The sequence below is a fragment of the Paraburkholderia sp. J11-2 genome (assembly GCF_905220185.1).
Classification (GTDB): Bacteria; Pseudomonadota; Gammaproteobacteria; order Burkholderiales; family Burkholderiaceae; genus Paraburkholderia.
Genome location: NZ_CAJMYY010000011.1, coordinates 1 through 57,671, shown reverse-complemented (window position 1 = coordinate 57,671; position 57,671 = coordinate 1). Strand labels below are relative to the sequence as shown.

The window sequence follows — 57,671 nt, the reverse complement described above, 5'->3', positions numbered from 1 at the left end:
AATTCATATGGGCGAGACGCACGGGCCGGCGCTCGATTTCCCGGCGCTGAGGCTTGCCGTGGGCGCCGAGGGGGCGACGCGCCCGGACGGCGCGCGTTCGGCGGACGGCCAGATTCTCGCCACCTACGTGCACGGTCTCTTCGACACGCCCGAGGCGTGTGCGGCGCTCGTGCGCTGGGCGGGGCTTGCGCAGGCGCGCACGGTGGACTACCCGGCGCTGCGCGAGGCGTCGCTGGAGCGGCTGGCGGATACGCTCGCGGCGAGCCTCGATCTGGAGAAGGTGTTCGGCGTGATCGGCTGAAAGCGCGGCTAAAAGCAGTGCGGCTAAAAGCGCGGCCGACCGGCTCAGTAAAGCACCATCTGCGTACAGCGGAACAGCGCGATGGTCTTGCCGTCCGGGCCCTTCACCGTGGCGTCCCAGACCTGCGTGCTGCGCCCGAGGTGCACGCCCGTCGCGACAGCCGAGATCGTGCCTTCGCGCGCGGTGCCGAGATGGTTGCTCTTGATCTCGATGGTCGTGAAGTTCTTCGCGTTGGGCGGCAGGTGGGCGAGGCAGGCGTAGCCGCAGGCCGTATCGGCGAGCCCGATCACCGTGGCGGCGTGCAGGAAGCCGTTCGGAGCGAGCAGGTCGCTGCGCACGTCGAGTTCGGCGCGCAACAGGCCTTGCTCGAGGGCGATCGGACGAAAGCCCAGCAGATCGGGCAGGCGGCCGCGTTGCCGTTCGAGCAGGGTTTCGATCGTGACGTCGTGGCGTAGCGTACTCATGGTCGGTCAGTCTCCGTATTTGATGTGAACAATGCGGTGAACAATGCGGGTGCGCGCACGTGGGGGACTTCGGCGGCGCGCAATTTGCCGATATTATCGGACGGTTGATTCGGGGCGCTCGCTCGTTCGCAAGTCGCCTCGCCAGGTATCGAACAAGGCATCAGGCAAAAATCACGGCAATCCGGCTGGCGAGGCGCCAGCCATCCTGACGGGAGCATTCATGACGGTAATCGTGGTGGCGAATCCCAAGGGCGGCGTGGGGAAGAGCACGCTGTCCACCAATCTGGCCGGCTATTTCGCCGCACAAGGCGAGTGGGTCGCGCTCGCGGACCTCGACCGGCAGCAGTCTTCGCACGCCTGGCTCGATCTGCGGCCCGCGACGCTGCCGGCCATCGAAAGCTGGCAGGTCGATCTGGACAACCCGGCGAAGCCGCCCAAGGGCCTCGAGCACGCAGTTATCGACACGCCCGCTGGCCTGCACGGCAACCGGCTCCAGGCGATCATCGAGCTGGCCGACAAGGTGATCGTGCCGCTGCAGCCTTCGATGTTCGACATTCTCGCCACCCAGGACTTCCTGAATCGCCTCGCCAAGGAAAAAGCCGTGCGCAAGGGCGCGATCCAGGTGGGCGTGGTGGGCATGCGGGTCGATGCGCGCACGCGCTCGGCCGAGCAGCTGCAGCGCTTCGTCGAGGGGCTGCAGCTGCCGGTGCTGGGCTATCTGCGCGACACGCAGAACTACGTGCAGCTCGCGGCGCACGGCCTCACGCTATGGGACGTCGCGAAGAGCCGGGTCGAGAAGGACCTCGACCAGTGGCAGTCGATTATCGGCTGGGTGGACGGCAAGCCAGCGGGCAAATGAGCGGGCAACCCAGTGCGCAACGACGGCGGCGCGGGCCGCGTGCGCCGCGCCGGCCGCACGCGCGTGTCAGCTCCAGCTTTGCGTGGGCACGTGGTCGCGGCTGCCCTTGATGCGGTTGTGCTCGTCCACGAACACGAGGTCCGGCTTCCAGCCGGCCTTCAACTCTTCCTCTTCCACGTTCGCGAAGGCCGCGATGATCACGAGGTCGCCCAGTTGCGCGCGGCGCGCGGCCGAGCCGTTCAGCGAGATCATGCCGCTGCCGCGTTCGCCCTTGATCGCGTAGGTCGTGAAGCGCTCGCCGTTGTTGATGTTCCAGATGTCGATGCGCTCGTTTTCGACGATGTTCGCCGCTTCGAGCAGGTTTTCGTCGATGGCGCACGAGCCTTCGTAGTGCAGTTCGCAGTGCGTGACCGCGACGCGGTGGATCTTCGACTTCAGCATATGGCGTTGCATGGAGGGTCTCCTCAGGCGAGCGGGCGCGCGGCCCGCCGCGGGTAAGCGGAATCTGGCGGAATCGGACGAGCGCGGCGGCGGCGCGGCCGTCCCGCGCGCGTCGTCAGATTTCGAGGTTGTCGATGAGGCGCGTGGCGCCCAGCTTCGCAGCGGCCAGCACGACGAGCGGCGACTCCGCGTCGCCGGCTACGCCCGGCGCGGGCGGCAGCAGGTTCGCGCGCTTGCGGATCGCGATGTAGTCGGGCTTCCAGCCGCGCGCGGCGAGCGTGGCCATGGCGTCGAGTTCGAGCTGCTGGAAGTCGCGGCGGCCCGACAGCACCGACTCGCGGATCGCGCGCAACACGCCCGCCAGTTGCGGCGCCTCGGCGCGCTCGGCCTCGGTCAGGTAGCGATTGCGCGAGCTGAGCGCGAGGCCGTCGGCGTCGCGCACCGTTTCGGCGGCGACCACTTCGGTCGGCAGCGCGAACTGGTTGCACATCGCGCGCACGATCATGAGCTGCTGGTAGTCCTTCTTGCCGAACACGGCCACGCGCGGCTGCACGCACGACATCAGCTTCATGACGACCGTGCACACGCCCTCGAAGAATCCGGGGCGGAATTCGCCTTCCAGAATATCGCCGAGGTCGTGCGGCGGGCGCACGCGATATTCCTGCGGCTGCGGATACATGTCGCGCTCGGTGGGCGCGAACAGCACGTAGACGTTTTCCTTCTGCAGCTTCTCGATGTCGTCCTGGAGCGTGCGCGGGTACTTGTCGAAGTCCTCGTTCGGGCCGAACTGCAGCCGGTTGACGAAGATGCTCGCCACGACCGGGTCGCCGTGCTGGCGCGCGAGGCGCATCAGCGAGAGATGGCCTTCGTGCAGGTTGCCCATGGTCGGCACGAATGCAGTGCGGTTTTGGCCGCGCAACTGGTCGCGCAATTCCTGAATCGAGCTAATGACTTTCATGATCGGATGCTTTATGCCTCGCACGGGGCAAGACTTGGGTGGCACGGCCGCAAGCCAGAGACCCGGACGAAGGGCCGCGAGCGGACGTCGCGCGCCCGGTCCGCGCAGGTGGCGCGGCAAGTATGACGTGTGCCCCGTATATGGGACGAGACCGGGCAGGCGCGGGCGATTGTAGTGGATTTGTGAATGCCGCGCACCCGCCTCGGATAGGGGGTTTGTCCTGGCGTTCCGCTGTGCGGTCCGGGCGGCTGCCCCGCGTGATGCGATCCTGTTTATTGTCCCGGCGCGCGCCCAGAAAACATCGGGGATAGATCAGGCGGGCAAATACGCGAGCCGCACGTAAATCGGCGCGAACGGCTCGGGCTGGGTGATCTCGATGAGCGACTCGCGCGAAAGCTCCAGCATGGCGATGAAGTTCACGACCACGACGGGCACGCCGCGCGTGGTGTCGAAAAGCTCGGAGAACTCCATGAATCGCTCGCCCTGGAGTTTGCGCAGGATGATGCTCATGTGCTCGCGCACCGAGAGCTCCTCGCGCGAGATCTTGTGATGCTGGACGAGCTTTGCGCGCTTGATGACGTCGGCCCACGCGGCGCGCAGGTCGTTGCTGTCCACGTCGGGAAAGCGCGGCGTGATGCTCTGCTCGATATACACCTCGGCGCGCAGGAAGTCGCGGCCGAGCTGCGGCAACTGGTCGAGGCGCTGGGCGGCGAGCTTCATCTGCTCGTATTCGAGCAGGCGGCGTACGAGTTCGGCGCGCGGGTCCTCGGCTTCCTCGCCGGTGTCGGCCTTCTTGACCGGCAGCAGCATGCGCGACTTGATCTCGATGAGCATGGCCGCCATCAGCAGATATTCGGCCGCGAGTTCGAGGTTGGTCTTGCGCAGTTGCTCGACGTAGCCGAGGTACTGGGTCGTGACCTCCGCCATCGGAATATCGAGGACGTTGAAGTTCTGCTTGCGGATCAGGTACAGCAGCAGGTCGAGCGGGCCTTCGAAGGTTTCGAGGAAAACTTCGAGCGCGTCCGGCGGGATGTAGAGGTCCTGCGGGAGCTTGAAGAGCGGCTCGCCGTAAAGGCGTGCGAACGCAACGCCGTCGACCGTGTCGGGCGTCGAGTCGGTCGCGGGCGTGGTCAGCGCCTCACCGGGCGTTTGCCCGGGCGCGTGGCCCGCGTGACTGGCCGCGTGCTCGCCTGCTGGCGGCGCGCCGGCCCCGTCGGCCTCGGCCATCAGAAGTTCTGGTAGTAGACGTAGGACGTTTGCTTCACGCGCGAAGCCTGCTGGCGCTCGCGCTCGTCGAGGTCGATCGGCTGCTTGTCCCACAGGAGCGCGCGGCCCTTGCGTTGCTGTTCTTCGAGCTGCGGCTTTTGCTGCTTGAGCTGGTTGATGAACTGCGTGATGTCCGACTGATACATGGCTGACGTCCGTCCAGTAAGGCGGGGCGCCTGATTGCGCCGCGCCGCTAATTCTGTCGGCGGCAATTTTACCGCAAGCCAACGCCGCGGAACATCCGCACCGACTTTCGTGCTCCGCTCCCTTTGCGGTGGTCTTGCCGCGCCTTTGCGCCTCCTCCTGGGGTTTTTACGCGCCGATGTGGTGAAATAACGCGTTTGCGCCCCGTTGCCGCCCCCCGTGCCCTGCGCGCGAGCGGCGCAACCGGCGCCAACCAGTTCTACGACGGCCGGAGGTGGCGTTTGGCGGGATGGGTGATCGATGCATTGTGCGCACGGCGGCGCCCCTCGCGGGCGGCGCGGCCACGGCTCGCCGCATGCCTGTTCATGTGCCTCGCCGTGTTCTCTGCCGTCGCGCCGCCCGCCCGGGCCGACATCCTGACTACCCTCCTGCCGTGGATGCGCCCGCGCACCTACTACGACGTCGACATCCAGGCCACTCCGCGCGATCTGCGCAAGCTCCTCGAGACGCACCTCGACATTGCGCGCTTTGCCACGCGCGCCGACGTGAACGAGGACCAGTTCGAGTTCCTCGTGACCGCGACGCCGCAGCAGGTGCGCGACCTTGCCTCGACCGCGGGCTATTTCACGCCGGTCGTGCGTACCGACGTGCGCACGATCGACGGCAGGCGGCACGTGCGGGTGAGCGTCGACCCGGGGCCGCGCACGACGATTTCGTCGGTGAAGCTCGTTTTTCGCGGTCCCGTGCTCACGGAAGACCCGGCACAGGAGAATACGGCGCGTTTCGCGTTCTCGCTGCACGACGGCGACGCCTTTACGCAGTCAGGCTGGGACGATGCCAAGAACGCCTCGCTCAAGGCGCTGCAGGCGCGCCGCTACCTCGGCGCCAAGATCGTCTTTTCGGAGGCGCGCGTCGATCCGCTGCGGCATGACGCGCAACTTTCCGTAACCTTCGACAGCGGGCCGACCTTCACGCTGGGCAAGCTCGACGTTTCGGGCCCGCAGCGGTATCCGGGCTACATCATCGACAACGTGAATCCGCTCTCGCCAGGCGAAATCTACGACCTGAACCGCGTGGCCGAACTGCAGCGCCAGGTGCAGAACACGCCTTACTACGCGAGCGTGGCGATCGACGTCGACGCCAACACGCAAAAACCGGTCGATACGACCGTGCACGTAAAGGTGAGCGAGTTCCCGTACAACAACTTTCGCGGTGGCGTAGGTTATTCGACTGACACCGGCGCGCACGTCCAGGGCTCCTATACGTACCTGAATACGTTCGGGGCGGCGTGGCCGTTCCAGGTGCAGGGGCGGCTCGACCAGATCCAGAAGTTCGGCCAGGTCCAGCTTTCGATGCCGCCGGGCCCGCGCGCCTGGACCAACAGCCTCGTCGCTTCCTACACGACCACCGATGTCTCGGACACGAACATCTATAGCGCGCGGGTCGGGGTGCAGCGCACGCGCACGTCGCAGAACATCGACTACGCCTACGCGCTGATGTTCTACGACGATCGCCTCACGCAGAACGTGGGGCCCTCGTCGCGGGCCTATGCGCTCGTGCCGACCTGGGGCTGGACGCGCCGCAACGTCGACGACCCGCTCTTTCCGCGCTCGGGCAACATCATCCGCATGGAGGCGGGCCTCGCGCTCAAGAACGTGGGCGCCGAACAAAGCTTCCTGCGCGCCTACATGCGCGGCCAGCAATACCTGCCGATCGGCCACAGCGACATCATGGTGTTCCGCGCGGAACTGGGCGGCGTGTTCACGAGCGGCCCGTCGAGCGGCATCCCCGCGTCGCTGCTGTTCCGTGCGGGCGGCTCGAACTCGGTGCGCGGCTACTCGTTCCAGAGCATCGGCAACGACCAGTCGGGCTCGATCCTGCCAACCAAGTATCTCGTCACCGGGTCGGCGGAGTACCAGCACTGGTTCAGCCACGACTGGGGCGGCGCGGCGTTCTTCGACGTCGGCACGGCCACCGACACCTGGGGCGAAAAGGATTTCGACCCGGGCGCGGGTATCGGCGCGCGCTGGCGCAGTCCCGTCGGGCCGGTCAATCTCGATCTCGCTTATGGTTTTCGCACTCACAGCGTGCGTCCTTACCTGACTCTCGGGATCGCCTTCTGATGATGACGCGCTCGCTGCTCCGTTTCGCCACGACCCCTGCGCCGCACGGCGAGGTGGCCGCATGAGCGCGCGTCGTTTCGCGGCTTCGGCGTGGCTGCCCGCCACATTCGCGGTGCCGCCGGAGGAGGCGGGGCGCAGCCCGGATGATGATGCGCGCGCTCAGCCCAGTGGCGACGGTGGCGACGGCGGGCGTGGCGCGGGCGCGGGCGGGGACGCCGGTGCGCCGCCGCCGCGCCGCGGGCCGCGGCTCTGGAAGGCGCTCGCCTGGGCGATCGTCGTGCCGGTGCTGCTGGTCGGGCTGGTCGCCGGCTTGCTCTATGGCGTGCTGACCACCGAGCGCGGCACGGCCTACGCGTGGCGCGCGGCCGTCAAGCTGCTCGACGGCAAGCTGGCGGGCACGCTCGAAGGCGGCACGCTCGCGAGCGGTGTGCGCTTTTCCAACGTGAGCTGGCGCGGCACGGACGGCACCACGCTCAAGGTCGACCGCATTGGCGGCCAATGGGAGCTGCATGGCTTCGGCCAGAAGCCCTGGCGCTTCGTGGTGGACTATCTGCATGCTGGCGACATCGAGATGCGCATCGTGCCGTCGCACGAGCCTTCTTCGCCCGTGAAGCTGCCTGAGAATCTGCAACTGCCGCTCGGGCTCGAGATCCGCGATTTGCAGGTGGACAAGCTCACGATCCACGAAGGCACCTCCACCAACGAGTTCTCGCGGTTCCAGTTCCACGGACGCAGTGACGGCCGCCATCACGAGGCCGCCATCGAGCGCCTCGACACGCCTTTTGGCGCGGTAAACGCGCGGGCGAAGCTCGATGGCGTGCGGCCGTTCGCGCTCACGGGCGACCTGGGCTACGCCGGCAAGGTGAACGGTGAGGACGTGCAGGTCAGCGCCAATCTCGCCGGCTCGCTCGAAGCGCTCACGGCCGACGTCGAGGCGAGCGGCATGAAGCTCACGGGCCGCGCACATGTGGAGGCAACGCCGTTCGCTTCCGTGCCGCTGCAACGCGCAACGCTCGCATTCGATCACGTCAATCCGCAGGCGTTCGCGCCGGGCGCGCCGTTCGCCGACCTCGCGGTGCGTGCGCAGTTGCAGCCGGTGCCGGGTGGCGCGGCAGGCGTGCCGGCGGCGCTTGCGGCGGCGGCATCGGGCGCAGCGTCGGCCTCGGCGGTGACGCCGGCATCCGTTCCGGCGTTGGCGTCGGCGCCAAAAGGCCGAGCGAAGCACCACGCCGTGGAGTCCGATGCGGCCGGCTTCACGGTGGCGGGGGCGGTCTCGATCGTCAACGCGAAGCCGGGCGCCATCGACGAAAAGCTGTTGCCGCTCATCGACGCGCACGCCGATGTCGTGCTCGATGCAAAGACGCAGCGCATACCGAAGCTCGCCGTGCGCCTCGTGAAGAACGCGACGATCACCGGCGGCGGCACGATCAGCGGGCGCGACGGACGCTTCGATCTGAAGGTGGCCGGGCTCGACCTCAACGCAATCGAGTCGAGCGTGCGAGCCACGCAATTCGCGGGGCCGATTGGCGTGCGGCTGAACGGCGACGTGCAGAGCGTCACGCTCGATCTCGCCGATCCGAAGGCGGCGCTGCGCGTGCAGGGCAAGGTCACGCAGGACCCCGCGCGCCTGTCGCTCAACGACGTGCGGCTGACTTCGGGTGCGGGGCGCATCGACCTTTCGGGCGCGCTCAAGCACGACGCCAGCTCCACGTATCAACTCAAGGCGGTGCTGACCAATTTCGATCCGTTGTCGCTCACGCCGCAAACACCGGCGCGCACGGCCGCGAAGTCACCCGCCCCGGCCGCGCGGGCGCGGCCCACGCCTGGGGCTCATCCCGCGACCCAGCCCGCCGCCGACGCGCTCAACCCGCAACGCAATCTCGCGCTCAATCCGGCGCTGAACCCCTCGCTCAATCCTGCGCAGTCCGGCGAGCAGGCCGCCGAGCAAAAGCGCGTGGAGAACGCGAAAGAGACCCAGCCGGGCGGGGCGGCCCCGCCCGAGGCGCGACCCAGACCCGCCACGCGACCCGCCGGCCGGCCGATCGAGGCGCGCGTGAACGGCACACTCAACGCGAGCGGCACGCTCGCGCCTGCTTTCACGACGAGGGCCGAGTTCAAGCTCGGCCCGAGCGTCTACGACGACCTGCCGCTCACGGGCGAGGGCCTCATTCAGCTGGCGGGCTCGCGCATTCTGCCAAGCCGCGCGAACCTCTCTATTGCGGGCAATACCGTCGATCTGCAAGGCAGCTTCGGCGCGCGCGGCGACCGCCTGCGCTTTCGCGTGGATGCGCCGCAGCTCGACCGGCTCGGCTTCGGCATAGCGGGCCAGCTCGCGGCGAACGGCGACGTGACCGGCACCTTCGCGCATCCCGACGTCTCGCTCGACTACAAGGCCGACCACGTGGTGTTCGGCGACAACCGCGTCGGCCATGCCGAGGGCCATGCGCTCGCGCGCGACGGCGCGGACGGCGCGCTCGCCTTCAGCACCGACGCGAGCGAGATTGCCGTGGCCGGCGTCGATATCACGACGCTCACCGCGCGCCTCGACGGTACGCGCGCGAAGCACACGCTTACCGCGAGCGCGAAGGGCAAGGTGCAGGGCCAGCCGATCGACTTTGTGGTGGCGGCAAACGGCGGCCTTCAGGACACGCGCGAGGGCTCGCGCTGGAACGGCACGCTCACGCAGCTCGAGAACCGCGGCGTGCCGGGTGTGAAGCTGCAATCGCCGCTGACGGTGAGCGCGGGCCCCGGCAAGGTCACGCTTGGCGCGACACGCCTCGTGGGCGAAGGCGCGACGCTCGACCTGAAAGGGTTCGACCTCGACCATGGCCGCATTCGCTCGGCGGGTACGCTCACCGGCGTGTCGCTTGCGCGCATCATGCAGATCCGGCAGCAGTTCACGGGCGTGCCGTCCACGCTCAGGACCGACCTGATCTTCGACGGCGACTGGGACTTCTCGCTCGGCCAGACGGCCACGGGCTATGTGCAGATCAAGCGCCGCTCGGGCGACATCACGACCGAAGTCGGCCGCGGCTTTGCCTCGCTCGGCGTGGGCGACCTCAACGTGCGCGCCGCCTTCAGCGGCGGCAACCGCCTCACGCTCACGGCGCATGCGCTGGCGAGCCGCGTGGGCACGCTCGACATCGACGCCTACACGACGCTCGCGCCGCGCGACGGCATTCTCACCGTCACGGACGAAGCGCCGATTGGCGGCACCATCAACGCGAACGTGCCCTCGCTCAGGAACACGGGCGGCATGTTAGGCCCGACCTATCTGCTCGATGGCCACCTCGCGTTGCAACTCGCGCTCGGCGGTACGGTCGCGAAGCCGAATCTCACGGGCTCGCTGGTCGGCGACGGGCTGTCGGCCACCGTGGTCGATCAGGGCGTGGAGTTGAAGGACGGTGTGATCCGCATCGTGCTTTCGCAGAACCTCGTCGACTTCCAGCAGGTGGAGTTCCACGGCGCGACGAGCGGCACGCTGCGCGCAACGGGCCGCGTGCGTCTGGACAACGCCGAACCCGATCTCACGGCGAGCATCGTCGCGGACAAGCTCGAACTCTTTGCTTCGCCCGACCGCAAGATGTCGCTCTCCGGCAGCGCGAGCATCGCCAACGGCGGCCATCTCGGCGGCATGCAGATCGACGGCAAGTTCACCGTCGATCACGCGCTATTCGACATGCCCGAGTTGCCCGCACCGTCGCTCGGCGACGACGTCGTGATCGTGCGCCCCGACGGCACGACGGTAGGCGGCAGGCCGCCCATCGAAGAAACGGCGTCGACCAAGCCCGCGCCGCGCTTTGCGCCGCGCGCGAACGTCGAGATCGACCTTGGCCACGACTTCCGCTTCCGCGGCCAGGGCGCCGATCTGGGGCTGGCAGGCCTGATCTCGGTCAACAGCGCGCCGGACGTGCCGCTGCGCGCGGTCGGCAACGTGCGCGTGACCGAAGGCTCCTCGTACACCGCGTTCGGCACCAAGCTCAATATCGAGAACGGCTTTTTCACGTTCAACGGGCCAGTCGGCAATCCGGGCATCAACATTCTGGCCATGCGCCGCAACCAGCAGGTCGAGGCGGGCGTGCAGGTGACGGGCACGGTTCAGGCGCCGGTGGTCAAGCTCGTTTCCGAGCCGAACGTGCCCGACAACGAAAAGCTCTCCTGGCTGCTGTTCGGGCACGGCACCGACCAGGGCAACAACCTGGGCCAGCAGAACGCCATGACGACGGCGCTCGCGTTGCTTGGCAGCGCCCAGGGCAAACGCATCGCGCAAAGTATCGGCCTCGACGAGTTTTCTATCGGGCGCAGCGAGGTGGGCCTGACCGACCCCGAAGTCGTGATGATCGCGAAGGTCATCAACCAGCGGCTCGTGATCGGCTATGAACAGGGCCTGCAGTCGGCTTCGAACGCGGTGAAGGCCACGATCAACCTCTCGCGCTACTGGTCGCTGGTGGTGTATGGCGGGACATTCAATGGCGCCGATATTCTTTATACGCGGCGTTTCGATCGAATTCGCTGGTAGCGAGATTACCAATCAACAGCAAAAAAAAGCACACCTGAGAGGTGTGCTTTTTTTCGCGTGTAGCGCAACGCCGTGGCGTTTGCGCTTGATTCGCCTTAACGCACGCGCATGCCCGGCTTGGCACCCGAATGCGGTTCGAGAATATACAGCCCCGGTTCGGCCTTCTCGTCGGCCGCGGAGGCCGCGAGCACCATCCCTTCGGACATGCCGAACTTCATCTTGCGCGGCGCGAGGTTCGCGACCATCACCGTGAGCTTGCCCTTGAGGTCTTCCGGCTTGTACGCGGAACGGATGCCCGAGAACACGTTGCGCGTCTTTTCTTCGCCCACGTCGAGCGTGAGTTGCAGCAGCTTGTCCGACCCTTCGACGATATTGCAGTCGACGATCAGCGCCACGCGCAGGTCGATCTTCGCGAAGTCGTCGATGGAGATGACTTCGGGCGTTTCATCGGCGGCAGGCTTCTTCGCTTCCTTGGCAGCCTTCGACTTCTTGCTGGCGTCCGCAGCCGCTGCGGCGGGCGCATCGGTTGCCTGCAGCGAATCGCGGTTGGCGGCGAGCAGCGCTTCGATCTGCTTCGGATCGACGCGCGTCATCAGGTGCTTGTACGCGTTGATCGGCTGTTGCGACGACAGCGCCTTGCCTGCATCGGCCCACGTGAGCGGCTCGATGCCGAGGAACTGCTCCACGCCTTGAGCGAGTTGCGGCAGCACCGGCTTGAGCGCGAGCGAAAGCAGGCGGAACGCTTCGAGGCTCACGCTGCAGCTCTCGTGCAGCGCCACCGCGTTGGCCGGATCCTTGGCCTGCTCCCACGGCTTGGCCGCATCGACGTAACCGTTCACGGCGTCGGCGAGTTCCATCGTCTGGCGCAGCGCGCGGCTGTATTCGCGTGCTTCGTAGTGCGCAGCGATTTGCGGAATCGCCGCGCGCAGTTGCTCGAGCAGCGGATGATTCATCGCGCTATCTTGCACGCGGCCTTCGAAGCGCTTGATCAGGAAGCCCGCCGCGCGGCTCGCGATGTTGATGTACTTGCCGACGAGGTCGCTGTTCACGCGCGCCTGGAAGTCTTCGAGGTTCAGGTCGAGGTCTTCCATCGTGCTGTTGAGCTTCGCGGCGAAGTAGTAGCGCAGCCACTCGGGGTTCAGGCCCGTGGTCACATAGCTTTCCGCCGTGATGAACGTGCCGCGCGACTTCGACATCTTCGCGCCGTCCACGGTCAGGAAGCCGTGCGCGAACACGTTGGTCGGCGTGCGGTGGCCCGAGAACTGGAGCATGGCCGGCCAGAACAGCGTGTGGAAATACAGGATGTCCTTGCCGATGAAGTGGTACTGCTCTGTTTTCGAACCGGCCTTCACCCAGGCTTCGAAGTCGATGCCGCGCTGCTCGCACAGGTTCTTGAAGCTCGCGTAATAGCCCACCGGCGCGTCGAGCCACACGTAGAAGTACTTGCCGGGCGCGCCCGGAATCTCAAAGCCGAAGTAGGGCGCGTCGCGCGAGATGTCCCAGTCGGCGAGCTTCGATTCGCCCGAGTCGCCGAGCCACTCGCGCATCTTGTTGGTCGCTTCCGGCTGAGCGAGTCCGCTCACCCAGCCGCGCAGGAAGTCTTCGCAGCGCGGGTCCGAGAGGCGGAAGAAGTAGTGCGTCGAGGTCTTGCGGATGGGCGTTGCGCCCGAGACCACCGAGTACGGATTCTTCAGGTCGGTAGGCGCGTAGGTGGAGCCGCACACTTCGCAGCTGTCGCCGTACTGATCCTTCGCGCCGCACTTCGGGCACTCGCCCTTGATGAAGCGGTCCGGCAGGAACATGTTCTTGACCGGATCGTAGGCCTGCTCGATGTCGCGCGTCTCGATGAAACCCGCTTCCTTGAGCGCCAGGTACACCGACTCGGAGAGCACGCGGTTCTCTTCGGAGTCCGTGGAGTAGTAGTTGTCGAACGACACGCCGAAGCTGTCGAAGTCGCGCTTGTGCTCTTGCCAGACGCGCGCGATCAACTGCTGCGGCGTGAGGCCTTCCTTCTCTGCGCGCAGCATGACGGGCGTGCCGTGCGTGTCGTCGGCACCGACGTAGTAGACCTCGTGGCCATGCATTCGCAGCGCGCGAACCCAGATGTCCGTCTGGATGTACTCGACCAGGTGGCCGATATGGATCTGACCGTTGGCGTACGGCAGAGCAGACGTAACGAGAATCTGGCGGCGGCCGCTTTGATTGGCATGCGCGCCGGCTGCTGCGAGGTCGGTGGCGGGTGCTGACATAAGTGAGGGGAAGTCCGATGTTGCGGGGGGAAAGGGCGATTTTAGCAGGGCGGACGCAGCACCGTTCGGCCAGCAGGTGCGCGCTCGTATGCGCCATGCCTCGTGCGAACGCGGGCCGCGCGAGCAACGGCTATGTTGCGTTGCACAAATCAGGGCCAAAAAAAACCGGGGCAAGAATGGCCCCGGAGCAACAACGACAAGAGGAGAATGGTGACGCGGCGGCACTGCCGCACACGTACCGTAAAGACAGACAGCGCGATTTCCCGAGAGTTCGAAAATTTTTTTCGATTCTCTGCCAGCGCTTTGAAACAGGCGTCCAGCAACGGCTTCACCGTGCGGCTTCGAGCCGCGCAAAATGCAAACGGGACGGCATGACTGCCGCCCCGTTGATGTGTCGCTGTTTTTTCTGCACAGTTGCCGGCAACGCCGTTCCCGGCAACTGCGTCGGCCGGCTTAGCCGCCCTGGTGCTGCGCCGTTGCGCGCAGGTAGATTTCCACGCGGCGGTTCGCGGCGCGGCCGGCTTCCGTGCTGTTGTCGGCGATCGGCTGGGTGTCGCCGCGGCCCTCGGCCGACATGCGCTGCATCTGGATGCCGCGCGAGGCGAGGTAGTTCACTACGCTCTGCGCGCGGTTGGCCGACAGCGTCTGGTTGTACGCGGGCTGGCCGGTGCTATCCGTATGACCCACGACTTGCGCCACGACTTCCGGGTTCTGCTGGAGCGTCTGCGCGACCTCGTCGAGCACCGGTGCGAACGACGGCTTGATCGCGAAGCTGCTGGTGTCGAAGGTCACGTTGCTCGGAATGTTGAGCTTGAGCGAGCCGTCCGGCTGCTCGGTGATCTGCGTGCCCGTGCCCTTGGTCGAGCCCGACAGCTTGTTCTTGATGTTTTGCCAGTTGTAACCGGTGACGCCGCCGACCAGCGCGCCCGCGCCTGCGCCGATCGCCGCGCCCTTGCCGCCGCCGAAGATCGCGCCGATGGCCGCGCCCGTGCCTGCGCCGACACCGGTGCCGATAGCCGTGTTGGTGCCCTGTTGCGTCGCGCAGCCGGCGACGAGCGCGCCGGCAATGGCGAAGACGGACAGGCGAGTCAGGATTCTTGTGTTCATTTGCTTTCCTTTCTTGAGTGGAACGGACGCTGCCGGCGGCGTTCGCGGCCCCGCATGCGAACAGGGTCTTCGAACGGCGCGCGGCGGCAGCTACTACAATGACGCCTTGAGGTTAGCGCCGCCAGGCGAAAAGCCGCTGGATTTGCAGCTTCGAAAGCACCTGGCCGGCATACGAAATCGATGCTGCCGCGAAGCGTGCCCTTTCGGGCAATTTTGCGCAATGCAGCTTAACAATTTCTTTCGATTTCCGGCGCGTAGGCGATCAGTCCTCACTCGGACAGGCGAAAACGCAGACCGGCATTCTCCCCACGGAGTTTCAATGAGCATAGATCGGGCTTTGGTCGACGCCGCGCTCGCGGCCTTGACGGATCCGAACACGGGCCATCCCTACACGGTGGCCAAGGGCGTGCGCAACGTCACCGTCGAAGGCGATACGGTCGGCGTCGAGGTCGTGCTCGGCTATCCGGCGAAGAGCCAGTTCGAGGCCGTGCGCAAGCAAGTCGAGGCGGCGCTCGCCGCGGTGCCGGGCGTGCAGGCGAGCCGCGTCGCGGTCAGGAGCGAGATTACCGCGCATACGGTGCAACGCGGCGTGAAGCTGCTGCCCAATGTGAAGAATATTGTCGCCGTCGCCTCGGGCAAGGGCGGCGTGGGCAAGAGCACGACCGCCGTGAATCTGGCGCTGGCGCTCGCGGCCGAAGGGGCGTCTGTGGGCGTGCTCGACGCGGACATCTACGGCCCCTCGCTGCCGATGATGCTCGGCATCGAAGGCCGCCCCGAGTCGCCCGACGGCCAGTCGATGAATCCGCTCGAAGGCCACGGCGTGCAGGCCAACTCGATCGGCTTTCTCGTCGAGCAGGACAACCCCATGGTCTGGCGCGGCCCGATGGCGACTTCGGCGCTCGAGCAATTGCTGCGTCAGACGAACTGGCGCGAACTCGACTATCTCGTGGTCGACATGCCGCCGGGCACCGGCGACATCCAGCTCACGCTCTCGCAGCGCGTGCCCGTCACGGGCGCCGTGATCGTCACGACGCCGCAGGACATCGCGCTGCTCGACGCGAAGAAGGGCCTCAAGATGTTCGAAAAGGTGGGCATTCCGATTCTCGGCATCGTCGAGAACATGGCCGTGCACATCTGCTCGAACTGCGGCCACGCCGAGCATGTCTTCGGCGCGGGCGGCGGCGAGCGCATGGCGAAGGAATACGGCGTGGAAGTGCTCGGCAGCCTGCCGCTCGACATCGCCATTCGCGAGCAGGCCGATTCGGGCAACCCGACCGTCGTGGCCGCGCCGCACGGGCCGGTGGCGGAAATCTATCGCGCCATTGCGCGCCGCGTGGCGATCCAGATTGCCGAGCGCGCCCGCGACATGACCTCGAAGTTCCCGACCATCGTCGTGCAGAACACCTGAGGCCCGGTGTGCGCCGCGGCGCTTGTGCGGCGCCCCGCGCATGGGGACAGATAGGCGCGCGGCGCGCCGCGTGCGCGGTATCATGTGGGCTTCATCGGGTCCGGTATGGCGGCAGCAACGGGGCTGCCGCCGCCCGGCAAGAGGATCGCATGGATAAAGGACACGACAGGCAAGCGGGGAATGCGCACGTCGTCTGGAGGATCGCGCTCGTCGCGCTGTGCAGCAGCGCGCTGCTTGCGGGCTGCACGAGCTTCATGGGCCAGCAGGACAAGCGCGCGAACGCGCAGCTGCTGCCCACCGTCGGCAGCCAGGTGCGCGGCACGGTTTCGTTCGTCGAGCACTCGGACGGCGTGCAGGTGAGCTACAACCTCGCGGGACTGCCGCCCGACAGCGATCACGCATTGCAGGTGCACGAGCGCGGCGACTGCAACGCCACCGACGCCTCGAGCGCCGGCGCTGTGTTCGCGCCGGCCGCGGAGCACCTGAAGGCCGGCGCGCGCGTGGAAGGGGACCTCGGCAACATCCACGCGGATTCGAATGGCGTGGCGACGGGCTTTATCGTCGCACCCGACGTCTCGCTCGACGGCGTGCGCTCCGTGCTGCAACGCGCGGTGATCGTGCATCGGGACGCCATCGACCCCTATGCCTACCCGCAACGCGGCACGGGCCCGGCGCTCGCCTGCGGGCTGATTCGCGCCGAGTGAGCGCGGCCGAATGTGGCTGAGCGTGGCTGAATGCGACATTTGCGGCCGCGCGAAGCGTAGTTCCAGGCACGCCGATCCACATCGCGTAAAATAGGCGCCTTTCGCACGCGGCACCCGCCCGGTGGGTCCGTCCGCATGCATTCCCGACCCGATTTCTCGTTAAGTAGCGAACATGGCAATCAAGTCCGACAAGTGGATCCGGCGCATGGCCGAAGAGCAGAAGATGATCGAGCCGTTCGTGCGCGATCAGGTCCGGATGTCGGAAGACGGCCGCAAGATCGTGAGCTACGGCACTTCGAGCTACGGCTACGACATCCGTTGCGCCGACGAATTCAAGATCTTCACGAACATCAACTCGACCATCGTCGATCCGAAGAACTTCGACGAAAAGTCGTTCGTGGACTTCAAGGGCGACGTCTGCATCATTCCGCCCAATTCGTTCGCGCTCGCGCGCACGGTCGAGTATTTCCGCATTCCGCGCAACGTCCTGACCGTGTGTCTGGGCAAGTCCACCTATGCGCGCTGCGGGATCATCGTGAACGTCACGCCGTTCGAGCCCGAGTGGGAAGGCTACGTGACGCTCGAATTCTCAAATACGACACCTTTGCCTGCGAAAATCTACGCGAACGAGGGTGTGGCTCAAGTGCTGTTCTTCGAAAGCGATGAGATCTGCGAGGTCTCGTACGCGGATCGCGGCGGCAAGTATCAAGGCCAGCACGGCGTCACCCTGCCGAAGACCTGACGCACACAACCACCGGACACAACGACATACGGGGACCGCTGCGCGTTATATGCAGCGGTCGTTTCTTTTGGAGAATCGCCCATGAAGTTTCGTTTTCCCGTCGTCATCATCGACGAAGACTTTCGCTCCGAGAACATCTCGGGTTCCGGCATCCGGGCACTGGCCGAAGCCATCGAGAAAGAGGGCGCGGAAGTCCTCGGGCTGACGAGCTACGGCGACCTCACGTCGTTCGCGCAGCAGTCGAGCCGCGCGGCCTGCTTCATTCTCTCGATCGACGACGACGAGCTGCTGCCCTACGTGGAAGGCTCGGATGGCGAAGCGCCGGAGCACGCGCCCGCGATCGTCGCACTGCGCGCGTTCATGGAGGCGGTGCGCAAGCGCAACGCCGACATCCCCATCTTCCTGTACGGCGAAACGCGCACCTCGCGCCACTTGCCCAACGACATCCTGCGTGAGCTGCACGGCTTCATTCACATGTTCGAGGACACGCCGGAGTTCGTCGCGCGTCACGTGATTCGCGAAGCGAAGGTGTATCTCGACGCGCTCTCGCCGCCGTTCTTCAAGGAACTCGTGAAGTACGCCGACGAAGGTTCGTACTCGTGGCACTGCCCGGGTCACTCGGGGGGCGTCGCGTTCCTGAAGAACCCGCTCGGCCAGATGTTCCACCAGTTCTTCGGCGAGAACATGCTGCGCGCCGACGTCTGCAATGCGGTCGAGGAACTCGGCCAGCTGCTCGATCACACGGGTCCGGTGGCGGCTTCGGAGCGCAACGCCGCGCGTATCTTCAGCGCCGACCATGTGTTCTTCGTGACCAACGGCACGTCCACGTCCAACAAGATCGTCTGGCACGCCACGGTCGCGCCGGGCGACATCGTGCTCGTGGACCGCAACTGCCACAAGTCGATCCTGCACGCGATCACGATGACGGGCGCGATTCCGGTGTTCCTCACGCCCACGCGCAACAACTTCGGCATCATCGGCCCGATTCCGCGCGACGAGTTCAAGCCGGAAAACATCCGCAAGAAGATCGAAGCGAACCCGTTCGCCCGTGAAGCGCTCGCGAAGAACCCGAATCTGAAGCCGCGCATTCTGACGATCACGCAGAGCACGTACGACGGCGTGATCTACAACGTCGAGATGATCAAGGATCTGCTCGGCGACATGCTCGACACGCTGCACTTCGACGAAGCGTGGCTGCCGCACGCCGAATTCCACGAGTTCTACCAGGACATGCACGCAATCGGCGCGGGCCGTCCGCGCACGAAGGCGCTCGTGTTCGCCACGCACTCCACGCACAAGCTGCTCGCCGGCATCTCGCAGGCTTCGCAGATCGTGGTGCAGGACTCGGAAGACAGCGCGTTCGATCGCCATCGCTTCAACGAGGCGTATCTCATGCATACGTCCACGAGCCCGCAGTACGCGATCATCGCGTCGTGCGACGTGGCCGCGGCGATGATGGAAGCGCCGGGCGGCCCGGCACTGGTGGAAGAGTCGATCGCCGAAGCGCTCGACTTCCGCCGCGCCATGCGCAAGGTCGACGCCGAATACGGCGACGACTGGTTCTTCCAGGTCTGGGGTCCGGACGAGCTGGCCGAGGAAGGCATCGGCTCGCGCGAAGACTGGATGCTGCGCCCGAACGACCACTGGCACGGCTTCGGCGCGCTCGCCGAAAACTTCAACATGCTCGACCCGATCAAGGCGACCATCGTCACGCCGGGTCTGGACGTGGACGGCGAATTCGGCGACACGGGCATTCCGGCCGCGATCGTCACGAAGTATCTGGCCGAGCACGGCATCATCGTGGAGAAGACGGGTCTCTACTCGTTCTTCATCATGTTCACGATCGGCATTACGAAGGGCCGCTGGAACTCGATGGTCACCGAACTCCAGCAGTTCAAGGACGACTACGACAACAACCAGCCGCTGTGGCGCGTGTTGCCCGAGTTCGTCGCGCAGCATCCGATGTACGAGCGCGTGGGCCTGCGCGATCTGTGCCAGCAGATCCACAGCGTCTACCGTGCCAACGACATCGCGCGCCTCACGACCGAGATGTACCTCTCGAGCATGGAGCCCGCGATGAAGCCTTCGGACGCCTTTGCGAAGCTCGCGCACCGCGAGATCGACCGCGTGCCCGTGGACGAACTCGAAGGCCGCGTCACGTCGATCCTGCTCACGCCGTATCCGCCGGGCATTCCGCTGCTGATTCCGGGCGAGCGCTTCAACAAGACGATCGTGAATTACCTGAAGTTCGCGCGCGAGTTCAACGAGCGCTTCCCGGGCTTCCACACCGACATCCACGGGCTCGTGGGCGAGACCATCAACGGCCGTATCGAGTATTTCGTGGATTGCGTGCGCGACTGAACGCGCGAGGGCAGGGCAATGTTAGGTGGTTCATCGGCGCGGCTAACGCGTTTCTTTGCTGCGACGGGCTCGGCGCTGTCGCTGGTTTCGGCGGCCACGGTGCTGTTCGCCGTGGCGCCGGCGGCGCACGCCGAGGTCGCGGCGGCCGATCCGATCGACACGGCCATGCGCACGTGCCTCGCGCGCGCGGACCGGTCGTCGACGGCCGGGCAGATCCAGTGCATGGACGACGCGCGCAGCGCGTGGCGCACGGCCGCCGGCACCGCCCTCACGCAGCTGCTCGCGAAGTTGCCGCCCGCGCAGCAAAAGCGCTGGCAGCTGAGCCAGCAGAAGTGGGTGGCCTGGCGCGACGCCGAGGACACCATGCTCGGCGCTGCGTTCGCGACCACGAGCGGCAGCACCTACCCGCTCTACGAGGCGGACATGCGCCTGCAACCGGTGCGCGAGCGCGCGCTTGCGCTGCGCAACCAGGCGGCCGCGTACAACGGCGACACGCCGCAGGCGCGCGCCTGCAGCGCCGACGCGCGCTGCGAGCACGTGAGCTACGACCTCAATCGCTACTACCGTCAGCTGTATGCGCGCATGCCGAAGCACGCGCGGCCGACGCTCGCGCGCGCACAAAGCGATTGGCGCGCGTATCGCGACGCGACCACGCCGCTCATCGACGAGCATGCGCGGCTCGATCTGCTAGGCGGGCGTCTTGCGACCTTGAAGCGTCTGGCCGAGACGGTGAACAACCACTGAGGCCGCGGCTGTTCAGTCGATGATGAACTGCTCCGGCGCACGCGCCGGCAGCGACGTGGGCTCGCCCATCAGGTCGTGCAACGCGACCTCGATGCCGGACGACATCATGTTGAGTGCGAGGTCGTTGTCCTCGGTGCCGAACGGGTCTTCGAGCTGCGAGGCGATCGCCTCGTGGGCCATGAACGCGTAGGCCACGAACACGGCGAAGATCGGCGTCAAACCGCCAATGCTGTCGACGAGGCCGAACGGCAGCATCGCGCAGAAGAAGTACACGGTGCGATGAATCATCACCGTATAGGCGAACGGCAGCGGCGTGGAGACGATGCGCTCGCAACCGCCGATCACGTCTGAAATTCCATTGAGATTGTGCTCGAACGCGAGCACCGCGTAGCCGTCGAGGCGCCCTTCGCGCGTCTCGCGCCGGACCCATTCCGAGGCGCACAGCATGAGCGTGGCCGGCCGGTAGCGCGAGGCCATCACGCGCTCGAACAGTGCAAGCGGCAAGCGTGCTTCGAGATCGGCGCGCGGGTCGGTGTTGCGCAATTGATGGCGCAGCGCATGCGGCAGCGCGGCAAGCATTCCGGCCAATTCACGCGCTCGTTCGCGCGTGGCGGCTTCGTCGCCGTTGCGAGGCAGCGTGAGCGCCTCGCGCACCAGCGAGCGCGTTTCGTTGAGCATTTGCCCCCACAGCTTGCGGCCTTCCCAGTAGCGGTCGTAGCTCGCGCTGTTGCGAAAGCCGAGAAACACCGCAAGCGCGATGCCGATCAGCGAAAACGGCACCGTGCTCAGGTTCACCGTGAGCTTGAGGATGTGATCGTGCGCGGCCACCGCGATGATCGAGAGGACCAGCACGATGAACAGGCGCGGCAGTAGCTGCGGCAACACGGAGCCGCGCCACGCGAGCAGCATGCGGAACCAGTGGAGGTGAGGGCGGACGATCATGGAAGCAGGGAGTGGAAGCGAAGACAAAACCTGACGGAGCAATACGTCAGTATGGCGCGGGATCGTAGGCCATGGCGTGCGACTGCCGGGCGCACACTTCCGGCATTTTGCTGCGGGTACAGCGCGTTGTCATGCGCGCTGTCATCCGCCTCGTCATGCGATGCGCCGCCGCAAAAACAAACCGGGCGCGCGACAGGGTCCGTCGCGCGCCCGGTTGGCCTGCGAGTGCGGGCGCTTGGCGCCCGCCAGGCTTCGCTTACTTGAGTGCCGCGCGCGCCGCTGCGATGGCCGCACGCACCTGCTCGGGCGCGGTGCCGCCCGCATGGTTGCGCGCCGAGACCGAGCCTTCGAGCGTCAGCACTTCGAACACGTCTTCGGCCAGCAGGTGCGAGACGGCCGGCAGTTCGCGGCGCATCTCGTCGAGCGTGAGGTCGGCGAGATCGCAGTTGCGGTCCACGCAGATACGAACGGCGTGCGCCACCGCTTCGTGCGCGTCGCGGAATGGCAGGCCCTTCTTGACGAGGTAGTCGGCCAGATCCGTGGCCGTGGAGAAGCCTTGCAGCGCTGCCGCGCGCATGGCCTGCTCCTTGATCGTGATACCCGCCACCATCTCCGCGAAAATGCGCAGCGTGTCCGCCACCGTATCGACGGTGTCGAACAGGGGCTCCTTGTCTTCCTGGTTGTCCTTGTTGTACGCGAGCGGCTGGCCCTTCATGAGCGTGAGGAGCGCCATGAGGTGGCCGTTCACGCGGCCGGTCTTGCCGCGCGCGAGTTCCGGCACGTCCGGGTTCTTCTTCTGCGGCATGATCGACGAGCCCGTGCAGAAGCGGTCGGCCAGGTCGATGAAGCCCACACGCGGGCTCATCCACAGCACCAGTTCTTCCGAGAAGCGCGAGACGTGCGTCATCACGAGCGCGGCGGCTGCCGTGAATTCGATCGCGAAGTCGCGGTCGGAGACGGCGTCGAGCGAGTTCGCGCAGATGCCGTCGAAGCCCAGCGTCTTCGCCACGGCGAAGCGGTCGATCGGGTAGCTCGTGCCCGCGAGCGCCGCCGCGCCCAGCGGCAGACGGTTCACGCGCTTGCGGCAGTCGACCATGCGCTCGGCGTCGCGCGTGAACATTTCCACGTAGGCGAGCAGGTGATGGCCGAACGTGACCGGCTGCGCCACCTGCAGGTGCGTGAAGCCGGGCATGATCGTGCCCGAGTGCTGTTCAGCGAGATCGAGCAGCGCGCCGCGCAGGTCGCCGAGCAGGCCGCCGATGCGGTCGATCTCGCCGCGCAGCCACAGGCGGATGTCGGTCGCGACCTGGTCGTTGCGCGAGCGGCCCGTGTGCAGGCGCTTGCCTGCATCGCCGATCAGGGCGGTCAGGCGCGCTTCGATGTTCAGGTGCACGTCTTCGAGGTCGAGCAGCCACTCGAATTCGCCGCGCTCGATCTCGCCCTTGATCTTCGCCATGCCGCCCTGGATGGCGGCGAGGTCGTCGGCGGAGATGATCTTCTGCGCGGCCAGCATCGCCGCGTGCGCGAGCGAGCCCTCGATGTCGACCAGCGCGAGACGCTTGTCGAAGAAGACCGACGACGTGTAGCGCTTGACCAGCTCCGACATGGGTTCGGAGAAGCGAGCCGACCAGGCTTCGCCTTTTTTGTGCAGTTGGGACGTCATGGTGATGGGGCGTGAACGAGCGTGATGAGCGTGAAAAAGCGCGGGCCGCGCGGCGCGTTACGTCTCGCACGGCATGAAAGACCACAATTTTAACATCGGGCGCTTGCCGGGCCGTCGCCAGGCCGCGCTCAAAGCCGCACCAGCACCACGAGCTTGAGATCCTCGCGGTGAGCGGGCTTGAAGGTGATCTGGTCGTAGGCAATGCGGCCATGGCGCGGATGGTTGAACTCGCGCCGGCCGCCCTCGCGCTCGAACACGTCCTGCGAGGCCCAGAAGCGCGTGAACTCGTCGCTCGCGGCGATCAGCGAATCGATCAGCGCGCGCGTGGGCGCATCGTTCAGATGGCGGATCGAATCGGCGCGGAACTCGGCGGCGAGGCGGCGCGCGCGCGTTTCCCAGTCCACGATCAGCTCGCGACCGAGCGGCTCGGTGAAGGTGAAGCGCAGCAGGTTGCGGTCGTGCTCGCCGTCGAGCCAGCCCGTGAAGAGGTCCGCCGCATGGGCGTTCCACGCGAGCGCGGTCCACTGGCGGTCGAGCACGTAGGCGGGGGCGTCGACGAGCTTCACCGTCTGCAAAAGCGTGGCGGGGGCGTCCGCGGCGGTGGCCGGGTCGGGCTCGGCGGGGTCGCGCTGCGCAGCCAGCTCGAACAGATAGGCGCGCTCGGCGCGCGAGAGCCGCAGCGCGACGGCGATGCGCGCGAGCGCGTCCGCCGACGCCGAAACGGGGCGACCCTGCTCGATCCACGTGTACCAGGTCGGGCTCACGCCGCACAACTGCGCGACTTCTTCGCGGCGCAGGCCCGGCGTGCGGCGGCGCGGGCCCGGCGGCAGGCCGACCTCCGCGGGCGAGAGGCGCTCGCGATGGGCGCGGATGAATTCGCCGAGCGCGCGGGCGGGCGTCGCGTCGAGGGTCTTGGCGGAGCCGCTGGCGGCGGCGGGCGTGTCGAGGCTCATTGGGTGTGGGGCAGGTGGCGGCGATACCAGAATAATCGCTTAACTTGTACTGGTACAGAACGGGCTCTATTGTAGCGTCTGACGCGGCGACGGGCCGCCACGTCAGACCGCCCGGAGATTGCAGCACCCGCTACGCGCAGCGCTCGACGCTTCGCGCCCTACATAAAGCACCGCATAAGAACCCGCAAAAGGAGCATGCGATGAAGCATCACGATCAGGTCGCCGACGCATTCGGCTCGACCGCCGCCGCCTACCTCACGAGCCAGGTCCACGCGAGCGGCGCGGATCTGGAGAACCTCGCCGCGACCTTCGCGGCCACCTGCGGCAATGCGACGGTGCTGGACATGGGCTGCGGCGCGGGCCACGCGAGCTTTGCCGTGGCACCGCACGTGCGTGAAGTCGTGGCCTACGACATCGCCCCGCAGATGCTCGCCACGGTTCAAGCCGCCGCGAAGGAGCGCGGCTTGACGACGGTGCGCACGCAGCAGGGCGCGGCGGAAACGCTGCCGTTCGCCGACGCGAGCTTCAACTGGGCCGTGAGCCGCATGAGCGCGCATCACTGGCGCGACGTGCCGCGCGCGCTGGCCGAGGTGTACCGCGTGCTCAAACCGGGCGGCCGGCTGAAGTTCATCGACATCGCGGGCATCGACGATCCGCTTTACGACACGCATATTCAGGCGATCGAACTGTTGCGCGACGCTTCGCACATTCGCGACTATCGCGCCGACGAGTGGATTGCGATGCTGGATGCCGCCGGCTTCGAGGCGAAGGTGAGCGAGCGCTGGCGCATCGCACTCGACTTCGATTCGTGGGTCGCGCGTATGCGCACGCCGCCCGAGCGCGTGACGGCGATCCGCTCGATGTGGGAGCGCGCGCCCGATGAAGTGCGCCAATATTTCGATGTGCAGAGCGATTTGTCGTTCAAGCTCGACGCATTGATGATCGAGGCGACGCGGCGGGACTGACCACCCGTTGCGGCAACAAAAAACGGCGTCGTGCCCGCGAAGGCACGACGCCGTTTGTCCATGAGCACGGCGCGAACGCTTGACCCGCCGCTTAACCCGTATTGCGCAACCCCGCCGCAATCCCGTTGATCGTCAGATGAATCCCGCGCTGCACGCGCGGGCTCGGGTCGCCGGCGCGATAACGCTTGATCAGCTCCACCTGCAAGTGATTCAACGGATCGAGGTACGGGAAGCGGTTCTTGATCGAGCGCGCGAGCAGCGGGTTGTCGGCGAGCCGTTCGGCCGCCCCCGTGATCTCGCCGAGCACCTTCGTCGTGCGCTCCCATTCGGCCACGATGCGCTCGAACACGAGCTTGCGCAGCTTCTTGTCGGCCACGAGCTGCGCGTAGCGCGAGGCCACCGCGAGGTCGGTCTTCGCGAGCGTCATGTCCATGTTCGAGAGCAGGTTCGAGAAGAACGGCCAGGTCTTGTACATCTTCTTGAACATCGCAAGACGGCGCGCGCGCTCGGCGTCGCTGCCCGCGTCGTCGAGGAACGAGCTCACCGCGCTGCCGAAACCGTACCAGCCCGTGAGCAGCAAGCGGCACTGGCCCCACGAGAAGCCCCACGGAATCGCGCGCAGGTCGTCGATCTTGCGGTTCTTCGGGTCCTGCAGCTTGCGCGAGGCCGGACGGCTGCCGATGTTCAGTTCCGCGATTTCCGTGATCGGCGTCGAGGCAAAGAAGTAGTCGGTGAAGCCGGGCGTCTCGTACACGAGCGAACGGTACGCGGCCATTGCGGCGTCGGAGAGCTGCTGCATCGTCTCTTCGAAGGCGGGCAGTTGATCGGGCGCGCTACCCGCGCCGCCCATTGGCAGCAGCGTCGCTTCAAGCGTCGCGGCAATGACCGTTTCGAGGTTGCGGCGCCCGATCTCCGGATTGCCGAACTTGCTCGCGATGACTTCGCCCTGTTCCGTGAGGCGGATCTGGCCTTCCACCGTGCCCGGCGGCTGCGAGAGGATCGCGTTGTAGGTCGGGCCGCCGCCGCGGCCTACCGTGCCGCCGCGGCCGTGGAACAGACGCAGCGTGATGCCGCGCTGCTTGTACAGCGCGACGAGCGCCAGCTCCGCGCGATACAGCTCCCAGTTCGACGTGAGGAAGCCGCCGTCCTTGTTGCTGTCCGAGTAGCCGAGCATGATTTCCTGCTCGTTGCCCTGGTGCTCGACAATGCCGTCGATGCCCGGCAGCGCGAGCAGGTCGCGCATGATGCCCGGCGCGTGGCGCAAGTCGGGAATCGTCTCGAAGAGCGGGATCACCATCAGCGCGGCCTTCGCGGGGTCTTCCGCGTGGCCGAGGCGCCCGCTCACGAGGCCGGTTTCCTTTTGCAGCAACAGGACTTCGAGCAGGTCGGAAACCGTTTCGGTGTGCGAGATGATGTAGTTGCGCACCGCGCGCGCGCCGAACTTCTCGCGCGTCACGCGCGCCATTTCCAGCACGCCCAGCTCGCTCTTCACGAGGTCCGAATAATCGAGGTACGGCGAGCGCAGCGTGCGCGGGTCGGCGAGCTGCGCGAGCAGCACGATCTGCTTGTCTTCTTCCGAAAGCGCCGCGTAGTCGGCTTCGACGCCGGCGCGCGCGAGCAGCTCCGTAATCACCGCTTCGTGAATGTCCGAGCTTTGGCGCAGATCGATCGAGGCGAGATGGAAGCCGAACACGTCGACGGCGCGCATGAGCGGCGCGAGACGCGTGGTCGCGAGCGACGCGCCATGATGCTCGGCAAGCGAATCCATCAGGATATGCAGGTCGCGCGAGAACTCATCCGCATCGGCATAGGGCTTCGCGCGCACCGGCGCGGCGTTGCGGCCCGCGCTGCGCACGGCCACCACGCCTTCGCCCAGGCGCACGCGTGCGCTGGCGGCGAGGCGCGTGTACACGCCGATCAGCGCGCGGCGATACGGCTCGTCCACGCGGTGCGGCGACTGGTCGGGCGAGGCTTCGGCCAGCGCCTTCAGTTCATCGCTTGCTCCCGCGAGCAGGTTCGACACCGAAAGCTCGGCGCCCAGACGGTGCACCTCGTCGAGGTAATGCTGGAGGATCACCTGCGCCTGGCGCTCGCTCGCTTCTTCGAGCGTGGCGGCGGTGACGTTCGGGTTGCCGTCGCGGTCGCCGCCAATCCAGCTGCCCATCTGGAAGAACGCGGGCAGGCGCGCCGAAAGGCCGTGCTCCTTCAACTGCGTTTCGATCTCGCTGTAGAGCGCGGGGATCTCGGTGAGGAAGGTCGTGTGGTAATACGAAAGCGCGTTCTCGATTTCGTCGCCAACGGTCAGGCGCGAGTCGCGCAGCATGCGCGTTTGCCAGAGCGAGGTCACGCGTGCGCGCAGCAGCTGCTCGTTGTGTTCGAGTTCGCGGTGCGTAAGCGGCTGGTCGCGCTCGGTGAGCAGGCGTGCGATGTCGTGCTGCGAGTCGAGCGTGCTCTTGCGCTGCACTTCGGTGGGGTGCGCGGTGAGCACGGGCACGATCAGCGCGTCGTTGAAGAACTGCTGGAGCACCGGCGTCGCGGCGGAGCCCGCTTGCGCGAGACGTTCGAGCGAATGGGCGATGGTGCCTGCCTGCGGAGCCGAGCCCGCGAGGTCGTGAATGCGGCGGCGGCGATTGCGGTGGCGATCTTCAGCGATGTTCGCGAGATGCGAGAAGTAGCTGAACGCGCGCACGACGCTCACGGTCTGCTCGGGCGAGAGCGCGCGCAGCTGCTTTTCCAGCGCGAGCGCGTCGGCGTTGTCGTCCTCGCGGCGAAAGCGCACCGAGGTCTGACGAATGGTCTCCACCACGTCGAACACGGCGTCGCCTTCCTGCTCGCGCAGCACGTCGCCGAGCAGGCGGCCCAGGAAGCGGATGTCTTCGAAGAGCGGCTGGTCCTTGTCGTCGCGCGCGCGGCCGTTGCGCGAGACGCCGGCGCCCGCTTTCGGGGCCTTCGTGGCCTTCGTGGCTTGAGCGGCCTTCGGCGTCTTCACCGCCTTTGCTGCCTTGACGGCCTCGGCGGCCTCTTTGGTCTGGGTCGCCGGTTTGGTCGTGACGGATTTCGTGGTCTTCGTAGTCTTCGTCGTTTTCGCCGGTTTCGTGGACGGCGTGGCCGGTGCGGCCTTCGAAGTTGCGTTCTGCGATGCGGTGTTGCGGCGCTCTGCGCGCGCCGAGCCTGAAGACTTCACGATGTTTTCCTTGAGGCTTGCCAGGATATGGGCAGGTTAGTCGGAGAACTACCAACTGCATGGCCGCGGCGCGTGCCGGGCCGTGTACTGCGGGTGCAACCTGGAGAGGGTGGAAGGTGCCACCCTGCGTGAGCCGTGCGGATAGTGCAGAGGCGGCGCGGGCCGCCAAAGGCGGTGCGCCGGGTGCAGGCGTTGCTGGAGAGTGCGCCGCTGCGAGCGCGTACGCAAGCCGAAGCGCCACCGCGGCGATGGCCGCAGCCATGCGGGCTGCGCATGCGCCACACGCGAACCCTGCGCGCGCCACACGCAGCCTCTTCGGGCCGCCGTGTCCATGACGTATCGCCAGTGGCCGGCTCGCGGCGCATTGCGTACCAAATTGCCTACGATGAATACAGTAGGCGCCGCGTGCAACGCCAGAGTCTCTTCCTTGCCGCCGCCCGCGCCTTCCCAGCCTGTCCCTGCGGGGAGGCGGTAAAAAGGGCGCGTGCTAACATTGCCTGTTATCCGATCCTGCTTTTCATCCCGTCATTCGATGTACTTGCCATGAACTCCGAGACGTTATCCGCGCCCATGCCCCGCACCCTGGTGATCGCTTCGCGGGAGAGCCGCCTCGCGATGTGGCAGGCAGAGCATGTGCAAGCTGCGCTGCACAAATTATATCCAGCCTGCGACGTGAAAATTGTTGGAATGACGACACGCGGCGATCAAATTCTCGACCGCACGCTTTCGAAGGTGGGCGGCAAGGGTCTTTTCGTGAAGGAACTGGAGCAGGCGCTGGCCGAGGGCCGCGCCGATCTCGCAGTGCACTCGCTCAAGGACGTGCCGATGGAGTTGCCCGAAGGCTTCACGCTCGCGGCCATTATGGAGCGCGAGGACCCGCGCGACGCGTTCGTCTCCAACGACTACGATTCGCTCGCCGCGTTGCCCGCGGGCAGCGTGGTGGGGACGTCCAGCCTGCGCCGCGAGTCGATGATCCGTGCGCGCTATCCGCATCTCGACGTGAAGCCGTTGCGCGGCAATCTCGACACGCGCCTCGCCAAGCTCGATCGCGGCGACTACGCGGCCATCATTCTCGCGGCTGCGGGCTTGAAGCGTCTTGGCCTCGGCGCGCGCATCCGTGCGCTGATCGAGCCCGAGGACAGCTTGCCGGCGGCGGGCCAGGGCGCGCTCGGCATCGAAATCCGCGCCGACCGCGCTGATATCGCCGCATGGCTCGCGCCGCTGCACGACGACGCCACCGCGAAGGCCGTCGAGGCCGAGCGCATGGTTTCGCGCGCACTGGGCGGCAGCTGCACGGTGCCGCTCGCGGCCTACGCGCAGTGGCACGACGGCATGCTCGCGCTGCGCGGCACGATCGCCACGCCCGACGCGAGCCGTGTGCTCGCCGCGCAGGAGGCCACCGCGGCGTCCACGGTCGACGAGGCCGTCGCGCTCGGCCGCCGCGTTGCCGACGACCTCATCGCGCAAGGCGCGCTCGAGATCGTGCGCGCGCTCGCGGATGCGGCCCAGGCCGCCGACGGCCCGAATACGGCGCCTCAAACGGGCGCTGCCATGAACAACCCAACCGGCACGGGCGAAGGCCCGGCCTCCCGATGATGGCCGGCCCCTGGCAACCGCGCGGCAACGCCGGCCAGCCCGACGAGTGGGGCGGCCCTGGCGACGCCTCCACCGGCGCGAAGCGCGCGTCGTCGGCAAGCGCGGGTAGCGGCAGCACGCCGTTCACCGTCGTCATTACCCGGCCGGCCGGTCAGTCGGATGGGCTCGCCGGGCGGCTCGCGCAGCGCGGCATGCGCACGCTCGACTTCCCGCTCATCTCCATTGCGCCCGTGACCGACGAAGCGCCGTTGCGCGCCGCGCTCGGTGCGCTCGAACGCTATGCGCTCGTCGTGTTCGTTTCGCCGAACGCAGTCGATCGCGCGTTCGCATGCTATGCCTCGGTGTCCTCGATCTGGCCGCCCGCGCTGCCCGTGGCCGTGGTCGGCCCGGCGAGCGTGGCCGCGCTCGAGCGTCACGGCGTGGCCGAGCCCGAGCATCGCGTCGTGAGCCCTGCGGGCGCGGGGGAAGAAGAGCCTGCGCGCTTCGATTCGGAGTCGCTTTACGCGGCGCTCGAGAAGACCTTCGGCGCGGACGCCTTTGCCGGCAAGCGCGTGCTGATCGTGCGCGGCGACGGCGGCCGCGAGTGGCTCGCCGAGCGTCTGCGCGAAGCGGGCGCCGAGGTGGAGACCGTAGCGGCTTACCGCCGTGTCGTGCCCGAGCCGCCCATCGCCACGTGGACACAGGTGCACGCGCTGCTCGAAGGCGCGCCGCACGCGTGGCTCGTCACGAGTTCCGAGGGCGTGCGCAACCTCGACGAACTCGCGCGCGAGCACCTCACGGCGGGCGAGATCGTCGAACTGCGTCATGCGCCGCTCGTCGCGCCTCATCCGCGGATCGCCGAGACGGCGCGCTCAATGGGTTTTGATAGGATTACGGTGTCCGGCGCGGGCGACGAACGCATCGTCGAGACGCTGCTAGGCCTCGCTTCTTCCGCTGTTCAACCGGTTCAGAACACTCCGGCCCAGACGCCGGCCAACCCACGCATGACAGATTCGAACAACTCAAGCAGCACAGCAAACCAGGGTGCCGTCGCCACGGGCGCGGCGGTTTCCTCCGGCGCGTCGGCTTCGGCCAGCGCGTCGGCGCGGCCGTCGTATGCGTCGTCGGGCACGGGGTCTTCCGCGCCGCTGACCCAGCCGCCGGGCGCGGCACGCCGCGGCGCGGGCTCGGCGCTGCTGTGGCTCGTCGTGGTGCTGATCGCGGCAGGCGCAGGAGCGGGCGGCTACGCGCTCAACCGCAAGCTCGACCGGCTCGACACGCAACTCGCGCAGCGCCAGCAGGCAGGCGAGCAGCAGATCGCCGCGCTGCGCGCACGCACCGACGAGGCCGTCTCGGGTGCGCAGCAGCTCGACAAGCAGATCGCCCAGCTCGAAGGCAAGATCGCCGACGCACAGACTTCGCAGCAGGCGCTCGCGCAGCAATACGCCGATCTTTCGAAGAGCCGCGACGACTGGACGCTCGCCGAAGTCGGCCAGATGCTCTCGAGTGCGAGCGAACAGCTCCAGCTCACGGGCAACACGCAGCTCGCGCTCTTCGCGCTGCAAAGCGCGGACACGCGCCTCGCCGCTTCGGAGAACGCGCAAGCCATCGCCGTGCGCAAGGCCATCGCGCAGGACATCGACAAGCTCAAGGCCGCGCCGTCCACGGACCTCACAGGCCTCGCCATCAAGCTCGACACCGCGCTCGGCCAGATCGACTCGCTGCCGCTCTCGGGCGAAGCGATCGTCGCGCATACGAAGCCCGAAGCTGCGCAGCCCGCCGATGTCGCAAAGGTTGCCGCGGCGACCAATCAGGCGAAATGGAAGGTGTGGATCGACACGTTCGTCGACGGCGTGGGCAAGCAGATCGCAAGCCTCGTGCAGGTGCGCCGCATCGACAACGCGGACGCCATGCTCGTGTCGCCCGATCAAGGCTACTTCGTGCGCGAGAACCTGAAGCTGCGTTTGCTCTCGGCGCGCCTCTCGCTGCTCTCGCGCAACCAGGACACGCTCAAGTCCGACCTCGCGGCCGCCGACGCCACGCTTGCGCGCTACTTCGACGGCGCCTCGAAAGACACGCAAACCGTGCGCGATCTGCTCAAGCAAGTGAACGACGGCTCGGCCGCCGTCGCGCTGCCCACGCTCGACACGAGCCTGAAGGCGATCCAGCAATACCGGAGCCGGGGGTAAGACATGGCGATCCGTGGACTCCTCTGGCTCGCGCTTCTCTTCGCGATTGCCGTCGCGCTTGCGACCGTCGGGCGCTTCGACACCGGGCAGGTGCTGCTCGTCTATCCGCCGTATCGGGTAGACGTCTCGCTCAACCTGTTCGTGGTCGGCATCGTGGTGGCCTTCCTGCTGCTGTACGCGATCCTGCGTTTCGCGCGCAACATCGTGACGATGCCGCGCCGCGTGGCCGCCTATCGCGCCCGCATGCGCACCGAGAAGGCGAACTCGGCGCTGCGCGACGCCGTGGGCAATCTCTACGCGGGCCGCTTCTCGCGCGCCGAGAAGGCCGCGCGCGATTCGCTCGCTGACATCAAGAACACGAGCGCCGCGGGCCTGATCGCCGCGACGGCCGCGCATCGTCTGCATGAATACGCGCGCCGCGACGAATGGCTCACCCAGGTCGACGACCCCGACCTGCAGGAAGCGCGCCTCATGGCGACCGCCGACATGCGCGCCGACGGCCGCGACGCCGATGGCGCGCTCGCCGCGCTCACCGAAATGCGCACGCAGGGCGGCCGCCGCATTCACGCTCAGCAGATCGCACTGCGCGCCCAGCAGCAGCTGAAGAACTGGAGCGAAGTGCTCAAGCTCGTGAAGACGCTGGAAAAGCGCGAGGCGCTGCACCCGGCCGTGGCCGTGCGTCTGCGCCAGCTCGCGGCGGAAAACCTGCTGCGCGATCGTCGCCACAACGCCGACGCGCTGCTCGAACTGTGGCAGTCGCTCTCGAACGTCGAGCGTCACTCGCCGCGTCTGGCCGATTGCGCCGCCGAACTGCTGATCGCGCTCGATCGCCAGGCCGACGCGCGCAAGATCGTCGAGGAAGCGCTCGCGCAGAACTGGGACGCGCGCCTTTTGCGCCGCTATCCGGACACGGCTGGCAGCGACGCGCTGCCGCTCATCCAGAAGGCCGAGGCGTGGCGCAAGGAGCGCCCGGAGGACGGTGACCTGCTGTTCGCGCTGGGCCGCCTGTGCCTGAAGCAGCAGCTGTGGGGCAAGGCGCAGTCGTTCCTCGAAGCCGCGCTCAAGTCCGCCGACGCCACGCAGAACGAGCCGCTCAAGATCCGCTCGCATCGCGCGCTCGCGCGCCTGCACGAGCAACTCGGCGACGGCGACAAGGCTGCGTCGCACTATCGGGAAAGCGCGCTGTCGATGAACGTGGTGTAAAGAAGCTCGCCGCGAATCTACAGTCGCAACGAAAACGGCCGCCTGCAAAACAGGCGGCCGTTTGTTTTTGGAGAGCCTCGGAATGCTTCAGCGATTCACGAGTTTCGCCGGTGCGGAAAGTGCGAGCAAACCGCCCAGGATCATGAACGCTGCGAGCATGTACATGCCCGAATCGTTGGCCTTCGTGGCCTCCTTGAGCCAGCCAACCGCATACGGGCTCAGGAAGCCCGCGAGATTGCCGATCGAGTTGATGAGCGCGATGCCGGCCGCCGCCGCTGTGCCCGAGAGCCAGGCCGTGGGCAGGCTCCAGAACAGCGGCAGCGTGGTCAGAATGCCGATGGTCGCGATGGTGAGCGCCGTCATGGCGAGCGTGGTGTCGTGCGCCCAGGTGACCGAGAGCACGAGGCCGATCGCGCCGATGACAGCGGGAATCGCGATGTGCCAGCGGCGCTCACGCGTGCGGTCGGCGCTCTTCGCGAAGAGCACCATGCCGACCACGGCCGCCGCGAACGGAATCGCCGAAAGCAGGCCGATCGTGAGCGCGTCTTTCACGCCCGTCGCCTTGATGATGGTGGGCAGCCAGAAGCTCACGCCGTAAAGGCCCATCACGAACGAGAAGTAGGTGAGGCTCATGACCAGTACGCGCGGGCTCGTGAGTACGCTCATGAGCGGCGGGTCTTCCTTGGTGGCATCTTCGGCGGCGATGTTGCGTTCGAGCAGCGCGCGCTCTTCTTCGGTGAGCCACTTGGCTTTGCCGATGCGGTCGTCGAGCACGAAGAACACCAGCACGCCGACGATCACCGAAGGCAGCCCTTCGAGCAGGAAGAGCCACTGCCAGCCCTGCCAGCCATTCGCACCGTCGAAGGACTTGAGAATCCAGCCCGACACCGGCCCGCCAATCACGCCCGAAAGCGCAATGGCCGTCATGAACCACGTGGTCATGCGCCCGCGCCGATGCGCCGGATACCAGTAGGTGAGGTAGAGGATGATGCCGGGGAAGAAGCCCGCCTCGCACAGGCCGAGCAGAAAGCGCATCACGTAGAACATGGTGGGCGTGGTGACGAACATCGTCAGGATCGAGACGAGGCCCCACGTGACCATGATGCGCGCGATCCACACCCGCGCGCCCACGCGATGCAGGATCACATTGCTTGGGACTTCGAACAGAAAGTAACCGACGAAGAAAATGCCCGCGCCGAAGCCATAAACCGCATCGGAGAGATTGAGCGCCGAACTCATCTGCAGCTTGGCGAAGCCCACGTTCACGCGGTCCAGATACGCGACCACATAACACAGCATGAGAAGCGGAATGAGCCGCCACGCGACTTTGCGATACGTGGCTTCCTCGAAGGCGGAGGGCGGTGCGCCCGCTCCCGCTTGCGGCAGGTGATTCGCTGGACTGGCCATGGTGTCTCCTTTGTCGACCGGAGATGGCGCTCCGGTCCCATGCAGAGCAAGATCTTGCTCGTTGGCGTGTTTGTTGTATTGCCGCCGTGTTATGGCGGGTATTCGACGCGAAAGCACGACCATTCTATACGCGCCGCCGTGGCGCGACGGCGCGTAACGCTCGGGGAAAACACCGATTAGTCAACGACTTGGCGCGCACTAGACGCAGCGGCCGCCATCGACTTCGATGCAGGTGCCGGTGATGAACGCCGCTTCGTCCGAGGCGAGATAGAGGCACGCATTGGCCACGTCCTGCGGCGTGGAAAACCGTCCGAGCGGGATGGTCGCGATAAAGCGCTGGCGGTTCTCGGGCGTGTCGGGCACGCCCATGAATTCCGCCGTGAGGCCCGTGTCGCCGATCACGGGATTCACGCAGTTCACGCGAATCTGGTCAGGGCCCAGTTCGGCGGCAAGCGCCTTGCTGGCGACGATCATCGCGCCCTTGCTGCCGTTGTACCAGACGAGGCCCGGCCGCGGCCGGATGCCCGCGGTCGATGCGATGTTGACGAACGCGCCGCCGCCGCGCTCGCGAAAATGCGGCACGAACGCGCGCACGCTCCAGTAGAGCCCCTTCACGTTGACGGCGTAGACGCGGTCGAACTCCGCTTCGCTCACTTCGAGCACGGGCTTGTTGCGATGCGTGGTGCCCGCGTTGTTGACGACGATCTGCACGCTGCCGAAGTCTTCGATGGCGGCTTCGCGCAGCGCGTGCCAGTCGGCTTCGCGCGTAATGTCGCCTTGCACCGCGATGGCCCGTCCGCCCGCGAGCGCGATCTCGCTCGCCACGCGCTCTGCTGCATCGCCGTTCAGATCGTTGATGACGACGTTCGCGCCTTCGCGCGCATAGGTCTTGGCTATCCCTTCGCCGAAGCCCGAACCGGCGCCTGTCACGACAGCCGTCTTGCCTTTGAGTCGCATGGTGTCTCCGTTTGTATGGTGCTTGCTTGACTGCGTAAGGGTTCAGCCGTGCCGGATCGCGATTGTTTTCAGCACCGTGAAGCCATAGAGCGCCTCGAAGCCTTTTTCGCGCCCATGTCCCGAATGCCGGGTGCCGCCGAACGGCAATTCGACGCCGCCGCCCGCGCCGTAGTTGTTGACGAACACCTGGCCCGCGCGCACGCGCCGGGCAAGACGCATCTGGCGCGCGCCGTCGCGCGTCCAGATGCCGGCGACGAGGCCATAAAGCGTGCCGTTGGCGAGCGCGAGCGCTTCCTCCTCGCTCTCGAAAGGCATGGCCGCGAGCACCGGCCCGAACACTTCTTCCTGTGCGAGACGGCTGTGCGGCGGCACGTCGCGCAGCAGGGTCGGGACTTCGTAGAAGCCGCCGCTCGGTGCATCCGCTTCGAGCCTGCCGCTCGCCGCCGTGGCGATACGGCAAGCGGTGGCTTCGTCGAGAAAGCCGCGCACGCGCTGGCGCTGCTTCTCGTTGATGAGCGGGCCGCAGTCGAGGTCGGCGCTGGCGGGGCCCACGCGCAGTTTGCCGAACGACGCAGCGAGCCGGTCGATGAGCGGCTCGTACGCACTACGCTCGATCAGCACGCGGCTGCCCGCGGAACAGGTCTGCCCCGCGTTCTGCACGATCGCGGCCACGAGCACGGGGAGCGCCGCGTCGAGATCGGCATCGGCGAAGACGATTTGCGGCGACTTGCCGCCCAGCTCGAGCGTGACGGGCACGTGGTGCTCGGCGGCCATCTGCGCGACGAGCTTGCCCGTTTGCGGCGAGCCGGTGAACGAGATGTGGTCGATGCCGGGGTGCGAGGAGAGCGCCGCGCCCGCCTCATGCCCCAGGCCCGTGACGATGTTGAGCGCCCCGGCGGGCAGGCCCGCTTCGCGCGCCAGTTCGGCCACGCGCAAGAGCGACACGCAGGCGTCCTCGGCGGGCTTCACCACGCACGCGTTGCCGGTGGCGAGCGCCGCGCCCACGCTGCGGCCGAAGATCTGCATCGGGTAGTTCCAGGGCACGATGTGGCCCGTCACGCCGTGCGGCTCGCGCACCGTGAGGACCGTATAGCCGGTCTGGTAGGGCAGGGTTTCGCCGTGCAGCTTGTCGGCGGCGCCGGCGTAGAACTCGAAATAGCGCGCGAGCGCGGCGGCGTCGGCGCGCGCCTGCTTGAGCGGCTTGCCCGTGTCGCGCGCTTCGAGCTGCGCGAGTTCCTCCTTGTGCTGGAGGACAAGGCCCGAAAGCGCGAACAGCAGCCGCCCGCGCTCGGTGGCGCTCAATGCGCCCCATGCGCCCTCGAAGGCTTTGCGTGCGGCCGTGACGGCGTCGTTGATGTCGGTGGCATTGCCGCGCGCGAGCTGCGCGAACGGCTGGCCGGTGGAGGGATCGATCGCGGCGAGCGTTTCGCCGCTGGCGCTCGCTTGCCATTCGCCGCCGATGAAGTGCTTCGCTTCTTCCATGCATGCGCCTCGTAAATGGGGGTGAAACGAGGGAGGGGAAACGCAAAACGGGAAACGTCGCCGGAGCGTGCCTCGGATGGCCCGATGGCGGGCCGCACCGGCGCTTTCATTATCGCGCCAATCGCGGGCGCTACGCGCGGGAATTCAGCAGGCACTACATCCGCGTGCGGGAAAGCCCTGGGCCGAAGCGCCGGCTGCCCTGGCCCGCCCTGGCCGATTGGCTATAATGGCGTCCATCTTCCAACGTCCGCGACGTCCGGTTACGCGCCGGTTTTGCGCGCGAGCCGTCGCTTTTTCCCTTCTCAACAGAGAGCGCACATGAGCTTTGCAAATGTCCCCGCCGGCAAGGATCTGCCGCAAGACTTCAACGTGATCATCGAGATTCCCGCGCAAAGCGATCCGGTGAAATACGAAGCCGACAAGGACCTGGGCCTGCTCGTCGTCGACCGTTTCGTCGGCACGGGCATGCGCTATCCCGTGAACTACGGCTTCATTCCGCAGACGCTCTCGGGCGACGGCGACCCGGTCGACGTGCTCGTGATCACGCCGTTCCCGCTGCTGGCAGGCTCCGTCGTGCGCTCGCGCGCGCTCGGCATGCTGCAGATGACCGACGAGTCGGGCGTCGACGCGAAGCTGATCGCGGTCCCGCACGACAAGGTCTGCCCGATGACGGCCAACCTCAAGTCGCTCGACGACGTGCCCGAGTACCTGAAGGACCAGATCAAGCACTTCTTCGAGAACTACAAGTCGCTCGAAAAGGGCAAGTGGGTCAAGGTCGAAGGCTGGGTCGGCATCGAAGCCGCCCACAAGGAAATCACCGACGGCGTGGCGAACTTCAAGAAGTAATTCGCACGCTTTTGGGTTGATCGAAAGACCGCACGCGCCGACAGGCCGTGCGGTTTTTTCATGGGCGCTCGACTAGCCCACCTCGGCGACGTCGCGCAGTTCCGGCCCGCGCAGGATGTCGAGCCGTGCGGGCCTGCCCACGCCGTAGCCCTGCGCGTAGTCCACGCCCATCGCGATCATCCAGTCCACGATGGCGGCGTCCTCCACGCACTCGGCGATCGTAAGCTTCCCCGCTGCGTGCGCGACCTGGTTGATCGAACGCACGATGGCCTGGTCCAGCGGACTGTCGATGATGCCGCGGATAAAGCTGCCGTCGATCTTCAGATAGTCGACGTGCAGATGTTTGAGGTAGTTGAACGACGACATGCCCGCGCCGAAATCGTCGAGCGCGAAACGGCAACCCTGTGCGCGCAGGCGCTCGATGAGCTTGATCGCATCGTCCATGTTCGTGATCGCGGCGGTTTCGGTGATCTCGAAGCACACGCGCTCGAACGGGACGGACCAGACGCGCTGCTGCGCCTCGATATAGTCGGCGAGCTGCTCGTCGCCGAGCGAGGCGCCCGAGAGGTTGATCGACCAGGTGCCGTAATCGTGCGTGCCTTCGGCGATCATCGCGAACGCGCTCGCGATCACCCAGCGGTCGATAGCCGGCATGAGGTCGAAGCGCTCCGCAGCGCCGATAAAGGCCGACGGCTCCACGAGTGCGCCCGAGGCGGTCTGCATGCGCAGCAGCAGTTCGACGTGCGTGTCGTCGGCCGACGATGCCTGCGCGAGCGAGAGAATCTTCTGGCCGAACAGGCAGAACTGGCCGTTTTCGAGCGCGGCCTTGATGTCGGAGACCCATGCCATCTGGGCGTGGGTTTGCGAGAGTTCTTCGTCGTCATAGCGAAAGCGGTGCACGCGGTTGCGGCCTTTCTTCTTCGCCATGTAGCACGCCACGTCCGCGGCCTTCATCACTTCCTTTACGGAAACGAGGCCTGCCGCCTCGCTGACCAGTCCGATGCTCACGCTCGTCTGCACGATGCGCCCGGCGCCCGTGAAGCGGATCGCGGCAATGCCCGCGCGCAGGTTCTCCGCGAGCAGCGACGCGTGCGCGGCCGTGCAGTGCGGCAGCACGACGCCGAATTCGTCGCCGCCCAGGCGCGCAATGATGTCTTCGCCGCGCAGCTCGCTTTTGAGCACGCGGCAGACCTGGCGGATCAGTTCGTCGCCGGTCGAGTGGCCGCACGTGTCGTTGACGACCTTGAATTGGTCGAGGTCGAGAAACATGACCGCGTGGCCGTGTCCTGGCTGTCCTGACTGCCCCGGCTGTGCATTGCCACCGTCGTCGAGCAGCGCGGCGAGCCGCCGCTCGAATTCGCGGCGGTTGTAGATGTCGGTGAGCTCGTCGTGGGTCGCCTGGTAGGCGAGGCGGGCCGCGTGTTCGCGCAGTGCGCTCACGTCGTAGAGCACGATCACCGTGCCGATCACCCGGCGCTGCACGTCGCGCAGCTTCGACACCGAGTAATCGACCGCGAGGCGCGAGCCGTTCGGACGCGTCACGTGAAGCGTCACGCCGCCTGTGTCGTCCGTCGCAGCCGTCACTTGTGAATTGATCAGGATATCGAATCGTTGTGGTTCGTGCGCGTCGTTGCGCAGATCGCAGATCGCGTCGAACGGCTGCGAGAGCATATCGGCGGCCGCGCGGCCGAGCATGCGTTCGGCCACGGCGTTGCAGTAGGTCACGCGCGCGTTCTCGTCGGTGCGGATCACCGCTTCGCCGATCGAGGCCAGCGTGACCTCCGCCAGTTCGCGTTCGGTATAGGCCTTCGCTTCGGCCGTCCTGAGTTCGGTGATATCGAACAGGCAGCCGACCATGCGCACGGCGCGCCCGCGCGCGTCGCGCACCGCCTGGCCGCGTGCGCGGCACCAGCAGTAAGTGCCCGCGAGGGTGCGCAGACGAAATTCCACATCGAATGGCGTTGCGCGCGCGAGGTGTTGGCGCAACGCGTGGCGCACGAGCGTGAGGTCGTCGGGATGGACGAGCTGAGTGAGGCCGGTATCGCTTTCGAAGCGCGTGCCCACGTCATAGCCGAGCTGCTCATACAGCCAGTTCGAGAAGTAGCATTGGCGGCTGCCGACCTCCCAGTCCCAGAGCCCGGCGTTGATGCCTTCAAAGCCTAGTGTGAGGCGCTCCTCGTTCTTGCGAACCTCGGCTTCGAGGCGGTCGCTGCGCGCGAGCGCACGGCGGATGAATTGCGAGAACACGCCGAGCAGCCCGATGGCGGAGGCGGCGAGCGCGAGTGTCAGGAGCGAGCGCGTGGCGCGTGCCGCGTCCTCGAGCGAGCGGGAGAAGCCGCTTTCGATGGGCGCGAGCTGGCTGTCGATCTCGCGCAGTTCGCGCACGAGGTTGGCGGACTCCGGCGCGTGCAGCCGGCCCGACTGCACGAGTGCGTGCAGGCGCTCGCCTGTATCGGCGAGACGCAAGATAAAGTGGTCGCCGATATCCCAGAACGCCACCGCCGGGCGCATCCACGGCGTGTTCTTGAGCGTGCGGTAGCCCCAGGTCATGCCGTCCATATCGTCGGGCGCGATCCGGCCCAGCTCGAAGCCGCGCCGGATTGCCGCGGTGTCCGGTTGCGCGCGGTTCATCGCCAGCTTGGCCGCCCGGTCGCCGAGCGGCACGGCAATGCCGGAGAGGAACGTGCGGTAGTCCGTTTCGTCGCCGGTGCGCGCATAGCGCTCCAGGGCGTGAACGGCGTCCTTCTGTCCCTTCGACCAGCTGCTTTCTCCTGCCACATAGGCAAGCAGGATCGACATGATCGAGAGACTGGCCGCGGCGATCACCGCCATGACGGCCGCGAGCAGCCATAGCGGCAGCAGGACCGCGGTCGTGCGCCGCAATCCGTGCCAACCGGGGGCAAGCCGGCTCGTCTCCGCCTTAATCGGTCTCTGCATGCCTCACCGGCCCCGTCCGAGGTGAAATGAGCGCGCACGCCGGGGGCTAAGACCGGCGTCTTGTGCGCAATAACGGCGGAGGCTGCGGGCGGCTTTAGGCTTTACGCGGGGTGTTCGATGAAAAGAGCAAACGCCCGTTTGGCAAGACGTTTGCTCGGTTTGCTCATTCTGATGCTTCGGTGTCCGGGGACGTATCCGGAGGCGGGGGTGGCGGCGGCAGGACCGATTCGAGCGTGCGCGCGCCGGCCGCGAGCGCGCGCTTTTCGCGCGGGGTGAGGCGTTTGACCCAGTATTCGGCGCTCGATGCGCGCGCCCGGTCGGCGAACTCGAACTGCGCGAGCACCTTCACCGGCTTGCGCGAGCGCGTGTAGCGCGCGCCCGTGCCGCTCGCGTGCTGCGAGAAGCGGGCTGCGACGTCGATGGCAATGCCCGTGTAGACGCTGCCGTCGGCGCATTCGAGCATGTAGAGGAACCACGGCATAGTTCTGGAAGCGATGATCGTATTAGGCGAGGGCGTTTCAGGACACGCTGCGCGCGAGCTTTTCGCACGCATCAGGCGCATCAGGCACATCAAGCACGAAAAGGATTGCGCTCATTGAGCTCGTGCATATAGGCGTGAATATGGTTGGTCTCGTTTTCGAGAAAGCGCGCAACGGCGTCCGAGAACGCAGGGTGGGCGAGCCAGTGCGCCGAGCGCGTGGCGGTGGGCAGGAAACCGCGCGCCATCTTGTGCTCGCCTTGCGCGCCGCCTTCGAACACGTCGAGCTTTTCCTCGATGCAGAATTCGAGCGGCTGATAGTACGCGGTCTCGAAGTGCAGGCACGGCACGTGTTCGAGCGCGCCCCAGTAGCGGCCATAGAGCGTGCCGCCCTGGCCATTCTCGCCGCGCTGCCAGACCACGAGCGAACTCGCGATCGGCTTGCCTTCGCGCTCGGCGATCACGAGCAGCAGATTCTCCGGCATCGTCTCGCCGATCGTGCGGAAGAAGTCGAGATTCAGATACGGCGACGAAAAGTGCTCGCGATACGTCTGCCGGTAGCAGCGGCTAAAAAAGCGCCACTCGGCGTCGCTGATGTCCTCGCCGCGCACGCGCCGCATCGTTACGCCCGCTTCGCGCACCTTGCGGCGTTCCGCGCGAATGTTCTTGCGCTTCTTCTGCTCGAGCGTCGAGAGGAAGTCCTCGAAGTCGCGATAGCCGTCGTTGAGCCAGTGAAACTGCACGCCTTCACGCTGCATCATGCCGAGGTCGGTCAGCGCCTCGGCGTCTTCGGTGGTCGGGAAGAGCACGTGCAGCGACGAGACGTCGGCCTGCTCGGCGAACGCGAGGAGCGTGGCGGCCAGGTGGCGGCGCGCGGTCGCGTCGGCGGCGAGCAGGCGTGTGCCCTGCACCGGCGTGAACGGCACGGCGCACAGGAGCTTTGGGTAGTACTCGAGGCCGTTGCGCTTGTAGGCGTCGGCCCAGGCCCAGTCGAACACGTATTCCCCGTACGAGTGGCCCTTCAGGTACACCGGCGCGGCGGCGGCGAGGCGCCCCGTGCGTGTGTCGGTGAGCGTGACGAACTGCGCGGCCCAGCCCTCGTCCGGCGTGGTGCAGCGCGTGGCGTCGAGCGCAGCGAGGAATTCGTGGCGCAAAAAAGGCGTAGGCTGCGCCTGGCGTGCGAGCAGCGCGTTCCATTCGGCGGCGTCGACCTCGGACGGTGAGCCGAGGATGCCCGTGCGATAATCGAAATGTTCCTGTTTCAACTTGCGTGCCCGTTGGCGTGGGAAGCGGCGTGGGCGTTTCAACAGCGCCTGCCGCGGCAAACGGTCATGGTAAAGCAAACGTCCCGAGCGGGTGAGGACCGCCGCGCCGCTTGCAGCGGCGGCAGCCGCGCGGGGACATCAAGCGGCATCACGCGGCACCAAGCGGCACCAAGCGGCATCAAGCAGCCCGAACGTCAGAGCGCGCGCTTTCGTGCGCAGCGCGCCCGCCTCAAGGTTATCGAAATGAAAGAGCGCTTCTTCAATCTCTATACGCACGGCTTTGCGCGCGTGGCCGTGGGCGTGCCCCGCTGCCGTGTGGCCGACCCTGCGTTCAACGCCACCGAGACGCTCGCGCTCGCGCGCGAGGCTGCTGCGAAGGGCGCTGCGCTCGTCGCGTTCCCCGAGCTGGGCCTCTCGGCCTATACCTGCGACGACCTGTTCCATCAGCAAGCGTTACTCGACGCCTGTGAGCGCGCGCTCGCGCAGATCGTGGAAGCCTCGGCCACGCTGCCGCTCGTCATGATCGTCGGGCTGCCGGTGCGCGCGGGCCATTCACTCTTCAACTGCGCGGCTGTCGTGGCGGGCGGACGTGTGGCAGGCGTCGTGCCGAAAAGCTTCCTGCCGAACTATGGCGAGTTCTACGAGCCGCGCCAGTTCAGTCCCGCCGATGTCGCTTGCACCGACACCGTGCGCCTCGCCGGCGCGGACGTGCCGTTCGGTGCGTCGCTGCTGTTCGAAGTTCCACAGGTCGCGGGTCTGCGCTTTCACGTGGAGATTTGCGAGGACGTCTGGGTGCCGATTCCGCCGTCGTCGTTCGCGGCGCTCGCGGGCGCTTCGGTGCTCGTGAATCTTTCGGCGTCGAATGTCGTGGTGGGCAAGGCGGGCTACCGGCAGCAGCTGGTGTCGCAACAGTCGGCGCGCTGTCTCGCGGCGTATCTGTACACCTCGGCGGGCAAGGGCGAATCGACCACCGACATGGCCTGGGACGGTCACGCGCTCGTGTGCGAAAACGGCGAACTGCTCGCGCAATCGGAGCGTTTCCCGGACGACTCGCACCTCATCTTCGCCGACATCGATCTCGCGCGCTTGCAGCAGGAGCGCGTCCGCCAGACCACGTTCGGCGATTCGATTCGCCGCCACGCCGATGAAGTCGCGAAGTTTCGCGTGATTGCATGCGAGCTGGCGGGCGAGGGCGCCTGGGCGCGCGAAACGCTCGCGCTGGCGCGCCGCGTGGAGCGCTTCCCCTACGTGCCGGCCGATCCGAAGCGCCGCGACGAGCGCTGCAACGAGGTCTACAACATCCAGGTGCAGGCGCTCGTGCAGCGGCTTTCGCAGGCGGGCATCAAGAAAGTGGTGATCGGCGTGTCGGGCGGGCTCGACTCCACGCATGCGCTGCTCGTGTGCGCGAAGGCGATGGACCGCCTCGGGCTGCCGCGCGCGAACATCCTCGCGTACACCATGCCCGGGTTCGCCACGAGCGAGCGCACGCTGCGCCAGGCACGCGAACTGATGGCGCTCGTGGGTTGTACGGCGCGTGAAATCGACATTCGCCAGAGCTGCATGCAGATGCTCGAAGACCTGGGTCATCCGTATTCGGAAGGCAAGGAAACCTACGACATCACCTTCGAAAACGTGCAGGCCGGCGAGCGCACGAATCACCTGTTCCGCCTTGCCAACTTCAATCACGCGATCGTGATCGGCACGGGCGATCTCTCCGAGCTTGCGCTCGGCTGGTGCACGTACGGCGTGGGCGATCACATGTCGCACTACAACGTGAACGCGAGCGTGCCGAAGACGCTCATCACGCATCTCGTACGCTGGGTGGCCGAAACCGGCCAGATTGGCCAGAACGGCGAGAGCGGCCGCGACGTGCTCGAAGCGATTCTCGCCACCGACATTAGCCCCGAGCTGATTCCGGGCAAGTCCGATGGCGCGCCCGAGCAGAAAACCGAGAGCACGATCGGCCCGTACGAGCTTCAGGACTTCAACCTCTACTACACGCTGCGCTTCGGCTTCGCGCCTTCGAAGGTGGCGTTCCTCGCGCGCCACGCGTGGGGCGACCGGGAAGCCGGGGCGTGGCCCGAGAACGCGAAAGTCGTGCGCAACCAGTACGATCTTGCGGCGATCAAGCGCAATCTGCGCATATTCCTCGACCGCTTCTTCCGCCAGAGCCAGTTCAAGCGCACCTGTGTTCCGAATTCGCCGAAGGTCGGCTCGGGCGGCTCGCTGTCGCCGCGCGGCGACTGGCGCGCGCCGAGCGATTCGGAGTCGGTGGTGTGGCTCGCCGACCTGGAACAGGTACCCGATGAAGCGAGTGGGGCGAGCGCGGGCAAGCCCTCGGCTTGAGCCCCGGCCGCACAGCGTAGAATCCCGATAGGTTCTGAAATTTCCGACTGATCCGATAACGAGACGAGGTTCGCCATGAAACGCATTACTGCCGTGATCAAACCGTTCAAGCTCGACGAAGTGCGCGAGGCACTCGCCGAAGTGGGCCTCACGGGCCTGACCGTCACCGAGGTCAAGGGCTTCGGCCGCCAGAAGGGCCATACGGAGCTTTACCGCGGCGCCGAATACGTGGTCGACTTCCTGCCGAAGGTGAAGATCGAGGTGGTCGTCGCGAACGATCAGGCCGACCAGGTGATCGACGCGATCATCGGCGCGGCGCGCACGGGCAAGATCGGCGACGGCAAGATCTTCGTGACCGACGTGGAGCGCGTGATCCGCATCCGCACGGGCGAGGAGAACGAAGCGGCGGTGTGAGGCCGTCCGCTTTGCGGCCCCGAAGTACACGAAGCACCGGATGCACCAATAGAAAAGGGGACGGCGCCGCTTTCGCGGCCCGTCCCCAGCATAAAAAACGGTGCGATACCCTTTCGGACATCGCACCGATACGCGCCTCTCGCAGCAGCGTGAAAACGTCGATGTAGCTGTTCTGTCTACACTCGCTTCAAATTAGAACGAGTGCTGGATACCTGCGTACACGCCAACCTGGCTGTGGCCCGGCAGCGGGTTGCCGGTTGCGGCAGCCGTACCGAAGTTGTTGGCGTTCAGGCCGAAGTTGGCCGTCTTGCTGTTCTGCACCGTGCCTGCCTGAATGTCGAGCAGCGTGCGCTTGGACAGGTTGTACGAACCACCAACCGTGTACAGCGTGGCGTTACCGCCGCCGTTGTTCGCATTGACGTGGTAGACCGCTGCGATCAGCGCTGCAGCCGGCGTCATTTGCCACGTCACACCGCCCCATTCGTGGTCAAGCGTGGTCGGCTGACCGATGATGCCCGGGTTCATGCCCGACGAACGGATGGCTTCGTAGCCGCCCTGAATCTTGAATGCGCCAAGGAACACGTTGAACATGGCCATGTAGTCGCGCGAGTACGCGAACACGCCGTTGCCCGTGGCCTGGGTGCCGACCGGAGTCGTATTGCCGCCGTTGAGCGCGTTGTAGACGCCGCCGAGCTGACCGTTGTTCGGATTGCGGATTTCGTCATACAGACCGCGGACCTGGAACAGCGAGCTCGTGTAGGTGAGCTGCAGGCCAGCTTCACGACCTTGCGACGTCGAGCCGTTGCCGTTCCAGTTCGTTGCGTTCGAGAACGCGTACTGGCCGTACACGTCGAAGCCCATCCAGTTCGGCGACTGGTACGAAATGTTGTTGCTCGATTGCGGCCAGTTGCGGCCACGGACCATCGAAGCCGACGACCAGTTCGACTGACCGAACGGGTCGAAGTCCCAAATGCCGTTGGAGATGAACAGCATGCGGCCAGCCAGCAGCGTACCGAACTGGTCGTTCGCTACACCGATAGTTGCCCAGCGATTCCAGAGCGAGCCGGCCGAGCCGAGCGAGCCGTTAGCCGTGCTGAAGCTGCCTTCCAGGTGGAACAGAACCTTGTTGCCGCCACCGATGTCTTCAACGCCCTTCATGCCCCACAGGCTGGTGCCCCAGTAGCCGCTTTCGAGCTGAACCTGGCTGGAGCCGTGGGTAGCCGAGCCGATGCTGCCGGGAGTGGTGCTGACGCCGGCACCGATGCCGTTCATGTACGCGATACCCATGTCGAGACGGCCATACAGCGTGACGCTGCTTTGTGCATGCGCGACCACGCCAGCCGACATCAATGCTGCGGCGAGCAAAGCTTTCTTCATCTTCTCCTCCATACCCTGTCAAAGAGTCAACCTTAGTACTGCGAAAGACGTCCGTGCGCTTGGCGGCGCTGCGAACAGAAATCGTCGCGTGAGGGAGAATTACCCTGAGGACCGGCGTACGGGCTGGTGCCGCTGCATGACCCGGGCTGGGTCGTCTTGCAGGTCCCCTGGTTGACTGGCATCTCCCGTTCTTTTTGAAGTGAAACTACTTTTAATGAACTTTGTTTTGCTACTTTGGTTACTAATTTAGCAAAAAAGGTCCGCGCTGGCGAACTAATTCGTGCTCGCACCCCGTGGTGTCGTCAAATTGCAATATGGCCTTCCTGGATGGTGGTCAGAGGGATACTACAAATAGATCGAAAGCCTTACGGGATAAGGGACTCACGTCAATTTATTGGCTAAGTTCAGGATTGCCACTATTGACGAGCGATTTCACAAGGAGTAATGCGAAAAACGCCGTTTTTGACGTCAAAGCGGCGGCTTTTCGAGGGTAAAAGACGAAAAAAGAAAAGGCGCTGTAAGCGCCTTGTAAAACTACTTTTACTACATCGCCGAAAGGCGGCGACCCTGAAGGTCGTCTTACTTGAGGCTGCCTGAAAGGAACTGGCGCAGGCGCTCGCTCTTCGGATTGGCGAATACCTCGGACGGCTGGCCTTCTTCTTCCACGAGTCCCTTGTGCAGGAACATGACGTGGTTCGAAACGTTGCGCGCGAAACCCATTTCGTGCGTGACCACGATCATCGTACGGCCTTCCTCGGCGAGCTTCTGCATGACCTTGAGCACTTCGCCCACGAGTTCGGGGTCGAGCGCCGAGGTCGGCTCGTCGAACAGCATGACGTCGGGGTGCATGGCGAGCGCGCGGGCGATCGCCACGCGTTGCTGCTGACCGCCCGAGAGGTGCGAGGGGTACTGCTTCTCCACGCGCGGCGCGAGACCGACCTTCTCCAGATAGGTGCGCGCGCGATCTTCGGCTTCCTTGCGCGACAGACCCAGCACGTGCACCGGCGCCTCGATCACGTTTTCGAGCACCGACATGTGCGACCACAGGTTGAAGTGCTGGAACACCATCGCGAGCTTGGTGCGCACGCGCTGGAGCTGCTTCGCGTCGGCGGGGTGCAGCGCGCCCGTGCGCTTGTCGGCGCGCGTGGCGACTTCCTCGCCGTCCACCACGATGCGCCCGGCGTTGGGCTGCTCGAGGAAGTTGACGCAGCGCAGCATCGTGCTCTTGCCCGATCCGGACGAGCCGATCACGCTGATCACATCGCCTGCATTGGCTTTCAGGGACACGCCCTTGAGGACTTCGTTGTCGCCGTACTTCTTGTGGATGGAGTCGACGAACAGCTTCTGCTTCTGGGAATTCATCAAATAGCCTCTAGCGAGCTCACTTGCCTTGCGGTCGCAGGTACGCGAGCCAGCGGCGCTCGGCGCGGCGGAACAGCCACACGAGCGTGAAAGAAATGATCAGGTACAGCAGGGCGGCGATGCCGAACGCGCCGAACGACTGGTACGTCGCCGAGTTCACGTCGCGCGCGATCTTCAGGATGTCGGGCACGGTGGCCGTGAAGGCCACGGTCGTTGCGTGCAGCATCAGGATGACTTCGTTGCTGTAGTAGGGCAGTGCGCGACGCAGCGCCGAAGGCAGGATCACGCGGCGGTACAACGTGAACTGCGACATGCCGTAGGCGCGCGCGGCTTCGATCTCGCCGTAGGGCGTGGCCTTGATCGCGCCCGCGAAGATTTCCGTGGTGTACGCACAGGTGTTGAGCGTGAACGCGAGCAGCGTGCAGTTCATGCCGCTTCTGAAGAACGCGCTCGTGAGCTCGTGATTGCGCACGATCTCGAGGCTGTAAAGGCCCGTGTAGCACAGCAGCAGCTGCACGTAGAGCGGCGTGCCGCGGAAGATATACGTGTAAAGCCACACGAGCCCGGCGAGCCACTTCTTCTTCGATACGCGGGCCACGGCGAGCGGCACCGAGAGGCAGAAGCCGAGCCCGATCGAGATGACGAGCAGCCACAGCGTGATGACCACGCCGCTGAAATGGTAGCCGTCGGAGAAGAGGTAGTTGCGCCAGTACTGCTGGATCAGTTGGACGAAGTCTTGCATGGTCTTGGCCTCGTGCGATTCAGAGATCCGCCTTGCGCACACCGGTGGAGTAGCGCTTGTCGAGATACATCAGCACGAAGTTGGAGACCGTGGTGATGACGAGATAGATCGCGCCGGCGAGCAGCGTGAAGAAGAAGAAGCGCAGCGTGCCCTTGCCGGCGTCCTGGCTGGCCTTCACGACATCGGCGAGACCGATGATCGAGACGAGCGCCGTGGACTTCACGAGCACCTGCCAGTTGTTGCCGATACCGGGCAGCGCGAAGCGCATCATCTGCGGGAACATGATGCGCGTGAACACCTGCCAGTTCGTCATGCCGTAGGCGTGGCCCGCTTCGAGCATGCCGCGCGGCACCGCGATGAACGCGCCGCGGAAGGTCTCGGTGAAGTACGCGCCGTAGATGAAGCCGAGCACGACCACGCCCGCGAGGAACGGGTCGATGTCGATCTGATCCCAGCCGAGCATGTCGGTCAGGTTGTTCAGCCAGATCTGGATGCTGTAGAACAGCAGCAGCATCAGCACGAGATCGGGCACGCCGCGAATGAGCGTGGTGTAGAGCGTGCCCGCGCCGTTCGCGACGCGGTTTTTGGAGAGCTTGGCCGCCGCGCCGATCAGCCCGAGCACGAACGAGAGCGCGAGCGACAGCACGGCGAGCTTGACGGTCTGCCAGGTGCCGGCGAGGATCAGCGGGCCGTAGCCTTGAAGAAACATGGGCAAGTCCTTGACGGTGCGTTTCTCACACCGCGAAAGGCGCGGCGTTTGTGTGCCGCGGTTCAAATCCGTTCATGGCCGCGCGGTGTTTTGCGCGGTGTTGCGTACGCGCGCGTGGCCGATGCAATTGCGCTCGCGAGCGCGCCTGTGACTGCGCCTGTGACTGTATACGAAGCCCGGTGGCGGTCTATCGGGGAGCCCCCGGGGCTTTAAGCGTCCTGGCGCGCGGCGCGAGCGGTAATGTCTCGTTGTTTATTTACCTGCGTGTGCTTTCCCGTTCACTTGCCTTTGTAGATATCGAAGTCGAAGTACTGCTTCGCGATCTTGTCGAACGTGCCGTCGGCATGAATCGCGGCCAGCGCCGTGTTGAACTTCGCCTTCAGGTCGGCGTCGTCCTTGCGCAGGCCGATCGCCGTGCCGTCGCCAATCGTCGCCGGGTCTTCCACTTCCGGGCCCGCCCACGCGAAACCCTTGCCGCGCGGCGTTTTCAGGAAACCGAAATCGGCCTGGACTTCGTCTTGCAGCGTCGCGTCGAGGCGGCCGGCGATCAGATCCTGGTAGACCTGATCCTGATTCTGGTACGAGATCACGTTCACGCCCTGCGGCGCCCAGTGCGCCTTCGCGTACGCTTCCTGGGTCGAGCCCTGCTCGACGCCCACGTTCTTGCCCTTGAGCGAGGCAGGCGTCGGCAGCAGCGGCGAGCCCGTGCGCGCGAGCATGCGTGCAGGCGCATCGAACATCTTCGCGGAGTAGTCGATCTGCTGGGCACGCTGCGGCGTCACGGTCAGCGACGACACGATCGCGTCGAACTTGCGGGCCTTGAGCGCCGGGATGATGCCGTCGAGGTCGTTCTCGACCCACACGCACTTCACGTTCATGCGCGCGCACAGGGCTTTCGTGAGGTCGACATCGAAGCCGACGATCTGCCCGTTCGGCGCTTTGGACTCGAACGGCGCATAGCTGGCGTCCACGCCGATGCGCACGGTTTTCCACTCTTTGGCGGCGGCGCTGCCCGCGATCAGGGCCAGCGCCACGCACACTGCAAACTTCTTCATCATTCTCCTGTCGAGCCGCAGCGAGTGCGTGAACACTGACTGCGGTCCCATGCACAGCTGATACGGGCGGCGCGGCGCGGTAAGGGGCGCGCGGCCGAAGCGGGGCGGCTAAGGCTCGTGACCGTTGGCCGCCATTCTAGGCGATCAAAAATGCGGGTCGGAAAGCGCGGACGCACTCCGGCCCCGGCGGCCGCGCGCGTTGGCGCGGCGGCGGTGCCGCCCCGGGCTGTCCGCCCCGGGTCATCGGGCTCGCGCTGGCCGAAAAGCGCGGTATTTTACCCGAAGCCGGAGGGTGTGCCAGTCTGACGGAGGGCAGCGCTGGCAGCGCAGCCCATTGATGTCGCTGGCGAAACGATGCGGTGCGCCGCTGCGGATTGTGCAGGCGGGCCGCCGCCCTTACCTTCGGACATCGACATGATTGACCGGAGATTGCCATGCTGACCATCCGACGCGCCGACGAACGCGGCCACGCCAACCACGGCTGGCTCGATTCGTACCATAGCTTTTCGTTTGCAGACTATTTCGACGAAGCGCATATGCACTACGGTGCGCTGCGGGTGCTCAACGACGACCGCATCGCGGGCGGCCAGGGCTTCGGAGCCCACGGCCACCGCGATATGGAGATCGTGACCTACGTGCTTTCCGGCGCGCTCGCGCACCGCGACAGCATGGGCAACGGCTCGACCATCCGCCCCGGCGACGTGCAGCGCATGAGCGCCGGCACGGGCGTGATGCACAGCGAGTTCAACGGTTCGAAGGAAGAGGAAGCGCACCTGCTGCAGATCTGGCTGCTGCCGCGCGAGCGCGGTGGGGCGCCCGGCTATGAGGAAAAGCGCTTCGACGACGCCGGCAAACGCGGGCGGCTGCGCCTTATCGCTTCCCCCGACGGGCGGGACGGCTCGGTGACGGTGCGCTCGGATGCCTCGATCTATGCGGGGCTCGTGGACGGCGAGGAGCGCGTCGAGTATGCGGTGCCCGCGGGGCGGCGCGTTTATCTGCATGTTGCGCGCGGCGCGCTCGATGTGAACGGCCAGCGCCTTGAAGCGGGCGATGCCGCGATGATCGAAGCCGAGGCGGGTGTCGCGCTCGCAAACGGCGCAGCGGCCGAAGTGCTGGTGTTCGATCTCGCCTGAGCGTTGACCGCCAGGGGCGGGCAAACTGGCATATGCGTAAGCGGGCAAATAAGTAAGCGGGAAAAACGCTCGCGCCAAAAAAAAGCGCCGCGGGATGCGAGTCCCGCGGCGCTTTGTCGCACGTTTGCGCATTGGCGCGCCGCCCCCGGGCGGCGCGTGCGCGAGCCGGTTACTGCGGTGCGGCCGGTGCCGAAGCGCCGCCCTTGTGGTGCTGCTCCCAGCGCTGGCGCATCTGGTCGTGGCGCTGTTCCATCTTCGCGAAGCGTTCCTTGATCGCCGTGCTCACGGTCGTCTTCTGCTGGTCGTTCAAGCCGTTATAGAAGGCGAGCCACGCTTGCGTGGTTTGTTCGCGCAGTTGCTGGTTCTGCTGCTCGATCTGCTCGTGCGCCGCGTGCATGGCGTTCAGGTCGAGAATCGGCTGGTTCTTCATCGAATCGAACTGCTGCTTCATCTGTTCATGATTCTTGCGCATGGCCTGGCCGTTCTGCTTCATCGTGTCGAGCGCGGCCTGCCATTGCTTTTCCTGCGCGGCATTCAGATTCAGCTTGTCGTGCAATTTCTTGAAGCCGAGCATGAAGTCGCCGTGCATGCCGGGACCGTGCTGCATCATGCCGGGGCCGCCCGGGGGCGGCGGCATCTGGGCGTTGGCGGCGGTGGCGCCCAGGGTGAGCGCGAGCGAGGCAGCGGCGATAGCGAGAAGGCGCGAAGTCGTCTTGTACATGGTGATGCTCCTGACAAATCCTGAGGGTTTTATCCGGTCTGGCGCGGCGCTTATCGGAAGTGGTGGCGCTCGCAACCGGTGTCCCTAGCGTATCGACCCCGCAGGTGGCGCGTGTTACGCGGCAAGCCGCCGAGATTACGCGACATTACACGCGCCTTTCGCGGTAACACCTCGTAACCCAGGTGGAAGAGCTGTAAGCAAACGGCCCGCGCGCGCGCGTTACACTTCATCCCATGGCTACTCAAATCCTTGTCGTCGACGACGACCTCGAACTACGCGACCTCCTGCGCGACTATCTGGCGCGCCAGGGCATGGAAGTCTCGGTGCTGCACGACGCCGGCTCGCTCGAGCGGCGGCTCGAGCGCGAGCGCCCCGATCTGATCGTGCTCGACCTGATGATGCCGGGCGTGGACGGCCTGACCGCGCTGCGCAAGCTGCGCGCGGCCGGCGACGACATCCCCGTCATCATGCTCACGGCGCGCGCGGACGACGTGGACCGCATCGTCGGCCTCGAACTCGGCGCGGACGACTACCTCGGCAAGCCGTTCAATCCGCGCGAGCTGCTCGCGCGCGTGCAGGCGGTGCTGCGCCGCCGCCGTACGGTGCCTTCGGCCGCGGCGCCCGAGCAGCGCGAGCCGTACGCGTTCGGCCGCTTCACGCTCGACTTCCAGTCGCGCACGCTGCAGCAGGAAGGCAAGCCCATCATGCTGTCGGGCAGCGAGTTCGCGCTTCTGAAGATTTTCGTGAACCACCCCATGCGCACGCTCACGCGCGAGCGCCTGCTCGAGCTGCTGCACGGTCCCGAGTACGACGGCACGGACCGCGGCATCGACGTTCAGGTGTGGCGTCTGCGGCGCATTCTCGAAAGCGATCCGTCCACGCCGCGCTTCATCCAGACGGTGCGCGGCCGCGGCTACGTGTTCGTTCCCGACGGAGAGCAGGGCAACCATGCGCCGGCCGGTTGATTCGCTGTTCGGGCGCCTCGCGGTCATCTTCATCGGCGTTTTGCTGGTGTCGCATGTCGCGTGGTTCACGCTCATGCGCGTCGAACACAATCAAATGCAAACGCGCTACGCCGTCGAGGAGGCCACCTTCCTCGTCGACGCGGTGCGCCAGCACGTCCAGCGCGAGCCCGACCAGCCGCTGCCTTCGCGCGTGCAGCTCGTCGACCCGGCTAGCCCCGCTGTGCCGCCGCAGACCGATCGGATGCCCGATCCCCTGCGCCGTTTCATCGACGACGTGCGCGAACGCATGCCGCCCGGCACCGACGTGCGCCTCGGGTCGCCGGGCGGGCCGCCCACGCTCTGGGTGCGCGGGCCGCAGGACGCACGCTGGATCGTCTTGCCGGGCCAGCCGTTGCGCGTCATGCGGCCGCTCGACAAGTTTCTGCCGTGGGTCGTCACCATTTTCGCCACCGCGGTGATCGCCGCGCTCGTGGCCGCGTGGATGCTGCAAAAGCCTTTGAGCGCGCTCGCGCAGGCCGTGGGCCGCTTTGGCCGGGGCGAGCCGGTGCCGCCCGTGCCCGAGCGCGGGCCGCGCGAGTTGCGCCAGCTCACGCTCGGCTTTAACCAGATGGTCAAGGAAGTCGAGCGTACGGAAAAAGACCGCGCCGTCATGCTGGCGGGCGTGGCTCACGATCTCAAGACGCCGCTTGCGCGGCTGCGCCTGCGCGCCGAAATGATGGACGAGCAAAAGGTGCGCGACGGCGTCGTGCGCGACGTGGAGTCGATGGCGCACATCGTCGACCAGTTCCTCGTGTTCGCGCACGACGGCGCCGATCGCAGCGAGCCCGTCGAGGTCGACGATCAGTGCGAGCGCATTGTGCGCAACCACCGCACGGCGAACGGCGAAACGATTGCGATCGAAACGCGCCTGCGCGCCGGTCCTGAGTTTCGTCTGCCCGCGGCCACGCTCGAGCGTGTGGTCTCGAACCTGCTCGACAACGCCCATGCGTATGGCGCACCGCCCGTCGTGATCGAAAGCGAGCGCGGGGCAACGGGTTTTTCGCTCACCGTGCGCGACCACGGCAAGGGCATCCCCGACCAGGATCTCACACAGGCGAGCCGGCCGTTCGTGCGGCTCGACCCGGCGCGCGGCGGCAACGGCCACAGCGGTCTGGGACTGGCGATCGTCGAGCGCCTCGTGCGCCGCGCGGGTGGCGAGCTCTCGATCGGCAACGGCGAAAGCGGCGGCCTTGCGGTGCGCATGACGTTTGCGTTCGACGTGGTGGAGCGCACCGTAACCGAAGCGGCGCAGATCTGGTAATTCGCGGTTGATTGGCTGGCGCAAGCCCGCACCGCTCAGGTGGGGCATCGCCGGATGCGCTTGACGCGGGGTCAGGCTGGGTTTGCCTGCGTTTTACGTGGTACGGACCTGACGATCCGTGCGAAGGCGCCGCCTCAGCGACGCCGGGTAATACCGGATGAACCCAGACGCACCCGCTCAGGCCGTGAAAAGCGTGTCGAGCGCGGCGGCGGCGTCGTTGTCCACCGTGTTATAGGTCACGGTGTCCGCTTCGAAGATGTAGTGCGTGGTGTACTTGCCGAGGCGGGCAAGAATTTCTTCCTGAATCAACTCGGGCGTGGTGTCGAGTTTCAGATACCACGCGGTCGATGACAGGCGCGTCTGGAATGCGCCGTACTCGACCATCAACTGGTCGAACGCGAGCGCATCCTGATCGCGGCAGACAATGACCAGATTTCCCTTCATGCATGCCTCCAGATTTGTGCGGAACACCGAAGTGGCGCGGTTTGACTCATGCGCGCCGAACAAACTGGCGCGCACCGTTTATCCGATGATACCGCGCCTCGCCGGTTGAGCCGGGCGAGTCCCGCAGACTGATACGGGCTTGTTTCGTGCGGGTTGTCGCGCCAGTTCGTTGCGCGCTCACCAGGTTGGCGCTGCGGCGCGCGGCGGCACGACGCCCTCGGCCGTCATGGCCTCGCAGCGGTCGCGCCCGGCTGCCTTCGCCATGTAGAGCGCAAGGTCGGCGCGGCTCATCAGACGCTCTGGTTGATCCTGCGTGGCGGCAAGCTCGGTCACGCCGATGCTCACGCTCACGCTCGCTTCCTCGGGCAGGTCCACGCAAATGCGCTTGCCGACCTGCTGGCGCAGGCGGTCGAGCACGGCTTGACCCGTGGCGAGCGAGGTCGCGGGCAACAGGATGCCGAACTCTTCGCCGCCAAGACGCCCGACGGCGTCGTCGGCGCGCAGTTCCGCGCGGCAGGTCTCCACGAAATGCTGGAGCGCGCGGTCGCCGGCCGGATGGCCGAAGCGGTCGTTGATCTGCTTGAAGTAGTCGAGGTCGGCGATCGCCATGCACAGCGGCGTACCCGCGGCATAGGACGCGTCGATCTCGCGGCGCAGCAGGTCGAGGAAGTAGCGCCGCGAGAGCGCGCCGGTCAGCGCGTCGTGGCGCGCCTCGGCGGCGAGCAGTGCGTTCGCGGCCTGCAGTTGCCCGGCGAGATCGCGGCTTGCGTGGTGCAGGCGCCGCTCGCGCACCCACGAAACCGAGATCACCGCCGCGAGCGCTGCCGTGCCCGCGAGCGTGAGGAAAATGAGGAGCCGGTCGCGCTGGTGGTTCGCGATCAGATCGGACCACGCATTGACCGGATCCACGAGATGCGCCGAGAGCCCGGAGTTCAGGCCGCCGCGGTGTTCATAGAGGGCAGGCGAGCGTTGGCCCGGCCATTCGATCATTTGCGCGGCGTCCGCGCGCGGCGTCCACGGCGCCTCGCGCAACGCCGTTTTCGAGGCCGAGCGCAGTTCGAGCGGCGCAAAATGCTCGCGCAAATAGGTGTTCACGCGGTCCACCGCGTTCATTTCCGCGACGTGCGAGCCCGGCAGGGCGTGTCCTTCGAGCGCGCTGTCGTGGGCCATGATGATGACGCCGTTGTTGTCCGCGACGAAGGTGCCTGGGTGCGTGACCCAGTGGCGCAAGCGCGCGATGCTGACCTTCGCGACCACGGCGCCGACCAGCAGGCCGTCGTCGTAGACGGGCGCGGCGACGAAGATGCCGGGTTCGCCGCTTGCCGTGCCCACGCCGTAGGCTTCGGAGAACGCGCCGAGCAGCGTTTCGTTCAGATACGCGCGTGGCCGCATATCCACGCCGACGTAGGAGATTTTCTCGAGCGCGTTGCTCGAGGCGATGCAGATGCCGTTGGCGTTGACGAGCCAGATCGCATCGAGCCCGGAGAAGCCCTGGGCGTCGTGCAGGAAGCGGTCGACGCCGGTGAGCGCCGGCACGCTTTGCAGGTCCTTGCGCCGCGCCAGTTCCGTCGAATCGCTTGACGCGGCATAATGCGCGGCCTCGGTGAGCGCCTGCTGGACGACGCGGGTTTCGGCCATCGTCGCGGGAATGGCGCGCGACATGGCGAGGTCGCTTGCGATCACTTCGGCCATGTTGTCCACAACCGAGCGCATCATCTGGCGCTGCGCGGTGAGCGCTGCTTCGAACTCCTGGCGGACCATGCGGTCCGCGAGCCAGTCGGCTGCCGCCCAGCAGACGAGCGCGACCACCACGACCCCGAGGGGCCCGGCTGCCTGGCGCAAGAGTCTCCTGTTCATCGGCCTTCTGGTTCGTGAGTGGTATTGAGGCGTGGTATCGGTGCCCCGGGGCATCGAAGCGCCATTGACGGAGCCCGTCGATTTTACCCCTCGAATGGGGCCCGCGAACCCGCTCTCGAAGCGGCGGTGCGGTGTCGAGAGGCGGCGCGCGAGGGCGCGGGGACGTGCGCAGATCGCAAACATGCAAGCCGCATGCCGCCAGCACGGCCCTACGTGGCGTTGAGCGGCGGTGAGCGGGCTGGAGGAGGAGTCAGCGCGGTCAGCGAGGCTTCGCGCGCGGGGTTCGCGCTCGGGCTAACGTGTGGCGCGCAAGCGACGCCTACTGGCGCTGGCGGCCTCGAAGTGGCAGGAGCGACGACACGCTATGTCATCAAGGCGTCATCGATGCGTCATCACGATGACGTCCAGAAGCCGCGTGCGCTTCCGTTCTGGAAGCTGGCCAGAAGGCCTGCGAAAGCGCCGCGAAAGCCCGCGTGGTCTGGCTTTCGCGGGGTGCCTGGCGCGGTTGTGAGTGTCATGAAGGTTGTAGTAGTGTCGTGCCGTTTCAGTCGAGGCAAGCCCAGTCGCGAGCCGCCAGCCGCTCCAGCAACGACGGCGTGGGCGGTGCGTACCATCGCGGCATCGTCGCCGTGTCATCAACGCCAACGAAATTCTGTGTCCATGCGCCTTGCCCTTGTCGATCCGCCATCCCTGTTGCAAGTGCCACGCTACTCTGGCGGCACGGACGCCCTGTCGTCCGCTTTCCTGAAACCCGGCGCGGAGGGCGTCTGAATGGAGTTCAGCTTCAACCTGAACCGCACGGCCAACGCC

44 protein-coding genes (1 of these 44 running past the window's edge) are annotated in these 57,671 nt (G+C 66.3%); 19 read left to right on the top strand and 25 right to left on the bottom strand.

All coding sequences use genetic code 11. The features are described 5' to 3' along the window. On the top strand, window positions 1–301 hold the final stretch of the coding sequence (locus U5A57_RS17040; protein WP_321912737.1) for a cobyric acid synthase. Its footprint begins 1,223 nt before the window's first position; only the last 301 of its 1,524 coding nucleotides appear in the window; its start codon lies beyond the left edge, outside the window; it ends in the stop codon at window positions 299–301. A gap of 44 nt (window positions 302–345) precedes the next feature. Here the strand turns inward: U5A57_RS17040 and U5A57_RS17035 are convergent, their stop codons facing one another. Next, entirely contained in the window at window positions 346–765 is a 420-nt protein-coding gene (locus U5A57_RS17035) for a PaaI family thioesterase (protein WP_321912735.1), read from the bottom strand. A 220-nt stretch (window positions 766–985) separates the two neighbouring features. Between U5A57_RS17035 and U5A57_RS17030 the strand changes: the two genes are divergently transcribed. Continuing rightward, window positions 986–1,624, top strand: coding sequence for a ParA family protein (locus U5A57_RS17030; protein ID WP_321912734.1), 639 nt, complete (start codon window positions 986–988; stop codon window positions 1,622–1,624). A 66-nt stretch (window positions 1,625–1,690) separates the two neighbouring features. Here the strand turns inward: U5A57_RS17030 and panD are convergent, their stop codons facing one another. From panD to U5A57_RS17010, 4 genes are all read right to left on the bottom strand, one after another. Beyond that, window positions 1,691–2,077 carry an aspartate 1-decarboxylase gene (gene panD / locus U5A57_RS17025; RefSeq protein WP_321912732.1) on the bottom strand — a complete coding sequence of 129 codons (387 nt, stop codon included), beginning with the start codon at window positions 2,075–2,077 and terminating at the stop codon, window positions 1,691–1,693. A 103-nt stretch (window positions 2,078–2,180) separates the two neighbouring features. Next, window positions 2,181–3,023, bottom strand: coding sequence for a pantoate--beta-alanine ligase (panC, locus tag U5A57_RS17020; protein ID WP_321912730.1), 843 nt, complete (start codon window positions 3,021–3,023; stop codon window positions 2,181–2,183). Window positions 3,024–3,335: 312 nt separating this feature from the next. Further along, window positions 3,336–4,250 carry a ScpA family protein gene (locus U5A57_RS17015; RefSeq protein WP_321912729.1) on the bottom strand — a complete coding sequence of 305 codons (915 nt, stop codon included), beginning with the start codon at window positions 4,248–4,250 and terminating at the stop codon, window positions 3,336–3,338. Then, entirely contained in the window at window positions 4,250–4,435 is a 186-nt protein-coding gene (locus U5A57_RS17010; protein WP_069265440.1) for a DUF3460 family protein, read from the bottom strand. Before U5A57_RS17010 ends, U5A57_RS17015 begins: the two co-directional genes overlap by 1 nt. A gap of 363 nt (window positions 4,436–4,798) precedes the next feature. Here U5A57_RS17010 and U5A57_RS17005 point away from each other — a divergent pair, with 363 nt between their 5' ends. Beyond that, window positions 4,799–6,556 carry an autotransporter assembly complex protein TamA gene (locus U5A57_RS17005; RefSeq protein WP_415765569.1) on the top strand — a complete coding sequence of 586 codons (1,758 nt, stop codon included), beginning with the start codon at window positions 4,799–4,801 and terminating at the stop codon, window positions 6,554–6,556. A gap of 61 nt (window positions 6,557–6,617) precedes the next feature. Then, window positions 6,618–11,075, top strand: a complete 4,458-nt coding sequence (locus tag U5A57_RS17000) for a translocation/assembly module TamB domain-containing protein (RefSeq protein ID WP_321912726.1) — start codon at window positions 6,618–6,620, stop codon at window positions 11,073–11,075. Window positions 11,076–11,170: 95 nt separating this feature from the next. Here the strand turns inward: U5A57_RS17000 and metG are convergent, their stop codons facing one another. Beyond that, window positions 11,171–13,324 (bottom strand): methionine--tRNA ligase, encoded by a 2,154-nt coding sequence (gene metG, locus U5A57_RS16995; protein WP_321912724.1) that lies wholly within the window; start codon window positions 13,322–13,324, stop codon window positions 11,171–11,173. 453 nt (window positions 13,325–13,777) lie between these two features. After that, window positions 13,778–14,431, bottom strand: a complete 654-nt coding sequence (locus U5A57_RS16990) for an OmpA family protein (protein WP_321912722.1) — start codon at window positions 14,429–14,431, stop codon at window positions 13,778–13,780. A gap of 319 nt (window positions 14,432–14,750) precedes the next feature. Between U5A57_RS16990 and apbC the strand changes: the two genes are divergently transcribed. The 5 genes from apbC to U5A57_RS16965 all read left to right on the top strand — a co-directional run bounded on the left by apbC (window position 14,751) and on the right by U5A57_RS16965 (window position 20,390). Next, on the top strand, window positions 14,751–15,839 hold the full coding sequence (apbC, locus tag U5A57_RS16985; RefSeq protein ID WP_321912721.1) for an iron-sulfur cluster carrier protein ApbC: 1,089 nt from the start codon (window positions 14,751–14,753) through the stop codon (window positions 15,837–15,839). 149 nt (window positions 15,840–15,988) lie between these two features. Then, complete coding sequence (locus U5A57_RS16980; protein WP_321912719.1) at window positions 15,989–16,543, top strand: superoxide dismutase family protein; 555 nt, start codon at window positions 15,989–15,991, stop codon at window positions 16,541–16,543. A 172-nt stretch (window positions 16,544–16,715) separates the two neighbouring features. Continuing rightward, window positions 16,716–17,285 (top strand): dCTP deaminase, encoded by a 570-nt coding sequence (gene dcd, locus U5A57_RS16975; RefSeq protein ID WP_028207739.1) that lies wholly within the window; start codon window positions 16,716–16,718, stop codon window positions 17,283–17,285. A gap of 81 nt (window positions 17,286–17,366) precedes the next feature. After that, window positions 17,367–19,646 (top strand): arginine/lysine/ornithine decarboxylase, encoded by a 2,280-nt coding sequence (locus tag U5A57_RS16970; RefSeq protein ID WP_321912717.1) that lies wholly within the window; start codon window positions 17,367–17,369, stop codon window positions 19,644–19,646. A gap of 18 nt (window positions 19,647–19,664) precedes the next feature. Next, window positions 19,665–20,390 carry a lysozyme inhibitor LprI family protein gene (locus U5A57_RS16965; RefSeq protein ID WP_321912715.1) on the top strand — a complete coding sequence of 242 codons (726 nt, stop codon included), beginning with the start codon at window positions 19,665–19,667 and terminating at the stop codon, window positions 20,388–20,390. Between the two features lie 12 nt (window positions 20,391–20,402). Here the strand turns inward: U5A57_RS16965 and U5A57_RS16960 are convergent, their stop codons facing one another. The 3 genes from U5A57_RS16960 to U5A57_RS16950 form a co-directional block, all read right to left on the bottom strand. Next, entirely contained in the window at window positions 20,403–21,332 is a 930-nt protein-coding gene (locus tag U5A57_RS16960) for a bestrophin family protein (RefSeq protein WP_321912713.1), read from the bottom strand. Window positions 21,333–21,588: 256 nt separating this feature from the next. After that, on the bottom strand, window positions 21,589–22,995 hold the full coding sequence (gene argH, locus U5A57_RS16955) for an argininosuccinate lyase (RefSeq protein ID WP_321912711.1): 1,407 nt from the start codon (window positions 22,993–22,995) through the stop codon (window positions 21,589–21,591). Between the two features lie 128 nt (window positions 22,996–23,123). Further along, window positions 23,124–23,948 (bottom strand): helix-turn-helix transcriptional regulator, encoded by an 825-nt coding sequence (locus U5A57_RS16950; protein ID WP_321912710.1) that lies wholly within the window; start codon window positions 23,946–23,948, stop codon window positions 23,124–23,126. A 200-nt stretch (window positions 23,949–24,148) separates the two neighbouring features. Here U5A57_RS16950 and U5A57_RS16945 point away from each other — a divergent pair, with 200 nt between their 5' ends. Further along, window positions 24,149–24,913 carry a class I SAM-dependent methyltransferase gene (locus U5A57_RS16945; RefSeq protein ID WP_321912708.1) on the top strand — a complete coding sequence of 255 codons (765 nt, stop codon included), beginning with the start codon at window positions 24,149–24,151 and terminating at the stop codon, window positions 24,911–24,913. A 91-nt stretch (window positions 24,914–25,004) separates the two neighbouring features. On the opposite strand, the gene ppc is transcribed toward U5A57_RS16945, so the two are convergent. Next, complete coding sequence (ppc, locus tag U5A57_RS16940) at window positions 25,005–28,097, bottom strand: phosphoenolpyruvate carboxylase (RefSeq protein ID WP_321912706.1); 3,093 nt, start codon at window positions 28,095–28,097, stop codon at window positions 25,005–25,007. A 543-nt stretch (window positions 28,098–28,640) separates the two neighbouring features. Between ppc and hemC the strand changes: the two genes are divergently transcribed. From hemC to U5A57_RS16925, 3 genes are read left to right on the top strand one after another with little or no spacing between them, the layout of a single operon-like run. Continuing rightward, window positions 28,641–29,693, top strand: a complete 1,053-nt coding sequence (hemC, locus tag U5A57_RS16935) for a hydroxymethylbilane synthase (protein WP_321912704.1) — start codon at window positions 28,641–28,643, stop codon at window positions 29,691–29,693. Next, window positions 29,690–31,861, top strand: a complete 2,172-nt coding sequence (gene hemDX / locus U5A57_RS16930) for a fused uroporphyrinogen-III synthase HemD/membrane protein HemX (RefSeq protein WP_321912702.1) — start codon at window positions 29,690–29,692, stop codon at window positions 31,859–31,861. The genes hemC and hemDX overlap by 4 nt, the downstream gene beginning before the upstream one ends. A 3-nt stretch (window positions 31,862–31,864) precedes the next feature. Further along, window positions 31,865–33,064, top strand: a complete 1,200-nt coding sequence (locus U5A57_RS16925) for a heme biosynthesis protein HemY (protein ID WP_321912700.1) — start codon at window positions 31,865–31,867, stop codon at window positions 33,062–33,064. An 87-nt stretch (window positions 33,065–33,151) separates the two neighbouring features. Here U5A57_RS16925 and U5A57_RS16920 read toward each other — a convergent pair whose 3' ends face one another. The 3 genes from U5A57_RS16920 to U5A57_RS16910 form a co-directional block, all read right to left on the bottom strand. Continuing rightward, window positions 33,152–34,471, bottom strand: coding sequence for an MFS transporter (locus U5A57_RS16920; protein ID WP_321912698.1), 1,320 nt, complete (start codon window positions 34,469–34,471; stop codon window positions 33,152–33,154). Between the two features lie 198 nt (window positions 34,472–34,669). Continuing rightward, window positions 34,670–35,428, bottom strand: a complete 759-nt coding sequence (locus tag U5A57_RS16915; protein WP_321912696.1) for an SDR family oxidoreductase — start codon at window positions 35,426–35,428, stop codon at window positions 34,670–34,672. Window positions 35,429–35,470: 42 nt separating this feature from the next. Continuing rightward, window positions 35,471–36,910 (bottom strand): aldehyde dehydrogenase family protein, encoded by a 1,440-nt coding sequence (locus U5A57_RS16910; protein WP_321912694.1) that lies wholly within the window; start codon window positions 36,908–36,910, stop codon window positions 35,471–35,473. Window positions 36,911–37,228: 318 nt separating this feature from the next. On the opposite strand from U5A57_RS16910, the gene ppa reads away from it, so the two are divergent. Beyond that, window positions 37,229–37,756: an inorganic diphosphatase gene (gene ppa, locus U5A57_RS16905; RefSeq protein WP_116611852.1), complete on the top strand. Its 528-nt coding sequence runs from the start codon at window positions 37,229–37,231 to the stop codon at window positions 37,754–37,756. Between the two features lie 72 nt (window positions 37,757–37,828). Here the strand turns inward: ppa and U5A57_RS16900 are convergent, their stop codons facing one another. From U5A57_RS16900 to U5A57_RS16890, 3 genes are all read right to left on the bottom strand, one after another. After that, window positions 37,829–40,693, bottom strand: coding sequence for an EAL domain-containing protein (locus tag U5A57_RS16900; RefSeq protein ID WP_321912690.1), 2,865 nt, complete (start codon window positions 40,691–40,693; stop codon window positions 37,829–37,831). Between the two features lie 163 nt (window positions 40,694–40,856). Next, window positions 40,857–41,174 carry a GIY-YIG nuclease family protein gene (locus tag U5A57_RS16895; protein ID WP_321912688.1) on the bottom strand — a complete coding sequence of 106 codons (318 nt, stop codon included), beginning with the start codon at window positions 41,172–41,174 and terminating at the stop codon, window positions 40,857–40,859. 89 nt (window positions 41,175–41,263) lie between these two features. Then, on the bottom strand, window positions 41,264–42,436 hold the full coding sequence (locus tag U5A57_RS16890) for a GNAT family N-acetyltransferase (RefSeq protein ID WP_321912686.1): 1,173 nt from the start codon (window positions 42,434–42,436) through the stop codon (window positions 41,264–41,266). Between the two features lie 243 nt (window positions 42,437–42,679). On the opposite strand from U5A57_RS16890, the gene U5A57_RS16885 reads away from it, so the two are divergent. Together U5A57_RS16885 and U5A57_RS16880 are read left to right on the top strand one after the other, a co-directional pair. Next, window positions 42,680–44,782 (top strand): NAD(+) synthase, encoded by a 2,103-nt coding sequence (locus tag U5A57_RS16885; protein WP_321912989.1) that lies wholly within the window; start codon window positions 42,680–42,682, stop codon window positions 44,780–44,782. Between the two features lie 75 nt (window positions 44,783–44,857). Continuing rightward, the gene (locus U5A57_RS16880; RefSeq protein WP_027795598.1) at window positions 44,858–45,196 is read left to right on the top strand and encodes a P-II family nitrogen regulator; all 339 of its coding nucleotides are present in this window, start codon (window positions 44,858–44,860) and stop codon (window positions 45,194–45,196) included. A 192-nt stretch (window positions 45,197–45,388) separates the two neighbouring features. Here the strand turns inward: U5A57_RS16880 and U5A57_RS16875 are convergent, their stop codons facing one another. From U5A57_RS16875 to U5A57_RS16855, 5 genes are all read right to left on the bottom strand, one after another. After that, a complete protein-coding gene (locus U5A57_RS16875; protein WP_321912682.1) occupies window positions 45,389–46,573 on the bottom strand; it encodes a porin in 1,185 nt (394 codons plus the stop codon). Window positions 46,574–47,152: 579 nt separating this feature from the next. Next, entirely contained in the window at window positions 47,153–47,935 is a 783-nt protein-coding gene (locus U5A57_RS16870) for an ABC transporter ATP-binding protein (protein WP_321912679.1), read from the bottom strand. A gap of 19 nt (window positions 47,936–47,954) precedes the next feature. Further along, window positions 47,955–48,677: an ABC transporter permease gene (locus tag U5A57_RS16865; RefSeq protein WP_158757272.1), complete on the bottom strand. Its 723-nt coding sequence runs from the start codon at window positions 48,675–48,677 to the stop codon at window positions 47,955–47,957. Window positions 48,678–48,696: 19 nt separating this feature from the next. Beyond that, window positions 48,697–49,386, bottom strand: coding sequence for a histidine ABC transporter permease HisQ (locus U5A57_RS16860; protein ID WP_321912676.1), 690 nt, complete (start codon window positions 49,384–49,386; stop codon window positions 48,697–48,699). 278 nt (window positions 49,387–49,664) lie between these two features. Next, complete coding sequence (locus U5A57_RS16855; RefSeq protein WP_321912674.1) at window positions 49,665–50,441, bottom strand: ABC transporter substrate-binding protein; 777 nt, start codon at window positions 50,439–50,441, stop codon at window positions 49,665–49,667. A gap of 434 nt (window positions 50,442–50,875) precedes the next feature. On the opposite strand from U5A57_RS16855, the gene U5A57_RS16850 reads away from it, so the two are divergent. After that, window positions 50,876–51,574, top strand: coding sequence for a pirin family protein (locus tag U5A57_RS16850; protein WP_321912672.1), 699 nt, complete (start codon window positions 50,876–50,878; stop codon window positions 51,572–51,574). A 169-nt stretch (window positions 51,575–51,743) separates the two neighbouring features. On the opposite strand, the gene U5A57_RS16845 is transcribed toward U5A57_RS16850, so the two are convergent. After that, entirely contained in the window at window positions 51,744–52,295 is a 552-nt protein-coding gene (locus tag U5A57_RS16845; RefSeq protein WP_321912670.1) for a Spy/CpxP family protein refolding chaperone, read from the bottom strand. Window positions 52,296–52,528: 233 nt separating this feature from the next. Between U5A57_RS16845 and U5A57_RS16840 the strand changes: the two genes are divergently transcribed. Both U5A57_RS16840 and U5A57_RS16835 read left to right on the top strand, forming a co-directional pair. After that, on the top strand, window positions 52,529–53,260 hold the full coding sequence (locus tag U5A57_RS16840) for a response regulator (RefSeq protein ID WP_028207713.1): 732 nt from the start codon (window positions 52,529–52,531) through the stop codon (window positions 53,258–53,260). Further along, window positions 53,244–54,560 (top strand): ATP-binding protein, encoded by a 1,317-nt coding sequence (locus U5A57_RS16835; protein ID WP_321912668.1) that lies wholly within the window; start codon window positions 53,244–53,246, stop codon window positions 54,558–54,560. Before U5A57_RS16840 ends, U5A57_RS16835 begins: the two co-directional genes overlap by 17 nt. Before the next feature lie 177 nt (window positions 54,561–54,737). Here U5A57_RS16835 and U5A57_RS16830 read toward each other — a convergent pair whose 3' ends face one another. Further along, window positions 54,738–55,004 carry a hypothetical protein gene (locus U5A57_RS16830; protein ID WP_158757279.1) on the bottom strand — a complete coding sequence of 89 codons (267 nt, stop codon included), beginning with the start codon at window positions 55,002–55,004 and terminating at the stop codon, window positions 54,738–54,740. 177 nt (window positions 55,005–55,181) lie between these two features. Beyond that, window positions 55,182–56,861, bottom strand: a complete 1,680-nt coding sequence (locus tag U5A57_RS16825) for a diguanylate cyclase (RefSeq protein ID WP_321912664.1) — start codon at window positions 56,859–56,861, stop codon at window positions 55,182–55,184. Window positions 56,862–57,671: the final 810 nt, after the last annotated feature.

Excerpts from the sequence above, each read along its gene's own strand:
- U5A57_RS16950 (WP_321912710.1), bottom strand. The coding sequence starts at position 23,948 with ATGAGCCTCGACACGCCCGCCGCCGCCAGCGGCTCCGCCAAGACCCTC.
- U5A57_RS16915 (WP_321912696.1), bottom strand. The coding sequence starts at position 35,428 with ATGCGACTCAAAGGCAAGACGGCTGTCGTGACAGGCGCCGGTTCGGGC.
- U5A57_RS17035 (WP_321912735.1), bottom strand. The coding sequence starts at position 765 with ATGAGTACGCTACGCCACGACGTCACGATCGAAACCCTGCTCGAACGG.
- U5A57_RS16920 (WP_321912698.1), bottom strand. The coding sequence starts at position 34,471 with ATGGCCAGTCCAGCGAATCACCTGCCGCAAGCGGGAGCGGGCGCACCG.
- panC (WP_321912730.1), bottom strand. The coding sequence starts at position 3,023 with ATGAAAGTCATTAGCTCGATTCAGGAATTGCGCGACCAGTTGCGCGGC.
- U5A57_RS17000 (WP_321912726.1), top strand. The coding sequence starts at position 6,618 with ATGAGCGCGCGTCGTTTCGCGGCTTCGGCGTGGCTGCCCGCCACATTC.
- panD (WP_321912732.1), bottom strand. The coding sequence starts at position 2,077 with ATGCAACGCCATATGCTGAAGTCGAAGATCCACCGCGTCGCGGTCACG.
- U5A57_RS16885 (WP_321912989.1), top strand. The coding sequence starts at position 42,680 with ATGAAAGAGCGCTTCTTCAATCTCTATACGCACGGCTTTGCGCGCGTG.
- U5A57_RS16835 (WP_321912668.1), top strand. The coding sequence starts at position 53,244 with ATGCGCCGGCCGGTTGATTCGCTGTTCGGGCGCCTCGCGGTCATCTTC.
- U5A57_RS16925 (WP_321912700.1), top strand. The coding sequence starts at position 31,865 with ATGGCGATCCGTGGACTCCTCTGGCTCGCGCTTCTCTTCGCGATTGCC.
- U5A57_RS16840 (WP_028207713.1), top strand. The coding sequence starts at position 52,529 with ATGGCTACTCAAATCCTTGTCGTCGACGACGACCTCGAACTACGCGAC.
- U5A57_RS16960 (WP_321912713.1), bottom strand. The coding sequence starts at position 21,332 with ATGATCGTCCGCCCTCACCTCCACTGGTTCCGCATGCTGCTCGCGTGG.
- U5A57_RS16970 (WP_321912717.1), top strand. The coding sequence starts at position 17,367 with ATGAAGTTTCGTTTTCCCGTCGTCATCATCGACGAAGACTTTCGCTCC.
- U5A57_RS16850 (WP_321912672.1), top strand. The coding sequence starts at position 50,876 with ATGCTGACCATCCGACGCGCCGACGAACGCGGCCACGCCAACCACGGC.
- apbC (WP_321912721.1), top strand. The coding sequence starts at position 14,751 with ATGAGCATAGATCGGGCTTTGGTCGACGCCGCGCTCGCGGCCTTGACG.
- U5A57_RS16980 (WP_321912719.1), top strand. The coding sequence starts at position 15,989 with ATGGATAAAGGACACGACAGGCAAGCGGGGAATGCGCACGTCGTCTGG.
- dcd (WP_028207739.1), top strand. The coding sequence starts at position 16,716 with ATGGCAATCAAGTCCGACAAGTGGATCCGGCGCATGGCCGAAGAGCAG.
- U5A57_RS16910 (WP_321912694.1), bottom strand. The coding sequence starts at position 36,910 with ATGGAAGAAGCGAAGCACTTCATCGGCGGCGAATGGCAAGCGAGCGCC.
- argH (WP_321912711.1), bottom strand. The coding sequence starts at position 22,995 with ATGACGTCCCAACTGCACAAAAAAGGCGAAGCCTGGTCGGCTCGCTTC.
- U5A57_RS17030 (WP_321912734.1), top strand. The coding sequence starts at position 986 with ATGACGGTAATCGTGGTGGCGAATCCCAAGGGCGGCGTGGGGAAGAGC.
- U5A57_RS16830 (WP_158757279.1), bottom strand. The coding sequence starts at position 55,004 with ATGAAGGGAAATCTGGTCATTGTCTGCCGCGATCAGGATGCGCTCGCG.
- U5A57_RS16870 (WP_321912679.1), bottom strand. The coding sequence starts at position 47,935 with ATGAATTCCCAGAAGCAGAAGCTGTTCGTCGACTCCATCCACAAGAAG.
- ppa (WP_116611852.1), top strand. The coding sequence starts at position 37,229 with ATGAGCTTTGCAAATGTCCCCGCCGGCAAGGATCTGCCGCAAGACTTC.
- U5A57_RS17015 (WP_321912729.1), bottom strand. The coding sequence starts at position 4,250 with ATGGCCGAGGCCGACGGGGCCGGCGCGCCGCCAGCAGGCGAGCACGCG.
- U5A57_RS16845 (WP_321912670.1), bottom strand. The coding sequence starts at position 52,295 with ATGTACAAGACGACTTCGCGCCTTCTCGCTATCGCCGCTGCCTCGCTC.
- U5A57_RS16875 (WP_321912682.1), bottom strand. The coding sequence starts at position 46,573 with ATGAAGAAAGCTTTGCTCGCCGCAGCATTGATGTCGGCTGGCGTGGTC.
- U5A57_RS16965 (WP_321912715.1), top strand. The coding sequence starts at position 19,665 with ATGTTAGGTGGTTCATCGGCGCGGCTAACGCGTTTCTTTGCTGCGACG.
- U5A57_RS17005 (WP_415765569.1), top strand. The coding sequence starts at position 4,799 with ATGTGCCTCGCCGTGTTCTCTGCCGTCGCGCCGCCCGCCCGGGCCGAC.
- U5A57_RS16855 (WP_321912674.1), bottom strand. The coding sequence starts at position 50,441 with ATGAAGAAGTTTGCAGTGTGCGTGGCGCTGGCCCTGATCGCGGGCAGC.
- hemC (WP_321912704.1), top strand. The coding sequence starts at position 28,641 with ATGAACTCCGAGACGTTATCCGCGCCCATGCCCCGCACCCTGGTGATC.
- U5A57_RS16880 (WP_027795598.1), top strand. The coding sequence starts at position 44,858 with ATGAAACGCATTACTGCCGTGATCAAACCGTTCAAGCTCGACGAAGTG.
- U5A57_RS16895 (WP_321912688.1), bottom strand. The coding sequence starts at position 41,174 with ATGCCGTGGTTCCTCTACATGCTCGAATGCGCCGACGGCAGCGTCTAC.
- U5A57_RS16865 (WP_158757272.1), bottom strand. The coding sequence starts at position 48,677 with ATGCAAGACTTCGTCCAACTGATCCAGCAGTACTGGCGCAACTACCTC.
- metG (WP_321912724.1), bottom strand. The coding sequence starts at position 13,324 with ATGTCAGCACCCGCCACCGACCTCGCAGCAGCCGGCGCGCATGCCAAT.
- U5A57_RS16945 (WP_321912708.1), top strand. The coding sequence starts at position 24,149 with ATGAAGCATCACGATCAGGTCGCCGACGCATTCGGCTCGACCGCCGCC.
- U5A57_RS17010 (WP_069265440.1), bottom strand. The coding sequence starts at position 4,435 with ATGTATCAGTCGGACATCACGCAGTTCATCAACCAGCTCAAGCAGCAA.
- U5A57_RS16860 (WP_321912676.1), bottom strand. The coding sequence starts at position 49,386 with ATGTTTCTTCAAGGCTACGGCCCGCTGATCCTCGCCGGCACCTGGCAG.
- U5A57_RS16900 (WP_321912690.1), bottom strand. The coding sequence starts at position 40,693 with ATGCAGAGACCGATTAAGGCGGAGACGAGCCGGCTTGCCCCCGGTTGG.
- U5A57_RS16825 (WP_321912664.1), bottom strand. The coding sequence starts at position 56,861 with ATGAACAGGAGACTCTTGCGCCAGGCAGCCGGGCCCCTCGGGGTCGTG.
- hemDX (WP_321912702.1), top strand. The coding sequence starts at position 29,690 with ATGATGGCCGGCCCCTGGCAACCGCGCGGCAACGCCGGCCAGCCCGAC.
- U5A57_RS16990 (WP_321912722.1), bottom strand. The coding sequence starts at position 14,431 with ATGAACACAAGAATCCTGACTCGCCTGTCCGTCTTCGCCATTGCCGGC.